The sequence below is a fragment of the Acrocarpospora sp. B8E8 genome, from assembly GCF_039871605.1.
GTDB classification, from domain to species: domain Bacteria; phylum Actinomycetota; class Actinomycetes; order Streptosporangiales; family Streptosporangiaceae; genus Acrocarpospora; species Acrocarpospora macrocephala.
In genome coordinates this window covers 56,204-113,062 of the sequence record NZ_JBDPLV010000012.1, presented here as the reverse complement: position 1 = coordinate 113,062, position 56,859 = coordinate 56,204, and the positions used below count along the sequence as shown (strand labels likewise).

Annotated in this window: 51 protein-coding genes and 1 pseudogene (2 of these 52 only partly in view); 27 read left to right on the top strand and 25 right to left on the bottom strand. The window is 71.8% G+C overall.

The annotated features are described in order from the left end of the window. The 4 genes from ABGB08_RS13960 to ABGB08_RS13945 all read right to left on the bottom strand — a co-directional run. On the bottom strand, positions 1-332 hold the start of the coding sequence (locus ABGB08_RS13960; protein WP_347590139.1) for an AAA family ATPase. It extends 1,486 nt beyond the left edge of the window; the window shows 332 of its 1,818 coding nt (coding positions 1-332); it begins with the start codon at positions 330-332; its stop codon lies beyond the left edge, outside the window. A gap of 50 nt (positions 333-382) precedes the next feature. Next, complete coding sequence (locus ABGB08_RS13955) at positions 383-1,639, bottom strand: hypothetical protein (protein WP_347590137.1); 1,257 nt, start codon at positions 1,637-1,639, stop codon at positions 383-385. After that, positions 1,636-3,834 (bottom strand): serine/threonine-protein kinase, encoded by a 2,199-nt coding sequence (locus tag ABGB08_RS13950; RefSeq protein WP_347590135.1) that lies wholly within the window; start codon positions 3,832-3,834, stop codon positions 1,636-1,638. Before ABGB08_RS13950 ends, ABGB08_RS13955 begins: the two co-directional genes overlap by 4 nt. Positions 3,835-3,965: 131 nt before the next feature. Beyond that, positions 3,966-6,062: a tetratricopeptide repeat protein gene (locus tag ABGB08_RS13945; RefSeq protein ID WP_347590133.1), complete on the bottom strand. Its 2,097-nt coding sequence runs from the start codon at positions 6,060-6,062 to the stop codon at positions 3,966-3,968. A gap of 214 nt (positions 6,063-6,276) precedes the next feature. On the opposite strand from ABGB08_RS13945, the gene ABGB08_RS13940 reads away from it, so the two are divergent. Beyond that, entirely contained in the window at positions 6,277-6,951 is a 675-nt protein-coding gene (locus tag ABGB08_RS13940) for a TauD/TfdA family dioxygenase (protein ID WP_347590131.1), read from the top strand. Continuing rightward, on the top strand, positions 6,939-7,970 hold the full coding sequence (locus tag ABGB08_RS13935; protein ID WP_347590129.1) for a hypothetical protein: 1,032 nt from the start codon (positions 6,939-6,941) through the stop codon (positions 7,968-7,970). Before ABGB08_RS13940 ends, ABGB08_RS13935 begins: the two co-directional genes overlap by 13 nt. On the opposite strand, the gene ABGB08_RS13930 is transcribed toward ABGB08_RS13935, so the two are convergent. Beyond that, the gene (locus tag ABGB08_RS13930; RefSeq protein ID WP_347590127.1) at positions 7,915-8,670 is read right to left on the bottom strand and encodes a hypothetical protein; all 756 of its coding nucleotides are present in this window, start codon (positions 8,668-8,670) and stop codon (positions 7,915-7,917) included. The genes ABGB08_RS13935 and ABGB08_RS13930 overlap by 56 nt on opposite strands. Between ABGB08_RS13930 and ABGB08_RS13925 the strand changes: the two genes are divergently transcribed. Further along, the gene (locus tag ABGB08_RS13925; RefSeq protein ID WP_347590125.1) at positions 8,648-8,974 is read left to right on the top strand and encodes a hypothetical protein; all 327 of its coding nucleotides are present in this window, start codon (positions 8,648-8,650) and stop codon (positions 8,972-8,974) included. The two genes, ABGB08_RS13930 and ABGB08_RS13925, sit on opposite strands and share 23 nt — an antisense overlap. A 26-nt stretch (positions 8,975-9,000) precedes the next feature. Here the strand turns inward: ABGB08_RS13925 and ABGB08_RS13920 are convergent, their stop codons facing one another. Both ABGB08_RS13920 and ABGB08_RS13915 read right to left on the bottom strand, forming a co-directional pair. Then, positions 9,001-12,774, bottom strand: a complete 3,774-nt coding sequence (locus ABGB08_RS13920; protein WP_347590123.1) for a CHAT domain-containing protein — start codon at positions 12,772-12,774, stop codon at positions 9,001-9,003. Positions 12,775-12,889: 115 nt separating this feature from the next. Further along, positions 12,890-13,138, bottom strand: coding sequence for a hypothetical protein (locus tag ABGB08_RS13915; RefSeq protein ID WP_347590121.1), 249 nt, complete (start codon positions 13,136-13,138; stop codon positions 12,890-12,892). A gap of 206 nt (positions 13,139-13,344) precedes the next feature. Between ABGB08_RS13915 and pgm the strand changes: the two genes are divergently transcribed. The 4 genes from pgm to ABGB08_RS13895 all read left to right on the top strand — a co-directional run bounded on the left by pgm (position 13,345) and on the right by ABGB08_RS13895 (position 17,945). Then, a complete protein-coding gene (pgm, locus tag ABGB08_RS13910; RefSeq protein ID WP_347590119.1) occupies positions 13,345-14,985 on the top strand; it encodes a phosphoglucomutase (alpha-D-glucose-1,6-bisphosphate-dependent) in 1,641 nt (546 codons plus the stop codon). A 40-nt stretch (positions 14,986-15,025) separates the two neighbouring features. Then, positions 15,026-16,015: an acetylxylan esterase gene (locus ABGB08_RS13905; protein ID WP_347590117.1), complete on the top strand. Its 990-nt coding sequence runs from the start codon at positions 15,026-15,028 to the stop codon at positions 16,013-16,015. Between the two features lie 25 nt (positions 16,016-16,040). Further along, positions 16,041-16,760 (top strand): SDR family NAD(P)-dependent oxidoreductase, encoded by a 720-nt coding sequence (locus ABGB08_RS13900; RefSeq protein WP_347590115.1) that lies wholly within the window; start codon positions 16,041-16,043, stop codon positions 16,758-16,760. 90 nt (positions 16,761-16,850) lie between these two features. After that, the gene (locus ABGB08_RS13895) at positions 16,851-17,945 is read left to right on the top strand and encodes an MFS transporter (protein ID WP_347590292.1); all 1,095 of its coding nucleotides are present in this window, start codon (positions 16,851-16,853) and stop codon (positions 17,943-17,945) included. Here ABGB08_RS13895 and ABGB08_RS13890 read toward each other — a convergent pair. The 3 genes from ABGB08_RS13890 to ABGB08_RS13880 all read right to left on the bottom strand — a co-directional run bounded on the left by ABGB08_RS13890 (position 17,905) and on the right by ABGB08_RS13880 (position 19,877). Next, positions 17,905-18,591, bottom strand: a complete 687-nt coding sequence (locus tag ABGB08_RS13890) for a class I SAM-dependent methyltransferase (RefSeq protein ID WP_347590113.1) — start codon at positions 18,589-18,591, stop codon at positions 17,905-17,907. The genes ABGB08_RS13895 and ABGB08_RS13890 overlap by 41 nt on opposite strands. An 18-nt stretch (positions 18,592-18,609) precedes the next feature. Further along, entirely contained in the window at positions 18,610-19,116 is a 507-nt protein-coding gene (locus ABGB08_RS13885; RefSeq protein ID WP_347590111.1) for a GNAT family protein, read from the bottom strand. Between the two features lie 125 nt (positions 19,117-19,241). Next, positions 19,242-19,877: a TetR/AcrR family transcriptional regulator gene (locus ABGB08_RS13880; RefSeq protein WP_347590109.1), complete on the bottom strand. Its 636-nt coding sequence runs from the start codon at positions 19,875-19,877 to the stop codon at positions 19,242-19,244. A 64-nt stretch (positions 19,878-19,941) separates the two neighbouring features. Here ABGB08_RS13880 and ABGB08_RS13875 point away from each other — a divergent pair, with 64 nt between their 5' ends. Continuing rightward, a complete protein-coding gene (locus ABGB08_RS13875) occupies positions 19,942-21,384 on the top strand; it encodes an MFS transporter (protein WP_347590107.1) in 1,443 nt (480 codons plus the stop codon). A gap of 259 nt (positions 21,385-21,643) precedes the next feature. Here the strand turns inward: ABGB08_RS13875 and ABGB08_RS13870 are convergent, their stop codons facing one another. Continuing rightward, positions 21,644-23,305: an LLM class flavin-dependent oxidoreductase gene (locus ABGB08_RS13870; protein WP_347590105.1), complete on the bottom strand. Its 1,662-nt coding sequence runs from the start codon at positions 23,303-23,305 to the stop codon at positions 21,644-21,646. Then, on the bottom strand, positions 23,298-23,645 hold the full coding sequence (locus ABGB08_RS13865; protein WP_347590103.1) for a helix-turn-helix domain-containing protein: 348 nt from the start codon (positions 23,643-23,645) through the stop codon (positions 23,298-23,300). The genes ABGB08_RS13870 and ABGB08_RS13865 overlap by 8 nt, the downstream gene beginning before the upstream one ends. A 73-nt stretch (positions 23,646-23,718) precedes the next feature. Between ABGB08_RS13865 and ABGB08_RS13860 the strand changes: the two genes are divergently transcribed. Further along, a complete protein-coding gene (locus tag ABGB08_RS13860; protein WP_347590101.1) occupies positions 23,719-24,018 on the top strand; it encodes a thiamine-binding protein in 300 nt (99 codons plus the stop codon). 212 nt (positions 24,019-24,230) lie between these two features. Here the strand turns inward: ABGB08_RS13860 and ABGB08_RS13855 are convergent, their stop codons facing one another. Then, positions 24,231-24,431 (bottom strand): DUF397 domain-containing protein, encoded by a 201-nt coding sequence (locus ABGB08_RS13855; protein WP_347590099.1) that lies wholly within the window; start codon positions 24,429-24,431, stop codon positions 24,231-24,233. Continuing rightward, entirely contained in the window at positions 24,422-25,171 is a 750-nt protein-coding gene (locus ABGB08_RS13850; protein WP_347590097.1) for a DUF5753 domain-containing protein, read from the bottom strand. The genes ABGB08_RS13855 and ABGB08_RS13850 overlap by 10 nt, the downstream gene beginning before the upstream one ends. Before the next feature lie 1,088 nt (positions 25,172-26,259). On the opposite strand from ABGB08_RS13850, the gene ABGB08_RS13845 reads away from it, so the two are divergent. Further along, a complete protein-coding gene (locus tag ABGB08_RS13845) occupies positions 26,260-26,655 on the top strand; it encodes a hypothetical protein (RefSeq protein ID WP_347590095.1) in 396 nt (131 codons plus the stop codon). Between the two features lie 223 nt (positions 26,656-26,878). Here the strand turns inward: ABGB08_RS13845 and ABGB08_RS13840 are convergent, their stop codons facing one another. The 4 genes from ABGB08_RS13840 to ABGB08_RS13825 all read right to left on the bottom strand — a co-directional run bounded on the left by ABGB08_RS13840 (position 26,879) and on the right by ABGB08_RS13825 (position 33,887). Next, a complete protein-coding gene (locus ABGB08_RS13840) occupies positions 26,879-27,829 on the bottom strand; it encodes an FAD-dependent oxidoreductase (RefSeq protein WP_347590093.1) in 951 nt (316 codons plus the stop codon). Positions 27,830-27,878: 49 nt separating this feature from the next. Then, on the bottom strand, positions 27,879-28,331 hold the full coding sequence (locus ABGB08_RS13835) for a DUF4396 domain-containing protein (RefSeq protein WP_347590091.1): 453 nt from the start codon (positions 28,329-28,331) through the stop codon (positions 27,879-27,881). 420 nt (positions 28,332-28,751) lie between these two features. Continuing rightward, on the bottom strand, positions 28,752-30,029 hold the full coding sequence (locus ABGB08_RS13830) for a M1 family metallopeptidase (RefSeq protein ID WP_347590088.1): 1,278 nt from the start codon (positions 30,027-30,029) through the stop codon (positions 28,752-28,754). Between the two features lie 9 nt (positions 30,030-30,038). Continuing rightward, a complete protein-coding gene (locus ABGB08_RS13825; protein ID WP_347590086.1) occupies positions 30,039-33,887 on the bottom strand; it encodes a Pls/PosA family non-ribosomal peptide synthetase in 3,849 nt (1,282 codons plus the stop codon). A gap of 221 nt (positions 33,888-34,108) precedes the next feature. Between ABGB08_RS13825 and ABGB08_RS13820 the strand changes: the two genes are divergently transcribed. Both ABGB08_RS13820 and ABGB08_RS13815 read left to right on the top strand, forming a co-directional pair. Further along, a complete protein-coding gene (locus tag ABGB08_RS13820) occupies positions 34,109-34,570 on the top strand; it encodes a hypothetical protein (protein ID WP_155361330.1) in 462 nt (153 codons plus the stop codon). A 300-nt stretch (positions 34,571-34,870) separates the two neighbouring features. After that, on the top strand, positions 34,871-35,620 hold the full coding sequence (locus ABGB08_RS13815) for a sulfite exporter TauE/SafE family protein (protein WP_155361331.1): 750 nt from the start codon (positions 34,871-34,873) through the stop codon (positions 35,618-35,620). Here the strand turns inward: ABGB08_RS13815 and ABGB08_RS13810 are convergent. From ABGB08_RS13810 to ABGB08_RS13790, 5 genes and pseudogenes are all read right to left on the bottom strand, one after another. Next, a pseudogene (locus ABGB08_RS13810) lies at positions 35,617-35,724 on the bottom strand (DNA-binding response regulator); the annotation flags it as partial. The gene ABGB08_RS13815 and the pseudogene ABGB08_RS13810 sit on opposite strands and share 4 nt — an antisense overlap. Positions 35,725-35,798: 74 nt before the next feature. Then, positions 35,799-36,824: a zinc-dependent dehydrogenase gene (locus tag ABGB08_RS13805; RefSeq protein WP_347590083.1), complete on the bottom strand. Its 1,026-nt coding sequence runs from the start codon at positions 36,822-36,824 to the stop codon at positions 35,799-35,801. Continuing rightward, positions 36,821-37,255, bottom strand: coding sequence for a PTS sugar transporter subunit IIA (locus tag ABGB08_RS13800; protein WP_155361334.1), 435 nt, complete (start codon positions 37,253-37,255; stop codon positions 36,821-36,823). Before ABGB08_RS13800 ends, ABGB08_RS13805 begins: the two co-directional genes overlap by 4 nt. Next, on the bottom strand, positions 37,248-37,556 hold the full coding sequence (locus ABGB08_RS13795) for a PTS lactose transporter subunit IIB (protein WP_347590080.1): 309 nt from the start codon (positions 37,554-37,556) through the stop codon (positions 37,248-37,250). Before ABGB08_RS13795 ends, ABGB08_RS13800 begins: the two co-directional genes overlap by 8 nt. Before the next feature lie 24 nt (positions 37,557-37,580). After that, a complete protein-coding gene (locus ABGB08_RS13790) occupies positions 37,581-38,342 on the bottom strand; it encodes a DeoR/GlpR family DNA-binding transcription regulator (protein WP_347590290.1) in 762 nt (253 codons plus the stop codon). A 139-nt stretch (positions 38,343-38,481) separates the two neighbouring features. On the opposite strand from ABGB08_RS13790, the gene ABGB08_RS13785 reads away from it, so the two are divergent. The 12 genes from ABGB08_RS13785 to ABGB08_RS13730 all read left to right on the top strand — a co-directional run bounded on the left by ABGB08_RS13785 (position 38,482) and on the right by ABGB08_RS13730 (position 51,781). Next, a complete protein-coding gene (locus tag ABGB08_RS13785) occupies positions 38,482-39,405 on the top strand; it encodes a BadF/BadG/BcrA/BcrD ATPase family protein (RefSeq protein ID WP_347590078.1) in 924 nt (307 codons plus the stop codon). Further along, positions 39,402-40,856, top strand: coding sequence for a glycoside hydrolase family 3 protein (locus tag ABGB08_RS13780; RefSeq protein ID WP_347590076.1), 1,455 nt, complete (start codon positions 39,402-39,404; stop codon positions 40,854-40,856). The genes ABGB08_RS13785 and ABGB08_RS13780 overlap by 4 nt, the downstream gene beginning before the upstream one ends. Before the next feature lie 23 nt (positions 40,857-40,879). After that, positions 40,880-41,746, top strand: coding sequence for a MurR/RpiR family transcriptional regulator (locus ABGB08_RS13775; RefSeq protein WP_347590074.1), 867 nt, complete (start codon positions 40,880-40,882; stop codon positions 41,744-41,746). Between the two features lie 109 nt (positions 41,747-41,855). After that, positions 41,856-43,640 (top strand): ABC transporter substrate-binding protein, encoded by a 1,785-nt coding sequence (locus ABGB08_RS13770; RefSeq protein ID WP_347590071.1) that lies wholly within the window; start codon positions 41,856-41,858, stop codon positions 43,638-43,640. After that, positions 43,637-44,641: an ABC transporter permease gene (locus ABGB08_RS13765; protein WP_347590069.1), complete on the top strand. Its 1,005-nt coding sequence runs from the start codon at positions 43,637-43,639 to the stop codon at positions 44,639-44,641. Before ABGB08_RS13770 ends, ABGB08_RS13765 begins: the two co-directional genes overlap by 4 nt. Next, the gene (locus tag ABGB08_RS13760) at positions 44,638-45,534 is read left to right on the top strand and encodes an ABC transporter permease (protein WP_155361341.1); all 897 of its coding nucleotides are present in this window, start codon (positions 44,638-44,640) and stop codon (positions 45,532-45,534) included. The genes ABGB08_RS13765 and ABGB08_RS13760 overlap by 4 nt, the downstream gene beginning before the upstream one ends. A gap of 6 nt (positions 45,535-45,540) precedes the next feature. After that, the gene (locus tag ABGB08_RS13755; RefSeq protein ID WP_347590067.1) at positions 45,541-46,608 is read left to right on the top strand and encodes an ABC transporter ATP-binding protein; all 1,068 of its coding nucleotides are present in this window, start codon (positions 45,541-45,543) and stop codon (positions 46,606-46,608) included. Positions 46,609-46,663: 55 nt separating this feature from the next. Further along, positions 46,664-47,662, top strand: coding sequence for an ABC transporter ATP-binding protein (locus ABGB08_RS13750; protein ID WP_347590065.1), 999 nt, complete (start codon positions 46,664-46,666; stop codon positions 47,660-47,662). After that, positions 47,659-48,513 (top strand): GNAT family N-acetyltransferase, encoded by an 855-nt coding sequence (locus ABGB08_RS13745; protein WP_347590063.1) that lies wholly within the window; start codon positions 47,659-47,661, stop codon positions 48,511-48,513. The genes ABGB08_RS13750 and ABGB08_RS13745 overlap by 4 nt, the downstream gene beginning before the upstream one ends. Further along, entirely contained in the window at positions 48,510-49,409 is a 900-nt protein-coding gene (murQ, locus tag ABGB08_RS13740; RefSeq protein ID WP_347590061.1) for an N-acetylmuramic acid 6-phosphate etherase, read from the top strand. Before ABGB08_RS13745 ends, murQ begins: the two co-directional genes overlap by 4 nt. Before the next feature lie 314 nt (positions 49,410-49,723). Next, on the top strand, positions 49,724-50,755 hold the full coding sequence (locus ABGB08_RS13735) for a serine hydrolase domain-containing protein (protein ID WP_347590058.1): 1,032 nt from the start codon (positions 49,724-49,726) through the stop codon (positions 50,753-50,755). 381 nt (positions 50,756-51,136) lie between these two features. After that, complete coding sequence (locus tag ABGB08_RS13730; RefSeq protein ID WP_347590056.1) at positions 51,137-51,781, top strand: HNH endonuclease family protein; 645 nt, start codon at positions 51,137-51,139, stop codon at positions 51,779-51,781. 153 nt (positions 51,782-51,934) lie between these two features. Here the strand turns inward: ABGB08_RS13730 and ABGB08_RS13725 are convergent, their stop codons facing one another. Both ABGB08_RS13725 and ABGB08_RS13720 read right to left on the bottom strand, forming a co-directional pair. After that, a complete protein-coding gene (locus tag ABGB08_RS13725; protein ID WP_347590054.1) occupies positions 51,935-52,969 on the bottom strand; it encodes a family 2 encapsulin nanocompartment cargo protein polyprenyl transferase in 1,035 nt (344 codons plus the stop codon). Continuing rightward, entirely contained in the window at positions 52,969-54,342 is a 1,374-nt protein-coding gene (locus ABGB08_RS13720; RefSeq protein WP_347590051.1) for a family 2B encapsulin nanocompartment shell protein, read from the bottom strand. Before ABGB08_RS13720 ends, ABGB08_RS13725 begins: the two co-directional genes overlap by 1 nt. A 617-nt stretch (positions 54,343-54,959) precedes the next feature. On the opposite strand from ABGB08_RS13720, the gene ABGB08_RS13715 reads away from it, so the two are divergent. The 3 genes in view from ABGB08_RS13715 to ABGB08_RS13705 are tightly spaced (at most 2 nt apart) and all read left to right on the top strand, a layout consistent with a single transcriptional unit that may run on beyond the window. Then, entirely contained in the window at positions 54,960-56,102 is a 1,143-nt protein-coding gene (locus ABGB08_RS13715; protein ID WP_347590049.1) for a hypothetical protein, read from the top strand. A 2-nt stretch (positions 56,103-56,104) separates the two neighbouring features. Continuing rightward, positions 56,105-56,677 carry a hypothetical protein gene (locus tag ABGB08_RS13710; RefSeq protein ID WP_347590047.1) on the top strand — a complete coding sequence of 191 codons (573 nt, stop codon included), beginning with the start codon at positions 56,105-56,107 and terminating at the stop codon, positions 56,675-56,677. Further along, a protein-coding gene (locus ABGB08_RS13705) for a carbohydrate kinase family protein (protein ID WP_347590044.1) crosses the window boundary here: on the top strand, positions 56,674-56,859 show its start. Its footprint extends 732 nt past the window's final position; 186 of the gene's 918 nt are visible here — the first part of the coding sequence; its start codon is at positions 56,674-56,676; its stop codon lies off the right edge, out of view. Before ABGB08_RS13710 ends, ABGB08_RS13705 begins: the two co-directional genes overlap by 4 nt.

Below are 56,859 nucleotides of genomic sequence, written 5' to 3'. Positions count from 1 at the left end.
GCGGTCAGATCCGCGCGCAGCCGGGTCAGCGACGGCGGCTGCTCGCCCGGTTTGCCGCCGAGCAGCCGGGTGGTCGCGTCCAGCGCTCCCGGCTCCGGCGGGTGCACGCTCAGCCCGTCCACCGGATCGAAGCACAGCAGCGCCGAGTACCCGTTGGATTCCAGCACCCGCCACACCAGGTCGCGCAACGGCCGCAGGACCGGTTCCCCCTCCGGGGAGCGGACGAGGAAGAAGTCGCGGAGGTTTCCGTACAGCACGTACTGCGACTGGACCGCCAGGGTCGCGTCGATCTCCCTGGCGAAGGCCGGCCAGCCCATCGGCGCTCCGGTCATGCGGACGCTCCTGCCCTGATGCCATCGAATCCAACCGTGCCGTTCGGACCTCAGTCCGGTCGTTCGCGATGCCTGGCCTGGGGCAGCCGCCGCGGTCGGGCGCCACGCGGGCGGGCCAGCGGGGCGGGCCGCGTGCCGGGCGGGAGCAGGTGCTCGACCTCGGTGTCCACGCCGTCCGCGCGCAGGCGCGCTCTGGCCTGGTCGAAGGCGTCGCACCACTCCCGCTCCCTGGCCGCGTCGGCGTCGCCTCCCTCGGCGGTGCGGACGACGGCCGAGCGGACCTGGCCCTCGCCGGTCACGACCAGCTGCACGGCGTGCTGGTCCCAGCCCTCCTTGGCCAGGCGCAGCGTCTCGAAGCCCTCCTCGACCTGGTAGCCGAGGTCGCCGAGCGCGCCCAGCAGGCTCTCCCTGACGTGGGCCCGGTCGGCGGCGGCCACCACGGCGGCGCACGCGGCGCGCGCCTCGGCGCGCAGGGAGGGCGGGAAGGAGGCACGTCCGGCCACCACCTCGGCGAGCCCGGCCTCGAGCGCGACGTGCTCGCCGGGGGCGTCGAGCTGGAGGGCGTGCAGCAGCCGCGCGGCCTCGACCGCGTCCGTGCGGCGGCCGGCCGCCGCCAGGCCGGCCAGCTGCACCCGGTGGCGCACGTCCACCACCCGGGTGCGCGCCTCCGCCGGACCGGCCGCCTCGCCGATCCGGCGGGCGGCGTCGCGGATCGCGCGCAGATCGTCCGCCGAGACGTGGGCCGGGATCCTCGTCAGCACGCGCTCCAGCGTCTCGGCGATCTCCAGGTCGGCGGGCGCCTCCGGCAGGTCCGCCAGCAGGGCGGCCAGCTCGGCGGCGGAACCGGCCTGGCCGGTGCCGCCGAGCGCCTGGATCAGGTCGTCGAACACGGTTCTGGTCATCGCCGCCGCGTTGAGCCCGGCCAGGCCGGCGTCGACCCGCTCCATCCGGTCGTCGGCCTCCGCGCACCAGCGCAGCAGCTCCTCGGCCGTGCGCCCGGAGGGCGCCAGCGGCTCCGGCAGCTCCGCCGCCAGCCGCTCGCCCCCCGGGGCCCGCGCGCACGCCTGCGCCAGCACGGCCAGCCGCGCGTTCCGGTCCAGCACGCCGCTGGCCACCGCCCCCCACGCGCACGCCTGCTTGTGCGCCTCCTCGGCCCGGGCGACCACGCCGTTCATGTGCTCGCCCAGCGCGCTCACCCCCTCCAGCGCCAGCGTCGTCCCGGCGATCGCGGTCCGGCTGGCGAACCCCACGGCCACCGCCGCGCCCGCGCCCGCCAGCGCCGCGATCACGAATACCTCGCCACTCATGCGTTCCCCCCGAGGGTGGTCGTCCTGGCCTGGCCGAGCTCCCGTTCCCAGTTCTGCCAGCGGCGGTGCGTCCACAGCCCGTACGCCACCGCCACCCCGGCCGGCAGGATCAGATAGTGCACCAGCAGCCCCGCCACGATGTTGACGACGATCAGCAGGAAGATGAAGATCACCGCCGCGGCGATGAGGCCGCCCCGCCCGCTACCCGCCAGCTCCGACAGCGAACGCATGATCCCGGCCGAACCCCGTGCCCCCGCCGCGATCCGCCCCAGCGGCCCCAGCAGCGAGTAACGCGGATAGTACGACCCCGCGATCTGCGCCGCCACCGCGACCTCGGCGAACCCCACGCACACCCACACCAGGACCATCACCAGGAACGGGATCGACGGCTCCGCGGCCACGACGGCCCCCGTGACCGGATCCCTGGTCTCGCCGGGCAGCGCGTCGGCCAGCCACAGGATGATCAGCCAGAGCACGCTGAAGATCCCGAGCGCCAGCGCCGCCCAGCTCACCGCCCTCATCCGGCCCGCCACACGCTGGGATTCCAGCTCCTGCCAGCGCTGCTCCCTGGCCAGCTCGGCGGCCCGCTGCTGGGCCTGGCGGCGGGCCTCGTCCTCGGCCCAGGCCCGCGCGGTGCCGGTGCTCAGGTGGGCGGCCAGCAGCCGGGCCGGGTCGCCGGAGTCGATCAGCTCCGCGAACCAGGGGACCGGCACGGGCAGCGCGGCCCGCACGTCGTCGACGGAGCGGCGCAGCACCGCCGTGGTGCCGTCCTCGTCCAGAGCCAGGGCGAGCAGGCCGCTGCGAACCTGCGCGCCGTCGAACTCCTGGTGGGCGGGGAAGGTGGATTCCAGGTGCCGCCAGCGTGCGTCCACGCCGCGCAGCTCCTCGGCGCCGGTCAAGTCGGCCAGGACGGGCAGCAGGTGGTGGCTCCACAGGTCGGTCATGGCCGCCCGCGCCTCCCGGGGGTGGGCCAGCGCGGACGCGGCGAGCTCCAGCAGGGTGGCCCTGGTCATGGCCATGCCGCGATAGAGCGGCGGCAACCCCGGGTCGAGCCAGTAGAGCAGGTAGAGCAGCTTGACGTCGGGGGAGAGGGCGGCGGAGGTGAGGCGCAGGTCGATCAGCTCCTGGCGGCCCTCCACGTCGTCGGTCGCCGGGTCGTCGAACTGGCGGAGCCAGGCGCGGAGCGTGCCCCAGCCCTCGCTCGGGTGTTCCGGCGTGCCCATGGTGACCAGGAAGCGCCGGGCCGCGTCGTCCCAGCGGGCGGCCATGGCCCGCGCCAGCGGGACCCGGGCGGTGTAGTGCTCGCCCAGGAACAGCAGCGGAATCCGGGTGCCGTCGCCGCGCGGCCCTTGATCCTCGGCCACCGCCGGGGCGCCTCCGGCCAGCCACGCGCCGACCTGCTCGGCGCCCCACCGGACGGCGGGATCGCGGCGCAGCAGTCCCCGGCAGAGCAGGCGCAGCCGGGGGTCGGCCACCGCCGACACGTCCATGCCCTTGGTCAGCAGGTGGTGCATGACGGCCTGCTCGGTCATGCCCTCGAACGGCGACCGGCCGGTGGCCAGCTCCAGGACGACGACGCCCAGGGACCACCAGTCCCACTGCCGCGAGACGGCGCCGCTGAAGGATTCCGGCGGCGCGTAGGCCAGCGTCCGCGAGGCCGTCCCGAACACGATCGAGGCGTCGATGCCCCGGCTGAGCCCGAAGTCGGCCAGCGCCAGATCGAGCGGTTCGGCCGTACGGACCAGGATGTTGGCGGGTTTCAGGTCGCGGTGCACCGCGCCGAGCGCGTGCAGCTCGCGCAGCGCCTCGGCCAGCTGCGCGACCACCGCCGCGGCGTCGACCGGGCCCTGGCGCAGCAGCTCGGCCAGGGTTCCGCCGGACACGTACTCCTGGACCTCGAAGTCCCGCCCGCCGGCCTCGCCGGTCTCGAAGATCCGTACGGCCCGGCGCGAGCGCAGCCCCCGCACGGCGGCCCACACCCGCGGATCGGCCCGGTACCCGGCGCGGTACACCTTGATCACGAACTCGGTCCCGGCGCGATCCCGCACCACCGCCAGATCGGCCTCCGCCCCCTGACCGGCGATCGGCCGCACGATCTCGTAGGTCTCCGCGAGCGACGGCGGGAACCCCCCGACCCCGGCCCGCGCCCCGTCCCTGCGCGTCTCCGGGACGGCGTCCCTCCTGGTCGCAGGCACCTCTCCTGGGGGGAAACCCATGGGACACGACTCCTCGGTGACGAAACGCCCGGGCCCCCAACCCACCACGTACGACCCTAATATAGGCAAGACCGAAGATTCATAGAACGAGATATATAGTTAGCACTACATCACAGATCTTCCCAGAGCCGGTCCTCGGGCAGGGCCGACGGCGGGTCGCCGACCCGGGTGGCCAGCGCGCGGGCCTCCGCCAGCAGCGGGTGGCCGTCGCCGAGCGCGGGCTTGCGGTGCGGCAGCACCTTGCGGTCCAGCAGCGGCGCCAGCAGCTCGCGGACCTCGCTCGCGTGGCCGGTGCGCGCCCGTTGCAGGGCGGTGTCGAGGCGGCCCGCGAGCACCAGCGGGTGGGTCGGGTCCATCGCCTCCTTGCCCAGCGCCGCCAGCGCCGAACTCGCCGTGCTCGCCGCGTCGTCGTCGGCCAGCACGGTGGCCGCCCGCGCCATCAGCAGCAGCGTCTCCGCCTGGCCCGGATGGTCGTCGTCCAGCTCGCGCTCCGCCTCGGCGATCGTGGCGAGCAGCCGGGAGGCCGCCTCGGTCTCGCCCATCGCCAGCATCGCGGCCGCCCGCACCCGCCGCGCCGCCCGGTCCGGCGGCAGCCGCTCCAGATCGTCCAGGGCGCGCGCCACGTCACCGGAGGCGACCAGCGCGCGGGCCCGGATCAGGACCGCGTCGCGCCGCAGCCGGGGCGAGACCCGCTCGGCGAACCAGGGGCTCATCACGATCGCCTCCTCCAGCAGCCGCACCGCCTGCGCGGGGAACCCCGCCGACAGCTCGATCTCGGCCAGCCGGACCAGGTCGTACTGCGGCCAGTAGCCCTCCTTCGGCAGGTGCAGCTCGCGCAGCCGCAGCGCCTCGGTGAGATGGTGGCGGGCCTGCGCCGGATGCCCGGCGGCCAGCAGCGCCTCGGCCAGCGTGACCCGCGCCGAGGCGGTGTTGACGTTGTCGGGCCCGAGCCGCTCCTCCCGGTCGGCCACCACCTGCTCGGCCAGCGTCACCCCGGCCACCACCCGGCCGGACCGGGTCTCGACCCCGGCCAGCGCCTGCCGGCTCAGGGTGAGCCGCCGCCACGCCGGGCCGACCCCGATCTCCGGCACCCCGCGGGCCCGCTTCTCGGCCACCCGCAGCAGCGCCAGCCGCCCCGCCGCCGGGCGGCCCTCCTCGACCAGCACCTCGGCCAGGTTGTGCTCGGCCCTGATCGCGTACGACTCGCGGTCGTAGGTGTCGGGGAAATCCGCCGCGATCCGCGCCGACTCCTCGAAACCGGCCCGCGCGCCGGCCGTGTCGCCGAGCCGGAGCAGGGCCAGGCCGCGACGGCTGGCCACGTCGCACCGCCACGGCTGGTCGCCGGGATTGTCCCCGATCAGGCCGGTCAGCTCCGCGCCCACCTCGGCGGCCCGCACCAGCAGCGGGCTGTCGTCCAGCAGGACCTGGAAGACCACGTCGAGGGCGCGCACCCGGGCCCGGCCGTTGGGGCCGACCCGCTCGGTCAGCTCGCAGGTGCGTTCGGCGGTGTGCAGCCGGTCGGCCCACTCGCCGGCCAGCGGCACCAGATCCCGGGACAGCCAGTAGGCGGCCAGCGCGTTGGCCTGGTGATCGACCGGGCCCTCCGGATCGTCCACCATGGCCCGGAACGCCAGCTCGGACAGGCGCTCCGCGCTGTGCCGGTCCCAGCCCTCCGGCGGCACGGTCACGGTCAGCGCGGCCTCGCGCAGCCGTGGCGCCAGATACTCCGCGTACGCGGTGACCCGGCCCTCCCAGCCCGCGGCGGCGGCGGCGCCGAACGTGCCGGGCAGCCAGCCGGGCGGGGTCTGCGCGGCGGACGGGCGCTTCTCGGAGGTGGAGATGTCGCCGATGCCCAGCCGCACCTGCGCGAGCATGAACCGTTCGAGCTGGTGGAAGCGGGCGATCCGGCGCAGCGCCGTGGTCACCAGGGCCTGCGCGCCGAGCACGGACCTGGTCGGCTCGGGCGCCGGTTCGCCGCTGGTGAACTCGTCGAAGGCGTGCTTGACCGCGAGTGCCACCAGGACCCGGCGGCTGCGGACCTCGTTGTACAGCCAGACCGCGCTGCGCCCGCTGTCCTTCTCGGCGCCGCGGGGCAGCCTGACCCGCTCGGCGACGTCCTCGGCTCGGACCTGGTGGTAGTCGCTGCGACGGAAGGCCGCGGCCGACGCCGCGGCGATCGCGGCGAGCCTGCGCTCTTGAGCCAACACTCCTCGACTCCCCCTTGCGTCGTTTTCCGACAAGTATCTACAAGTGAATGTATCTCACTATGGTTGAGCGAACCTTAGGCTTATGACCTGACTCTCGCAAGGCCCGCCCGCAACTCGCCCCGAAGCCGACCGGAACGCGACCGGGTGCCGCACCCCCGGCGGCTGTTGGCTGGAGACCACGGGAAACACCGGTTTCCGCGAGACGGGGTTGATCATGAACGGATACCAGCGCGCCACCGCCGAGCTGGCCGAACAGGGCTGGACGGTGCTCCACCGGCAGCGGTTCGGCGCCGACCACACGTCGGTGCTCGCCATCGCAGGACACTTCGGCCGGCCCTCGACCAGGGACGGCGGCCAGGCCGTCTGGGAGGTCAGACCGCGCCCCGGCCGGGCGCAGGGCACCTTCTCCGAGCGCACCGGGCCGGCCGCCTTCCACACCGACGCCCAGTACCACGCGCGCCCCGAGGACTACGTCTGCCTCTTCGTGGTACGGCCCGCGGCCGACGGCGGCGACACTCGCCTGCTCGGCGCGGCGGCCGCCCTGTCGACCGTGCGCCCCGCCACTTTGGCCGCCCTCCGCCGCCCCGCCTGGTCCTGGACCGTTCCCGAAGTCTTCCGCGCCACCGCGCCCGCCTCGCGCCCGGCCACGGTGGCCACCGCCGACGGGACGATCCGCTGGCGCGCCGACAACCTCGCCCAGCCACTCCCGCATGACCAGCGCCGCGCCGCGGCCGACTTCGCCGCCGCGCTGGAGCGGGCCGAGGCCTGCGAGGTACGGCACCGCCCCGGCGACGTGATCATCCTCGACAACCGGCGCACCCTGCACGCCAGGACCGCCTTCCAGGACACCGACCGGCTCGTGCTCAGGGTCAGGCTGTGGAGAAGCTGAGCCGCGACGCCGTGCACGCCTGGGCGGCGGCGCGGGCGAGCGCGGCCATGGCGGTGCCCGCGTCCGGCGCGGAGGCGGCGGCCTGGACCGTGCGCGGCTGGGCCGAGGTGGCGCTCGGGTGCGCGCTGCTCGGGCGAGCGTTCGACGGCTTGGACCAGGTGATCAGGGCGGCCGGGATCCGGCACGGCGGCCCCGCCGCCACGCGGCTGCGGGCGCTGCGCGCGCTGGGCGGCCGGGTGCCGTCGTCTTACCCGGACGCGGGCGATCCCGGCCCTGTCACTCCCATCGGTCCGGAAGTGTGGCGGCTGGGTCAGCTCGTCGCCGAGTTCTGCGCCGCCGTCCCGATGGGGCCCCCGGCGGGGTTGTCGCGGGGGCGCGACTCCGCCAAGGGGCAGCTCCGGTGGGGCGAGCGGTACCGGCCCGAGCCCGTCCGCGGCTACCGGATCGTGCGCGGCGACGCGTACGCGGGCATGGTCTGGCGCACCTGGCTGCGCCTGCCCACGCGCGAGGGGAGCGAGAACGTGCTGGTGGCCGTGGGGCGGCCGGAGCCCGAGCCGCGCCGCCGGGTCTGGCTGGGCATCCACGAGGGCGCCCACCTGGACCGGCTGGCCGCCGTCGACGGCGAGCTGGAGTTCGGCGCGGGGCTGCTGGCGGCGGAGTCGTACGCGATGGCCGTCGAGTTCGTCGCCCTGCTGGAGGCCGCCGCGGACGGGCAGGTGGAGCTGGCCCGCTGGCTGCGCCTGGGCCTGCTGGAGCGGGTCGGCCGCCTGCCCGGCTTCGACGGCCGGATCCCGCAGGCCAGGGGATTTCACGCGCCCGAGCTCGTCCCGCTGCCCACGCTGGCCGCGAACTATGTCACCGGGCCGCTGAGCCTGCTCTGCGCGCCCGGCGACACCCCGTTACACGCCCGCTGGCGGGCCGCGCTCCGGGAGGCGCCGCGCGCGGCCGAGGTGGTGGCGCGGATCAGCGCGACAGCGCCCGCACCACCGTCTCCGCGACCTCCGGCGCTGGCACGGTGAGATGCACCTCCCAGGCCGGGTGGCGTTCCAGGTTCTCCACGATCGCGGTCCACAGCCAGTGCAGGCCGGTCCGCAGCGGCAGCGACCCCCGGCCGGTCCCGATCAGCGGGAAGCACATCGAGCGGAGCGGCGGCTCGAACATGTCGCGCTCGCTCTCGGCCAGCTGGAACACCTGGTGCACGGCGAGGGCGATCGCCGGGGGCGGCACGTCGTAGACGTTGCTGCCCGTGCGCGGCGCGGCCACCGCCGCGTGGTAGACGCGGCGGACGCCGTTCATGGACAGGCTGCCGGGACCGGTCGGCGCGACCGTCCCGACGGCCACCGGCAGGCCGGTCCGGCCGTGCGCGGCCAGCCACTCGCGCAGCTCGCGCTGGATGACGTCGTCCACCACCTCGCCGGTCGGGCCGCGCCTGGCCCCGGTCCTGCGCACCGCCGCCGACACCGACGGCATGAACGGCTTGGACATCTCCAGGTACACGTTCTCCGGCGACACCAGGATGTCCACGCCGGTGACCAGCTCGATCGGCTGCACCTGCACGATCACCCAGGCCGCTCCGGCGGCGAGCGGGATCCTGGCCCGGTCGATCGTGCGCGGCTCTGTCGCTACCGCGCCACCGTCGCCGCACAGCGCCAGGATCTGCTCGGCCACCTGGGCGAGCACCAGCCGCTCCTGGTGCTTGCGGAAACGTTCCACGCTCACCCCGAACTCCCGCGCGGCCCGCCGCCTGCGGTCCGAGGCCGCCCAGTCCCTGGTGCCCTGGACCGACCAGGCCGAACGTGTACGCCGCCGCCGACCCCAGGTTGCCCTCGCCGAGCCGCCGCACCGCCTCGCCCAGCAGCCGTTCCACGGCCGCGACGGCGTCCAGGCCGGGATGGCGCTGCCCCGCGGCCAGCAGCGCGGCGGGCATGGGGGTATCGCGCAGCCGCATCAGGCCGCGCTCGCGCAGGACCCGGAGGTCGGCGACGAGCCCCTCGTGATCAGGCAGCTCAGGGGGCACGCCTGAATAATGCCCATTTCTTTAGTCAGCTATTACTCCGCCGGGGCGGCAACCGCCACGAAAGCCGCCCAAGTCCGCGGATGGCTCGCCGTGTCCAGCCAGCTCCAGTAATCCGCGCCCTTGGCCGCGAGCGCGGCGCGCGCGTCGGCCAGCCGTCCGTCCGCGTCCCCCGACGCCGCCAGCAACCGCATGACCGCGCGCTGATGCTGGGCTGGGCTGCGCCGCCGGAACACCTCCTGGGTGCGCCGGAGCGCCTCCGGCACGGAGCCCGCCGTGCGCAGCCGCCGGTGGAAGTCGGTCATGAACAACGCCGTCGCCAGGTCGTGCACCGGCCACAACGTGATCACGGCCGCCCCCGCCCCCGTCGCCAGCACCCCGCTGATCAGCCCTCGCACGTCGTCCCCCGGCGAAACCCCGCCCTGCCCTGTACGGCAGGCGCTCAGCACCACCAGATCCGCCCCGAGCGCGGCCCCGGCCAACTCGGCCAAGTGCAGGGCCTGCCCGTCCGCGAAAAGCACCGCCGACGACAGCGGGCTCGACTCGTCCAGCCACGCGTGGGTGGCCAGGTGCAGCACCGACGCCCCGGCCGCCGCCAGCACCGCGTCCTTGGTGGCCGCGTCGCCGAGCAGCGCCTCCCCCTCGCCGGGGAACTGGCGCGCGATCACCCCGGCCTCCAGGCCGCTGGCAGGCAGCCTGCGGGCGTGCCGGCCGGGCTCTCCCGCCGCCCCGGGGGCACGCATGAAGGCGGGGTCGCCCACGGCGAGTAGACGCCCCTCGGCCAGGGCCTTCGGCAGTACAGGGCGCAAGAGCGGGAGCGCTCCCGCGCCGGGCAGCACGGAGAGCGTGCGCTGGGCGGCGAGCGGCGCGCCGCGCCAGGGCAGCACGCCGAACGGCAGTGAGTGCAGCGCCCCCGACGGCACCACGAGCACGTCACGGTGGGTCAGCAGGGCCTCGTGCACCGGCGCGAGCAGGACGGCGGCCAGCTCGCGGGCCGGTCCATCCGGGTCGCCTCCGTTGGCGCACGCGTTCCTGACCGCGCGGACCAGGCCCGCCACGCCGTCCACGTCCAGCACCCGGGACACCAGCGGGCCGGCGGCGCCGATCGCCCAGACCAGCAGCCGGTCCTCCCGGAGCAGGTAGCTGACCAGGAGCGTGCCCTCCGGCAGCAGCCGGGCCACGGCCTCGGCGCCGAGCGGCTCGGCCTGGGTGTCCAGGGCGCGCCAGAGCGCGGGATTGTCCCGGGCCAGCTCCTGTTCCAGAGCGGCCAGCCGCTGTTCGGCCCGCGCCGACCGCTCGGCCAGCCGCGGGTCCGGCGGCTCGCCCCCGGCCAGCCGGCTCGCCGCCAGGTGTTGCGGCAGCGCCACCTCGGCGGTGGCGGCCCGCCAGCCCGCCAGAGCCGCGATCTCCACCTCGCCGGTGGCCCGCCGCGCCTCCAGCAGGTCCAGGAAAGCGCGGTCCCGGGAGCGCTCGCCCACCCCGAACGCCTCTGCGGCCAGCGCGTCCGCCCTATCCGCGTCCTCGGATCTGGCCGCATCGGCGGCCTGCAGCAGGCATCGCGCCGCGCCGAAAAGGATCCGGGACACCACGCGCGGGTCGGCCGTCGCCCGGCGGGCCGCCTCGCCCCGCACCACCTCGATGGAGCGCAGCGCCTCCCGGTAGAAGCCCACCGCCCGGCCGTAGCCCACCCCAGGCCCCCGGCCCGCCGCGCGGGTCTCGGCGGCCAGGCCGCGCGCGGTCTCGCCCTCGATCTCCAGCGCGGTCCACGGTTCCAGCGAGCGCCGCCACCAGTCCTCGCCCAGCAGGCCGCGCAGCGCCCGCAACTCGATCTCGGCGTCGGCGTAGGCGCGGTAGCTCACGAAGGTGGCCGCGGCCAGCTCGTGCTCCCCGGCCCGGACGAGCGTGTCCGCGCCCGGCTCGATCAGGTCCGGCATGCCGAAAGCGGCCGCCCGGCCGGCCTGGTGGGCGCGGTAGGCGCGGTGCGCCCGGTAGGCCGCCGCCGCCCGCGCCCATTCCCGCCGCCGCCCCAGCACGTGGGCCCGGTGCAGGTCGCGGCGCTCGGGGTCGGCGCGCTCCGCGGCGCGCATCGCCTCGGTGAAGAGCAGGCTCGCCTCCCGCGCCTGCCCGCGCGCCAGCGCGGCCGCCGCCCGCGACGCGGGGACGTGCACCTCGGCGGCCTCCAGCGCGTCCCCCGCGTTCTTGACCAGCAGCCACGCTTCAAGCAGTTCGTCCAGGTTGGGGGCGAGGGTGTCGTCGTCCTCGTCCTCCAGATCGGCGGGTTCCGGGTCGTCGTTCAGCAGAGGCAGCCTGGCCATGGCCGACCTGATCCGGTCCGCCGTGCGCCGCAGCGCGTCCGGGTCGCCGCCGGTCGCGTTCAGCAGGCGCAGGTGCTCCAGGAGGATGCCGACCAGCCGGACGCTCTCCCGCAGCGCCAGCGCCGGGCGGCGGCGGATGTCGGCCTCGAACAGGGCCGCCGCCTCCGCCAGCGACACCTGCGCCCCGGCCCGGTCCCCGACCGACAGCCGGAGCGTGCCCAGGTCGGTGACCGACTGCGCCTCGTTGCCCGCGAACCCGAGCGCGCCGTGGATCCGCCTGGCCAGCCGGTGGCAGCACGCCGCGCGCTGGTAGTGCCCGGCGCGGGCGGCGTGGTGGCCCTCCTGGGAGCAGAGCGCGCCCAGCCCCTCCGCCAGGCTCAGGCTGCCCGGGCCGCGCGCCCAGACGGCCAGCTCACCGATGCCCTCGGCCGGGTCGAACGGCTCGCCCGCGGCGATCGCGGCCAGCGCCAGGTGCGTCCACGCGGTCCAGCGCAGCCGCTGGTCCCCGGACTCGCGGGCCATCTTCTCCGCCTCGGTGGCCAGCTCCACCGTCGCCGCGCCGTCCCCCGCGAGCCTGGCCAGGTAGGCGCGGCGCAGCTTCAGCGCGGCCAGCAGGCGCTGCGCGACCACCTCGTCCTCGGCCGCGTCGCCCAGGACGCGTTCCGCCGCCGCGTACGCCCGCTCGGCCAGGTCGGGCCTGATCTGGCGGCCGGGCAGCACCCGGGCCTCGGCGTGGCCGGTGCGCGCGCCGAGGCTGAGCACCGGCCAGTGGTCCAGCAGCAGCGGCGAGGTGCGGATCGCCGCCGCCCAGTCGCCGCGCGTCAGCTGGGCCAGCGCGTAGCCGTGCCGATCGCCCGCGCACCGCTGTTCGGCCTCGGCGAGCAGCTCCGCCGCGCGCTCGTCCATCCCGGCCTCGTGGCACAGGGTGGCCATCGCCCGGCAGACCAGCGCGGCCACCGGATTCAGGCCGGGATCGGCCAGCGTGCCGCGCAGCCCGGACAGCCGGCCGGTGACGACCTCCAGCAGCGCGTTCAGGTCCTCCGGGGTGCTGCCCGCGGTCACCGCGGAGCGCAGCGTGGACTGGGCGGCCGGCAGGTCGGCCAGGACCCTCAGGATCACCCCGGCGTTGAGGTCCAGGCTGAGGTCCGCGGCGTTCCCCCGGGTCGCCGCCTGGTAGGCGCGGCTCAGCCGTTCCTCGTCTAGCCGGGAGGTCTCCGGCCAGGGTTCGCGGGCCTCCATCTCCGGCGTCACCGCGCCGCAGCCGTCCGGCCACTGCGCGTAGCGGCCGATCCGCGCCAGGCGGGTCCAGGCCAGGCAGCGCACCAGCAGCGCCGAGCCGTGCGGCGCCAGCCAGGTGGCGCGCTGGAGCAGGTCGAGGGCTGCGCCCATGTCACCGGCCCGGGTGGCGGCGGTGGCCTGGGCCAGCAGCCGTTCGGGCGAGTCCCCGGGTGACTTCCCGGACGGTCCACCGTACTCGGGAGCGAAGAAATCCACTGAAATCCACTTATTCCGATCTAGGGCCGGATTCGGCTGGGCGTGGTCCCCGCCCGCTCAGCCGAGCGTCCAGGCGCTGACATCCAGGAGTGGTGTGCGTTCTCGGTGATCTTGGTTAGGGCGATGAGGTCGGGGTGGTCACGGAGGTGGACCGCCATGGGGCCTGCTGCGGGATCAGCAGCAGGGCCACGACGACCGCGAGGCCGACCACGAACGTGGTCAGGATGCCCAGCAGGATGTAGAGGCTCTTCGGAACGTCCCGGCGCGGCGCCGGGGCGTAGGTGACGGGCAGGCGCGTGGCGGGAATGAACACCGTGCCGTGGTGGACGTCCCGCTCGTGTCCCTGTGGGTGTTGCTCTGACATTGCCTCGCCGATCTGAAGGGGAGCCTGGTAGGGCGGCACTCGAAGAGTTCAGTCAGATTGACGGTTCCCTATCGTAATTGGTTTACCCCACTATTCCTAAGCGTGACACAACTGGATGAGCCGGACCAGTCGCCAACGATGATCGTGTGTTTGGCAGACTTGGCGGGTGTCCGGTCTGACCAGAAATCGTGGGAGTGTGAGCAGCCATGGTGCATGAGCGAGCGGGACAGCCCGCCCAGCCGTCCGACCTCGCCGACATCGCCCGGCTCGTCACCGCGTACTACGCGCTCCACCCCGACCCGGGCCAGCCGGGGCAGCGGGTCGCGTTCGGCACCTCGGGGCACCGGGGTTCGGCGCTGAACACCGCGTTCAACGAGGACCACATCCTCGCCACCAGCCAGGCCATCTGTGAGTACCGCGCGGCGCGGGGCGTGGACGGGCCGCTCTATCTGGGCGCGGACACGCACGCGCTGTCCGAGCCCGCCCGGGTGTCGGCGCTGGAGGTGTTCGCCGCCAACGGCGTCCGGGTGCTGATCGACAGCAGGGACGGCTACACGCCGACGCCCGCCGTGTCGCACGCCATCCTCACCTACAACCGGGGCAGGACCACCGGGCTGGCCGACGGCGTCGTGGTGACTCCCTCGCACAACCCGCCCGTGGACGGCGGCTTCAAGTACAACCCGCCGGACGGCGGACCGGCCGGGTCCGAGGCCACCTCCTGGATCCAGGATCGGGCCAATGTGCTCATCGCGGGCGGGTTGAAGGAGGTGGACCGCATTCCGTACGAGCGGGCGCTGCGCGCCGACACGACCGGGCGGCACGACTTCCTCGCCGCGTATGTGGCGGATCTCGGCTCGGTCGTGGATCTGAACGCGATCAGGAACGCCGGGGTGCGGATCGGGGCCGACCCGCTGGGCGGCGCGAGCGTGGCCTACTGGGGGGAGATCGCCGACCGGCACCGGCTCGACCTCACCGTGGTCAACCCGCTGGTCGACCCGGCCTGGCGGTTCATGACGCTGGACTGGGACGGCAAGATCCGGATGGACTGCTCCTCGCCTTACGCGATGGCGTCCCTGATCGCGAATCGGAACGCGTACGACCTGTCCACCGGCAACGACGCCGACAGCGACCGGCACGGCATCGTCACCCCCGACGGCGGCCTGATGAACCCCAACCACTACCTCGCCGTCGCCATCTCCTACCTGTACGGCAACCGCCCCGGCTGGAGCGCCGGCACCGGCGTCGGCAAGACCATGGTCAGCAGCAGCATGATCGACCGTGTCGTGGCGGGCCTCGGCCGCCGCCTGGTCGAGGTGCCCGTCGGCTTCAAATGGTTCGTCCCCGGCCTGCTGGACGGCTCGATCGGCTTCGGCGGCGAGGAGAGCGCGGGCGCGTCGTTCCTGCGCAAGGACGGCTCGGTGTGGACGACCGACAAGGACGGCCTGATCCTGGCCCTGCTCGCGGCCGAGATCACCGCCGTCACCGGCGCCACCCCGAGCGTGATCTACCAGGGCCTGGCCTCCCGCTACGGCGACCCCGCCTACGCCCGGGTGGACGCCCCCGCCACCCGCGAGGAGAAGGCCGTGCTGGCGGGACTGTCGGCCGGGCAGGTGACCGCCGACACGCTGGCGGGCGAGCCGATCGTGGAGGTGCTCACCGCGGCCCCCGGCAACGGCGCCCCGCTCGGCGGCCTCAAGGTCGTCACCGAGTCCGCCTGGTTCGCCGCCCGGCCGTCCGGCACCGAGGACGTCTACAAGATCTACGCTGAATCTTTCCTCGGCCCCGGCCATCTGGCCCAGGTCCAGGAGGAGGCCCGCACGGTGGTGTCGGCGGCGCTGGGCAGCTGACCATTGACCTTTCCCGGGGGGCGGCTGAGAGGATGCCGTCATGCCGCTCTTTGATCTTCCCGTCGCCGACCTGCGCCGTTACACCCCCGCCGTCGCGGAGCCGGCGGACTTCGACGACTTCTGGTCCGCCACCTTGGCCGAGACGCGGGGGCACGCCCTCGCGCCGGTCTTCGAACCCGTGGACATCGGTCTTGAGCTCGTCGAGGTGTTCGACGTGACGTTCGCGGGCTGGGCGGGGGAGCCGGTGCGCGGCTGGTTCCTGGTGCCGGCCGGGCGTCCGGGGCCGCTGCCGTGCGTGGTGCAGTTCCAGGGGTACGGGGGCGGGCGCGGCCTGCCGCACCAGTGGCTCTACTGGGCGAACGCCGGATACGCGCATCTGTTCATGGACACCCGGGGGCAGGGGAGCGGCTGGTCGGTCGGGCATACACCGGATCCGGCCGGATCGGCGCCGGCGCATCCCGGGTTCATGACGCGGGGGATCGAGGATCCGGAGACGTATTACTACCGGCGGGTGTTCGCGGACGCGGTCCGGGCGGTGGAGGCGGCGCGCGCGCATCCGCGGGTGGATCCGGAGCGGGTGGCCGTGACCGGGGTCAGCCAGGGCGGCGGCATCACGATCGCGGTGTCCGGGCTGGTGCCGGATGTGGCCGCGGCCATGCCGGACGTGCCGTTCCTGTGCGACTTCCGGCGCGCCATCGAGATCACCCCCAAAGACCCTTATCCCGAAATAGTGCGATATTTGACTGTTCAGCGGGACAAGGTGGAGGCGGTGATGCGGACGTTGTCGTACTTCGACGGGGTGTCCTTCGCGCGGCGGGCCGCCGCGCCCGCGCTGTTCTCGGTCGGGCTGATGGACATGGTCTGCCCGCCGTCCACCGTCTACGCGGCCTTCAACTCCTACGCGGGGACCGACAAGAGCATCATCGAATACCCCTTCAACGACCACGAGGGCGGCGGTGCTTTCCAGGAGCGCGAACAGCTGAACTGGCTGCGGGCCAGGAAACCCGCGGAAGGGACGTCGGCTCCGTGAACACCGCGACCGGCGAGGTGCCGCTGTGATCGCGCTCATCACCGGCGGCGCCAACGGCATCGGCGCGGCCGTGGCGCGGCGGCTGGCCGCCGACGGCGCGAAGATCGTCCTCGCCGACGTGGACGACGCGGCCGGCCAGGAGCTCGCCGCCGGCATCGGCGCCTTGTACGTGCGCTGCGACGTCTCCGCGCTCGCCGACAACGAGGCGGCCGTCGCCGCGGCCCTGTCTGCCTACGGGGGCCTCGACCTGGCCTTTCTCAACGCGGGCGTGACCTCGGGCTGCGGTCTGGGGGAGGACTTCGACCTGGCGAGGTACCGCCGCGCGATGGGCGTCAACCTGGACGGGGTCGTGTTCGGCGTGCACGCGGCGCTGCCCGCGCTGACCGCGTCCGGCGGGACGATCGTGGCCACGGCCAGCATGGCGGGGATCGTCGGGGTGGAAGCCGATCCGATCTACGCCGCCAACAAGCACGCCGTGGTCGGCCTGGTGCGGTCGCTGGCCGGGCAGCTGGCTCCGGCCGGGGTCCGGGTGCAGGCGTTGTGCCCGTCGTTCGCCGACACCGCGATCCTCGGCGAGTTCCGGGACCTGCTGGCGGAGCTGGACTTTCCGATCCTCCCCGTGTCCGACGTCGTCGAGACGTTCCTGCGGGCGCTCGAAAGCGACGGAACCGGGGAGTGCTGGTTCGTGGTGCCGGGGCGCGAGAGCGCTCCTTTCCAGTTTCGGGGCGTGCCGGGGCCACGCTAGGGTGAGGGCATGACGTGGCGACATTGATCCTCACCTGAGGCACGGTTCACGCGCAGGCTCTACGCCTACGCGTTTTTTGAGGACTTCGTCCTGCTCTACCCGGTGTATGCGGTCCTGTTCACCGACGCCGGGTTGTCGCCCGCGCAGATCTCCTCGCTCTTCGCCATCTGGTCGGTGACGGCGTTCGCGCTGGAGATCCCCTCCGGCGTGTGGGCCGACGTGTTCTCCCGCCGGACCATGCTGATCGCCGCACCCGTGCTGACCGGTGCCGGTTTCGCGCTGTGGACCTTCTTCCCGGGGTACGCCGCCTTCGCGATCGGCTTCGTGCTCTGGGGCGCGGGGACCGCCGCCTCCTCCGGCACCCTTCAGGCCCTGGTCTACGAGGAACTCGTCAAGCTGGACGCCGAGGACTCCTACGCGAAGGTCATCGGCCGCCAGGACGCCATCGGCAACGGCGGGGGAGCGATCGCCACCGCGCTGGCCGCCCCGGTCCTGGCCGGCGGCGGCTACCTCGCCGTCGGCGTCGCCAGCGTGGCCGCCTGCCTGATCGCCGCCGCGCTGGCCAGGACGCTGCCGGAATCCCGTACCCAGCCGGAGGATCGCGAGAGCTACGCCGCCGTCCTGCGGTCGGGCCTGGGCGAGGTGCGCGCCTCGCCCCGGCTCCGGCACAGCCTGATCCTGGTCGCGGTCATCATGGGCGTCACCGCCCTCGACGAGTACCTCCCGCTGCTGGCCGCGGCCACCGGCGTCGGCGCCGCCGGAGTGCCCTGGCTGATGCTGATGCTGTTCGTCACGGCCACCGCGGGCGGCTGGCTCGCGGGCCGGGGCACCCGCTGGACCGCCCTCGGCGTAGCCGCCGCCGCCCTGCTGCTCGCCACCGGTGCCGCCTGGCGCACGCCGCTGGGGTTCGCGCTGGTCGCCGCCGCGTACGGCATCGTGGAATGGGCCACCGCCGCGCTGGAGGCCGACCTGCAGGACGACCTCACCGACCGCTCCCGGGCCACGGTCACTTCCATGTCCGGCCTGGGCGCGGAGGTGTTCGCCGTGCTGGCCTTCGCCGGGTACGCCCTGGGCTCGGTGTGGGCGCAACCATGGCTGCTGTTCACGCTGGCGGCGGTGCCGTACCTGCTGATCGCGGCGGCCGTCAGGCGGGGACCGCGCGGACCCAGCCGCGATCGGGAGTGAGGAAACCCGCCATGGTCAGCCCCGCCGCGTTCAGCGACTCCTCCAGGAAGTCGTCCTCCAGGCGCTTGCTGAGGTAGAAATGGGTCCAGGTGCGGTCGCCCAGCGTGTACTTCATGGTCAGGCCGAGCAGGCCGGGCCCCGGGCGCTGGATGTCGGTCACCGCGACCGTGTGGCCCTCGCCGGCGACGCGTTCCGTCAGGGTGATCGTGTCGTACCATTCCGGCGGCTGCCGCTGCAGGATCACGCTCCCGCCGTCGGCCACGTGCCGCCGGCAGGTGCGCAGGAACGCGGCGCGCAGGTCGTCGTCGGCCGTCTCGATCACGTACGACATCAGCAGCACGACGTCGAAGACCTCGGCGAGGGCGAGATCCTGGATCGAGGACACGACCGTCGTGGCCCCGGTGATATGTCCCAGCATCTCCGGCGATTCGTCCACCGCGACCACCTCGTGGCCGAGCGCCAGCAGCCCGTGCGTCACCCGCCCGGTGCCCGCGCCCAGCTCCAGGATCCGGGCCCCGGCGGGGACCGCGCCGTGGATCAGCTCGGGTTCGCCGCGCGGCTTGAGGGTCGCGTAGTAGTCGACGGCGCAGCCGTCGGGCGTGATGGTTCCCGGCCCGGTGCCGTGATACAGAGGTCCTGTTGTCATACGGCCATCCTGCCCCGGCTAAGGGCGGACCGCGGAGAACAGGATCTGATCGTGCCAGCGGCCGCCCCGCCACTGGGCGCGGCGCAGCGTGCCCTCCCGGGTGAAGCCCGCCTTCTCCAGCGCGCGCTGCTCGGCGAAGTTGCCCGCGTCGGTGAAGGACTGCACGCGCTCGGCCCTGGTGTGCGCGAACAGGTAGGCGACGAGCTGCCGCTGCGCCTCCGACCCCGCGCCCTTGCCGCGGAAGTCGGCGAAGACGCAGATGCCGATGGTCCAGCACCAGGAGGTCGCGTCCGGGCCCCAGGAGTTCATCCACCAGGCCACCCACCCGGCCTGCTGCCCGTCGGCCTCGATGGTGAGGCGCCCCGAGTCATGCCCGAGCAGGCCGTTCTCGGCGAACTCCCGGCGCAGGCCATGCGAGCTCCGGTGCCCGAACCACTGGAACTCCCCGGTGCCCTCCGGAGTGGTGCGTTCCCGGTCGAAGATGTCCAGATCGCTCACCCTGACCGGCCGAAGCGTGACCTCCATCGATCGCCCTCTCTGTGTTGGCGTTCAGCCTCTGTCTTCCCTCGTCTCTCCGGTCGCCGCACTCTCCGCGTCCCTCAGCCCGGACGCGGGCGCGCCTTCACGGGTCGGCGGTACAGAATAAGGCGTCAAGGGTCGGCGCGCGTCAGGTAGGTGCCGAAACCGGTCTCCAGGAGATCGAAGCCCACGTTCGCGGTGGCGACGGCGTCGGGGTAGACGGCGTCGGCCGCCTCCCCGGCGACGAGCCTGCGGGTGTTCATCACCTGGAGACGACGCCAGAGCGCGGTCAGCTGACTGGCCACGATGGGCGCGCGCGGGTCACCCGGAGCCTCGGCCTCCAGCAGCTGGGCCAGCCGCTCCTCGGCGAAAACCTGGATCATGTACAGCCGGGACATCAGAGACGGGGTGTTCCGGACGAGATACAGCAGGTCCTGGAGCATCTGGCCGTCATCGAGGCCGGTGTCGGGACTGCGCCGCTCCAGGCGTTCCAGGAACGCCCGGCGGGAGGCGGCGACGATCGACTCACCCGGCCGCCGCTCCCCGAGAATCTCGGCGGCGTCCGCGTTCATCTGCTCTTCCATGGGGGCGAGCACGAGGTCTTCCTTGGTCGGGAAGTAGTTGAAGACGGTCATCTTGGAAACCTGGGCGGCCGCGGCCACCTCGGCGACGGACACGGCGTCGAACCCCCGCTCCAGAAACAGCGCAAGCGCCGCCTCATGGATGGCATGCCTGGTCTGAAGCTTCTTCTGTTCACGCAGGCCCATGCCGTGAGCCTATCAACGGGTCTAAATATTGACTCAATCTAAATTTTGACTCAGTCTATGTCCTATGACGGAGACGCAGAAGAGACTTGCGATGGCGGGGTGCCTGCTCACGCTGGTGCTGGCCATCCTCGATCAGAACATCGTGTCCACCGCGGCCTGGTCGATCGTCAGCGATCTCGACCCGGCGCACGGCATCGAGCGCCTGCCCTGGCTGGTCACCGCGTACGCGCTGGCCGCCACGGTCGCGCTCCCGCTGTACGGGAAGCTCTGCGACGTGTACGGCAGCAAGCTCGTCTACATGGGCGCGGTCGCGCTGTTCCTGGCCGGATCCGTGCTGTGCGGGGTGGCGGGGGACATGACCTGGCTCATCGCCGCCCGCGCGGTGCAGGGGCTGGGCGGTGGTGGCCTGATGAGCGTGACGCTGGTGGTGTTCGCGCATCTCGTCCCGGCCGAGCAGCGGGCCAGCGCGGGCGGCGCCGGCGGTGTGATGGCCGGTCTCGGCCTGGTGGCGGGTCCGCTGCTGGGCGGGCTGCTGGCCGATCACTTCGGCTGGCGGTGGATCTTCCTGGCCAACCTGCCGCTCGGGCTGCTCGTCCTGCTGTCGGCGACCACGCTGCGCCTGTCCGACGGCGGCCTCCGCCACCGCATCGATTACCCGGGCGCGGCGATCTTCGCGGCGGCCGCGTCGGGCCTGCTCCTGGTCACCGAGTGGGGCGGCGACGAGCACGCCTGGACCTCGCCCACGATCCTCGTCCTCGGCGCGGCCACGGTGGCACTCGCGGTCGCCTTCGTCCGGCGCGAGTTCACCACCGCCGAACCGATCGTGCCGCTCGACCTGTTCCGCCACCCGGTCATGCGGATCACCGTGCCGGTGCAGCTCCTGAGCAGCTTCGCGATGATCGGCTCGATCCTGTTCGCCATCATCTACCTGCGGGCCGCCCGGGACGTGCCCGCCGCCGAGTCCGGCCTCTACCTGATCCCGATGGCCGCCGGAATGGCCCTGACCGGCCTGATCTCCGGCCGCGCGATCGCCGGGGGAGCGGCGCCGCGCACCTTCCTCCTGGCCGGGCTCGGCTTCTCCACCCTGGCCATGATCCTGCTCGGCTTCCTGCGCCAGGACACCCCGCTATGGCTCCTCGACCTCGACCTGGCCCTGCTCGGCGCGGGCTTCGGCCAGGTCCTCGGCATCATCATCCTGCTCGTCCAGAACTCCGTCCCCCTCAACCGCCTCGGCGTGGCCACCACCACCATCCGCTTCGTCCAGACCCTCGGCATCTCCCTGGGCTCCGCCGTCTTCGGCATCATCCTCGACCGCGTCACCACCGCCCACCTCCCCCCGGGCCTCACCCCCGACCAGGCCCCCACCGCCATCGTCACCGGCATCAACGCCGTCTTCTTCACCGCCGCCGCGATCATGCTCGCCGCCCTCGCCCTCACCGCGTACGGCCACGCCGGCCGCAACCCCGCCCCTGAGATCACGGAGACCCGGTCCGGAGGAGCCGAGTAGGCCAGACTTGCGGGCGCGAATGTTGGGGTGGGTGTCTGCTGGTACCGGACTTCTGTCACACACCTCCTTGGGGGAGCTGGGGAGGCCAGACTTGCGGGCGCGAATGTTGGGGTGGGTGTCCGCTGGCATCGGACTTCTGCCGCGCCTCCTGAGGTCGTCACCTTCCAGTCGGTATGCCGCTGCCGCTCTTGGCGCCGGTGCGGCGAGAAACCACCCCCTGCGTGAACGGCGCCGGATAACGGCGAGCGACTTGGCTCATTTAGATGTTGAGGTTCAGGCGGGAGAGCGGCTCTACGAGTTCCTCCTCCTCGTAGGCGAGGTGCGAGAGGAGGACGTTCGACAGCAGGTCCACCTGATCGCGGACTTCGGCGAGCCCGGCGGGGTCCTCGATCATGGCGACCAGGGCCGCGTCCAGGCCGGTCAGGATCTCGGCCACGACCTCGTGTTCCTGCTCCAGCCGCTCGACCACCGGGGCCAGGGACTCGTCGGCCGCCGCCAGCGCCGGGAACATGTGGGCGTCCTCGATGCTGTGGTGGGCGGTCAGGATCCGGCAGTAGGACGCGCAGAAACTCCCCAGCGTCCAGTAATTCTGCCGCATGGTCAGCTCGTTGATCATTGATCGCAACGCGGCGGCCTCACTCTGACCGGCCGCGACCTGCTCCAGCGCGTCCCGGATCTGAGCGAGCTCACGACGCAGATGATCGTGGATCTGCACCAGTCGCCGCCCGTTCGCCCGCTGCGTCGCGGTCAGCGCGGCCAGATCCCGCTCCGGCAGCCGCGGCCGAGTAGCGTCATCCAACGGCCCACTCACCCGCGCCACACCCCTAGCCCCCGCCACGCTGCCCTTCCTCGCCATAGCGCCCGCCTCGGCTTCCCCCGCCACACTGCCGGTTCCTGCCTCAGCTCCCGGCCTGGTCGCCCCCGCCTCAGCTCCCGCCTCAGCTCCCGCCCTGGGCATACCGGCTGTCCCGGCCACGCCACCGGACTGGGTCACTCCACTCGCCTCGGTTATCCCTGCTGCCGTCGCTCCCACGCCCGCACGCTCCTTGCCGACCAGTTCCCGGACGGCGGGCGCGACCTCGGCGGCGAACGTTTTCAGCGCGTATTCGTTGTCGGCGGACATGATGAAGACGCTGAACCCGTGCTTGAGCGTCAGCTCGGCGAGTTGCTCGGCCCACTGCGCGGGCGGCCCGTTCAGGAACTCCGCCGACGGCAGCGACGAGAACCGCCCCGAGATGTTGTAGATCCGGCGGACATCTCCCGGATCACGTCCGGCGTCCTCGGCGGCGGTGTCCACGATCTTCGTCAGCCCGGCGAGTTCCTCTGGTGTGGCATACCCCGACGAGGGCACCCACCCATCGGCCAGGCGCCCACTCAGTTCGAGCATCCGCCGCTTGTACGCGCCCAGCCACACCCCGATCGGATGCGGCGGGAATGGTCCCGGCTGGGCGCCGTCGAGACGGTAGTGGTCGCCCTGCAGCACCACCGGGTCACCCGGAGTCCACAGCGCCCGCAGCACGACCATGGCCTCCTCGACCGCTTCGACCGCCTCGCCGGGGGAATGGCCGGGCCCGCCCATCGCGAGGATCCCGTCCCAGAAGTACCCGGCGCCCAGCCCCAACTCGACCCGCCCGCCGCTGAGAATGTCCAGCGACGCGGCCCCACGCGCCAGCACGGCAGGCGGACGCAACGGAAGATTGATCACATCAGGAAACAACCGGATCCGCGTGGTCCGCGCCGCCAGCATCGGCAGCAACGTCCAGGTGTCCAGGAACGACGGTTGATACGGATGATCCTGCACACCCAGAATGTCCAGCCCCGCCTCCTCAGCCATCACCGCCTGCCGAACCAACCGCTCACCCCCAGCCGCCTTCGGCACCAACCCAACCCCAAACCACAATTCATGCCCGAAGTCACCCATCGACCCGCACTCCCGCCCCGATCCACCGCTCGCCCCACGCGATCAACGGCCGCACCGCTTCCACCAGTTCTGTTCCTTTGTCGGTCAGCGAGTAGGTGATCTGCACCGGCGTGCTCGGCACGACGGTCCGCACCAGTACTCCTTCGGCGTCAAGCTCCCGCAGTCGCTGCGCCAGCAACCGCTCCGAGATCCCCGGCACCGCCGCCAGGAACTCGCTGTACCGCGCGGCCCCGCGCGCCGCCGCCAGCAGGATCGCCCCGTTCCACCGCCGCCCCGCCAACTCGACCGCGACCTGAAACGCCGGACAGTGCCGCTCCACACTCTCAGGAACCCCACTCATAGTAAGTAACTTACCAGAAGGAAGTCACCCCTCATGCCGCGATAGAATTGATCACACAACCAAAGGGAGCCCCATGTCCGTACTGATCGCCTTCAGCGTCACTCCCATCGGCGCCGGCGAAAACGTCGGCGACCTGGTAGCGGAGGCCGTCCGCGTCGTCCGCGCCTCCGGCCTCCCCAACCACACCGACGCCATGTTCACCACCCTCGAAGCCGACACCTGGGACGAGGCCATGACCGTCATCCACGCCGCCGTTAAGGCCGTCGAATCCCGCTCCCCCCGAGTAAGCCTCGTCCTCAAAGCCGACATCCGCCCCAGCCCCGCAACCCGCCTCACCACCAAGGTCGAATCCCTAGAACGTCACCTCTCCTAACCCCATCCGCCCCACCTGACCAGACGCGGATTGATTCGCCCCACCCTTTGTCTCCTCTGGGCTCCGCCCGTTCTCCCGATTAAGGCCGCAGGGCCCCAACGCATGTTGTTGGCTTCACCGCTTGGGATCAAGGAGCTCGACCTGGAAGCTGGAAGCAACGGAAAACGCCCGGTCACGTAACCGCGCCGGGCGTTTCTCATGCTCTGGGGACGTCAGAGGTCGAACTCACCGTCCTTGGCTCCTCCAAGGAACGCTCGCCATTCGCCTGGCGTGAAAACGAGTGCGGGTCCGTTGGGGTCCTTGCTGTCCCGGACGGCGACCACACCTTGCAGGTTGGTTGCCACTTCAACGCACTGCCCACCGTTCCCACCGGAGCGCGTTGACTTCCGCCACTCAGCGGCGCTCAGGTCCATTCCTGCGTCACTTCCTTGATCATCCTCAGTGATACATGCTCAGGATACGCCCACAGGCGTATCGCCTCATACCGGTTTGAGATGGCGGTGACTATGGCGGGATCAGCTGTGACCTGGCCTTCAGCGGAAGAGTCAGCGTGGATGGTCGTGGGTCCGTTCGTGAGCTCTGCAATCATGAAGGCACCCATAAGACCAGGTAGACAGGCCGGATCGACGAGTTGTATCGAGACGGCCGGGCGTTGAGCGACGTCGAGTAGGAAGTCGAGTTGGTCTCGCATTAGCGCGGAGTCGCCGACTGGACGGCGGAGAACACCGACGTCGATCAGCGCTAACAGGGATGGGGCATCGTCGCGGTCTAGGATCTGCTGGCGCTGTAACCGAGCCTGAACACGGTCCTCCGCTTCGGCCGGGGTAATACGAGGTTCACGTGCGAAGATCTCGCGGGCATAAGGCTCAGTCTGGAGGAGTCCGGGGACGAGAAGAGGATCCCAGGAACGGAGGACGGTCGCGTAGGGCTCGATCTCGTCAACCCATCCCATGAACCATCTGGGTCCACCTGGGCGAGATGTGGAAGCGAACAGGCCCAGCGGGGCGGCGAGCGTCGGGGCGATTTCGCACATTGGATGCACCACCACAAATCTTCGAGTTGGCTGAGAGGCGATACCGGCCAGTACATGACGCCGTACGCTCGGTGAGGACGGGTGCGCCCGGTGCGCGTAAGCGGCGATCAGCGGGCCCATGCAATGACCGTGTGTGCTCGCCCCTTGAGGGGTCTCGAACAGAGACGCGCGACGTAACGTGGGAGTCCTCGCACCTCGCTCTGGCACCGAGGGGGTGGCTGTGGGTGGCCCGTCCATTTCACAACCACGAGTTGGATGCCCTGCTGAAACAAGCGGGATGGTCACGCTCGATGCTGGCCCGCCAGGTGGTCGCTGCCGGCCGCGACAAGTATGGACTGCGGCTGGCCTACGACTACCGCGCCGTCGGCCGATGGTTACGCGGCGCTGTTCCCGACCCACCGACGCCGGGACTCATCGCCGGGGTGCTGGCGCGTGTGCTCGGCCGAACGGTCACCGAACATCAGCTTGGATTCCACGCCGGGGATTGGCTGACCCGAAGTCTTGTTTCGCCCGCCGCCGTAGCCGATAGCGTGGCCACGACGACCGAGCTATGGAGGGCTGCTGTGGACCGTCGAGGCTTCCTGGCCAGCACGACGTTCGCCACCGCGTTCGCGCTGGAATCGGTGATCGACTGGCGGTTCGCCCCCGTCCGCGCCGATCTCGCCCGGGATGGAGACCGGCAGGTGACCGAGGGCGACGTTGCGCAGGTCCGCCGAGCCTACGCAGAGTTCCAGACACTCGACGTTCCAGGCACTCGACCACGCTCATGGCGGCGGATACGCCCTCGGCTGGCTGGAGCAGTACCTCGCCGACGAAGTCGCTCCCCTGCTCCACGGCCGCTACACCGAGACGATCGGCCGCGAGCTGTTTCGCGCCGCTGCGGCTCTTACCGACATGGCCGGCTGGATGAGCATGGATTCGGCGCGGCAGGGCCTCGGCCAGCGCATGTACACCCAGGCCGCCGGGCTGGCCAAACACGCCCGAGACACTGCCTTCGCCGCCTACGTCTACGGCAACATGGCCACCCAGGCGCTGTTTCTAGGCCACACCCGCACCGCCGTACGGCTGGCCCGCGCAGCTCGGGACGGCGGAGCGAAAGCCATCACCCCAACCCTGACCGCTCGCATTGCTATCACCGAAGCACGCGCGCACGCCCTGCTCGGGGACGCCTACGAAACTCGCCGCACCTGCGTATCGCCGACGCGGCCATGCGGCGATCCAACCCGAAGGCCGACCCGGACTGGCTGGGCACCTTCACCTCGGCCCACTATGTCGGCGGCGTCATGCACGCTTTGTACGACCTCGGCGACGCCACGGCGGCTGAAGCGAACGCCACCGACGCCCTGGACCTGCCTTCGGCCAACGCCCGCACGCGAGCGCTGCACACCGTGCTACATGCCAGTGTGCTCGCCGGATGCGGTGAACTCGACGGCGCTTGCCACACCGCCGGCACCGCCCTGGACGCCGCCGCCACTCTGAAATCCAAACGCCTCAACCAACGCCTGGCCGAGTTCGCCGCACGCCTCGCCCTCCACCGCGATGTGGCAGCGGTCGCCGACTACCTCGACTTCTCCGACACGCTGCTAGGAAAGGCCGCACGATAGGGAATTGAGGAGACTCCGCTGATCGAGTGCGCCCCCATCGCGACGATCTAGATCAGGTCGTCTTTCGCGGCCACGGTGGAAGGGCGATTGAGCCTGCTGATCGAGCAGGAAAGGGGTTGAGCGAGGACGATCGGTCTGCTGTGCCGGCTGAGGTGGTGGCCGCGAGTGGGGAGTCAGCGTGACGAGCGGCGGCTCGGAGGGTGGTGGGAGGGGTTTGGGTGGGTTAGGGGTTGGTGAGGAGGGTGGTTATTTCGCGGGCGCAGCCCCAGGACATGCTGACGCCGGTGCCGGCGTGGCCGTAGCAGTGGATCAGGTGGGGGCTGGTGGGGTCGGGTTCTAGGCGGATGGTGGGGCGGCCGGGGCGGAGGCCTACCTCTACGGCGAGGATTCTGGCGGTGGCGAGGCGGGGTTCGATGGCGATGCAGCGGGCGAGGATGGCTTGGGTTTCGGTGTCGTCGGGGGTGAGGCTCCAGTTGCCGGGGGTGGCGTTGCCGCCGAGGACCACGCGACTGGAGTGGGGCATGTAGCAGGTCCAGTCGGTTTCGACGCCGCCCTCGTAGAAGAAGTCGTCCAGGCCGGGGTTCTCGACGACGACGTGCTGGCCCCGGATGGGGCGGACCTGGTCGTCGTTGGCCAGGGCGGCGGCTCCGACGCCGGTGCAGTTGACGACGACGGGGGCGGCGGCGGCCGGTTCTGCCAGGGAGCTCACGGTGCGGACTTCGATGTCGCCGCCTGCCTTGATCAGGCGGTCGATGAGATAGTCCAGGTAGACGGGCATGTCGACGAGGGGTGAGGTGATCCAGAAGGCGACGGGGAAGCCGGCGCTCTCGTCGGGCGTACAGGGCTGGAAGCCGGGGAGTTCGGTGGCCCAGGGCGGGATGCTGTTGCCGAGGCGGCTGACCAGGCGGCCGCGGGCGACTCGTGAGCCGGTGCCCGGGTCCTTGGCGAGTTCGGTGAACTCGTCCATGGAGGTGCGCTGCCAGCGGACGGTCGACGCCAGCGGTTCGCTGAAGACCGGGCCGCCGATCATGGCTCCGGCCACGGCGGAGGTGGTGCGCTCCCGGAACAGCGAACCCCAGACCGTGACCCGCAGGCCGCTTTCCGCGAGGCATACGGCCGTGGTCAGGCCGATGACGCCGCCGCCGACGACTATGACATCTGCTCTGTCTGCCATGGTGTTCCCTCGACGAGCCTGCCCCTTATGTCAGGATCATGCCCGTCTATCAGTGGTGGTAACTGTGCAGGACGGCGTGCCCCCGGCCGCGGCCGATGATCCACTTGTTGATGGGCGTGGTGACGACGAAGGCCACCGCCAGGGAGCCGATCAGGGCGCCCCAGAACAGCGCGGTCGTCAATCCCGCGTCCATCGCGCCTGGAACCGCCAGCATGACGGTATTGTCCACGATCTCCATCACCAGAATCGACAACGTGTCGGCCGCCAGGGCCAGCCGGATCGTCCGCCGCCAGCTCAGACCGGCCCGGCGCAGGCCGCGCAGCGTCAGCGCGTACCCGAAGAAGAAGGCCAGCACGATGGCCAGGATCAGGGTCGGGAGATTGGGCCAGCCCAGGGCGGTGCCGATGACCATGCCCAGGATCTCGCCGGTGGCGCAGCCGGTGAGGCAGTGCAGTGTCGCGGACACGGCGGTCGACCAGCTCGCTCCGTTGCGGTGTTCCATTCCTACTCCCAGAAATCCGGTACGTGGCCCGCGAGCCAATACCCCCATGGGGTATGTGGCGAAGAACAACGCTCAGGTCATTCCGATTCCAGGAAGACGGCTTCGGCCAGAAGAGGATCGGGCGCCCGCCCTCCACGGTGGAGGACGGGCGCCGGGGTTCAGCGATCGGCTGGGGCGGCCAGCCGTTCTGCTTCCCAGTGCAGGGCCTCGACGAGGACGAGTTCCAGGTGGAGCTCGGTGTCGACAAGGCTGTCCAGGACGTCCATTAGGGCCTCCCTGACAATCATGACGCCCCATCAGTCACATAGGTTCACACCCTCTGGCCACAAAACCGAAAGAGATTCAAGTGGGTCGATCGGCGGACAGGATCCGGCTCCCGCGAGCCACTTCGGGTGCCACCCAGGGGTGGGGACAGCCTGGTCAGGGAAGGGCGGGGAGCTTTGCCGTGTAGAGCCAGGAGGCGAAAAGGGTATCGAGGGGTTCTGGTGTGAAATGTCGAGCTAAATCGGTGAACATGCCGGTGTTGATGGTGCCGTGCCGGTGGGCGGTGGTCCATTCGCGGAGCATGGAGAAGAAGGGGACGTCGCCGAGGGTGTGGCGGAGGGCGTGCAGGGTGAGGGCGCCGCGTTTGTAGACGCGGTCGTCGAAGAGGCGGCGCGCGCCGGGGTCGGCGAGGACGAAGTCCTGGGGCGCGGTGGCCAGGCGGCGATGCCACCGCCGGGCGTGCACGGCGGCCGGATCCCCGCCGGACGCCTCCGACCACACCCACTCCGCGTACGCCGCGAACCCCTCATGCAACCAAATATCCCGCCAATGCCCCAACGTCAGGCTGTTCCCGAACCACTGATGCGCCAGCTCATGCGCGACCAGCCGCTCGCTCCCACGCCGCCCGTCCACATGATTGGCCCCGAACACCGACATCCCCTGCGCCTCGACCGGGATCTCCAGCTCGTCGTCGGTGACCACCACCGTGTACCCCCCGAACGGATAAGGCCCGAACCGATCGGCGAACGTCGCCATCATGCGATCCTGCCGCCCGAAATCGTGCTGGATCCGGGTGGCCAGCCGCGCCGGGTAGTACACCCGCTGCGGCACGACCCCATCCAGATCCACCGAGGCGTACCTCCCGATCTGCACGCTCGCGAGATAGGCCGCCATCGGCTCCGCCTGCTCATACACCCAGGTCGTGGTCGACGCCCCCCGTGTCGAGGAGATCCGCACCCCGTTCGCCACCACCTGGTACGGCGAAGCCGCCGTCACCGCGATCCGATACGTCGCCTTCTCCGCCGGCCGGTCATTGCACGGAAACCACGACGAGGCCCCGATCGGCTGGCTGGCCACGATCACCCCGTCCGCCAGCTGATCCCACCCCAGCTCCCCCCACGGACTGGACACCGGCCGCGGATTCCCCGCATACCGCACCTCCACCGAGAACGGCCGCCCCTCCGCCAGCCAGCTCCCCGGCGTGACCCTGAGCTTGCCGTCCCGATGCGTGAACCGCGCCCGCGCCCCGTTGACCAGCACCTGCCCGACCCGGAACACCCCCAGATCCAGCTCGAACCGGTCCAGCGGCGCGGTCGCGACTGCGGCCAGCACGGCGGTCCCGGTCAGCCGGTTGGTGACGATCCGGTAATCCAGCGTGAGATCGTAGTGCAGGACGCGGTAACCCTCGTTACCACGCTTCGGAAAATAGGACACCGCTCTCCATCAGAACCACGCCGCGATCGGGTTTCCGAACCAGCGGGTCTGGGCGGGCAGGGATTCCCCGCGCATCACCAGGGACGCCGGTCCGACCGTGGTGTTCTCCCCGACGACCGCGGCGGGCAGGACGACCCCGTGCGGGCCGAGCGTCGATCCGTCCCGCAGGACGACAGTATCGATGCTCATCACCCGATCGTGGAACAGGTGGGTCTGCAGCACGCATCCCCGGTTCACCGAGACGCCGTTCCCCAGCGTGACCAGGTCGATCTCGGGCAGCCAGTAGGTCTCGCACCACACCCCGCGCCCGATTCTGGCGCCCAGCGCGCGCAGCCACAGGTTCAGCGGAGCGGTGCCGAGGAACGGCTGCGCGAACCAGGGCGCGGCGAGCACCTCGACGAAGTTGTCGGCCAGCTCGCTACGCCACACGAACGAGCTCCACAGCGGCCGGTTGCCTGGCCGGATCCTGCCTGCCAGCGCCCATTTGGCGGCCACGGCGACCAGCGCCGCGAGGAGTCCGGCGGCGGCCAGGACGAACCCGCCGAGCAGGGCGGCGATCGCGAAGCCGTACCGGATGGTGAGGGTTTCGAAGGCGGCCAGGACCAGGACGGCGACGGCGACGGTGGCCATCGCGGGGATGATCCTGCACGATTCGACGGCGGCGCGGGCCAGTTTGAGGCGGAGCGGCGGGTCGTAGGTGCGGCTGCGGTCGGCGTCCTCGGCGGTGCGGCGCAGCTCCACGGGCGGCATGCCCAGGTACGACGAGCCCGCCTTGGCCTTCTTCGGCGTCGCGGAGAGCACGCCCACCAGGCCGTCCTTGGGGACCTTGCGGCCGGGCGCGGTCATGCCGGAGTTGCCGAGGAAGGCGCGCTTGCCGATCCGGACGTGGTCGATGCGCATCATGCCGCCGTCCAGCTCGTACGGCGCGACCATCGTGTCGTCGGCCAGGAAGGCGCCGTCCCCGACGGTGGTCATGGACGGCAGCGCGAGCACGGTCGACAGCTCGACGTCCCGCCCGACCTTCATCCCCAGGGCGCGTAGCCAGACGGGCGTGAACGCGCTCGCGTACAGCGGGAACAGCCACACCCGGGCCGTCGACATCAGCCGCGCGGTCATCCAGGCCTGCCACGCGGTACGGCTGTGCACGGGATGGCTGCCCGCGTGCAGGCAGATGGCCAGCATGCGGACCGAGACTACGGTGAGCAGCGCGAACGTCACCATCGAGAGCACGGTCGCGAGCGGCACGCCCAGCAGCGCCCCGGTGAGCGCCGAGCCGGGCGAGGACCCCATGAACGCGCGCAGCACCAGCAGGCCCGGCAGCGCCGCGACGGCGGGGAGCAGGCTGAGCAGCAGGGCGGACACGGCGTACTGGGCGACCCAGCGGCGCGAGCGCGGCGGGCGTTTGGCGGGGTGGCGGGCCTTCCCGGTCCGCGCGGCGGGAGCGCCCGCCCAGCGTTCCCCGGCCGGAACCGCCTTGCGCACCGCGGATCCGGCGACGACCTGCGCGTTCTTCCCGATCCTGGCGCCGGGGAAGATCGTCGACCGGGCGCCGAGGGTGGCGCCCGCGCCGATCCTGATCTCGCCCACCCGCAGCAGGTCGCCGTCCAGCCAGTACCCGGTCAGATCGACCTCAGGCTCGACGGCCGCGTGCTTGCCGAGCCGCAGCATGCCGGTGATCGGCGGCAGCGTGTGCAGATCCGCGTCCTGCCCGATCTGCGCGCCCAGCGCCCGGGCATAGTGCGTGATCCACGGCGCGCCGGACTGCTCCGCCACGCCGATTCTGGCCGCGAACTGCTCGGCGAACCACAGCTTCAGGTGCGTGGCGCCGCCGCGCGGGTACGCCCTCGGCTTCAGCCCGCGCAGCAGTCCCCGGGCCACGCCCGCCGCCAGGCCCATCCGCCCCAGCGGGGAGACGACCAGCAGCCAGCCCAGCGCCACATACCACCACGACACGACCGGCATCCAGGGCAGGCCGACGATGTTGTTCAGCGCGGCCAGTCCCACGATCCAGCGCAGCGCGCCCACCGTGAGCAGCGGAATCATCAGCGCGGCCTGGATCAGCGCGGCCTTGCGGGGGAGTGGCGTCACCGCGCGGTCGTTGGCGGCCAGGTCGTGGGCGTCCATCGCCTTCAGGAACGCGCCGAGCCCGCGCAGGGTCGGATGTTCGTACAGGTCGGCGACGCCGACGCCCGGGTACTGGTCGCGCAGCACCGACACCAGCCGCGCCGCGGCCAGGCTGGTCCCGCCGAGGGTGAAGAAGTCCGCGGCCGGATCGCCCGAGGTGACACCGAGGATCTCCTGCCACCGCTCGGCCAGCCACTTCTCCACGCCGGACAGGCCGCCGGTGTCCTCGGAGGCGGCCAGCGGCCACGGCAGCGCGTCCCTGTCGATCTTGCCGGAGGTGCGCGTCGGCAGGTCGTCCACCACGGCGAGCCGGGGGACCAGCGCGGCCGGGAGCGCCTCGCGCAGCCGATCCCTGGCGGAACCGGGATCGAAGTCGGCGGCGGCCACCACGTAGCCGACCAGCAGCTGGTGGCCCGCGCCGGTGGTCCGCACGGCCGCGGCGGCGCCGGCCACGCCGGGCAGCGCCCGCAGCGCGGCGTCGATCTCGCCCAGCTCGATCCGGCGGCCACCGATCTTGATCTGCTCGTCCGCGCGGCCGACGAACAGCAGCCCTTCCGGCTCCGCCTTGACCAGGTCGCCGCTGCGATAGGCGCGCTCCCAGCCGAGCGCGGGCAGCGGCGCGTACTTCTCGGCGTCCTTGACCGGGTCCAGGTAGCGGGCCAGGCCGACGCCGCAGATCACCAGCTCGCCGGTCTCGCCCATCGCGACCGGCGTGCCGGTCCGATCGATCACGGCGAGATCCCAGCCGTCCAGCGGCAGCCCGATCCGGACCGGCTCCTGCCCGAGCGGCGCCGCGCACGCCACCACGGTGGCCTCGGTCGGCCCGTAGGTGTTCCACACCTCACGCCCGGGCACCGCCAGCCGGTCGGCCAGCTCGGGCGGGCAGGCCTCGCCGCCGAAGATCAGCAGCCGGACCTCGTCCAGCGTCTCCACCGGCCACAGCGCGGCCAGCGTCGGCACCGTGGACACCACGGTGATGCCCTTGTCGATCAGCCAGGGCCCCAGGTCCATGCCGGTGCGCACCAGCGCCCGCGGCGCCGGGACCAGGCAGGCGCCGTGCCGCCAGGCCAGCCACATCTCCTCGCAGGAGGCGTCGAACGCCACGGAGAGCCCCGCCAGCACCCGGTCTCCGGGGGCGATCGGCTCGGCCGTCAGGAACAGCCGCGCCTCGGCGTCCACGAACGCGGCGGCGCTGCGGTGCGAGACCGCGACGCCCTTGGGCTTCCCGGTGGAGCCGGAGGTGAAGATGATCCACGCGTCGTCACCCGGTCCGGGCCGCCCGCGCTCGCCGGTGGGCTCGTGCCGGATCGTGAGCGTACGGCTCTCGCCGACGACCGCGCACGCCTCCGCCTCGGCGAAGACCAGTTCGGCCCGCTCGTCCGGATCGTCGGCGTCCACGGGGACGTAGGCCGCGCCCGCCCGGAGGACGGCCAGGATCGCGACGTACAGATCGGCCGTTCCCGACGGGACCCGCACGCCCACCTGGTCGCCCCGGCCCACTCCCGCCATGACCAGTTCGGCCGCGAGCCGGGTCACCTCGAAGGCGAGCTCGGCGTAGGTGAGGCTGACAGTGCCGTCGTCGAGGGCCGGCGCCCGGGGATGCCGCCGTACGGTCGCGTCGAAGATGTCGAGCAGCGTACGCGGCTGGGGGGCAGCCGCACCGGCGAGAAAGAGAGCCGCGGGTTGTGTCGTTTGCCAGGTGGGCAAGGCCAGGTCGGACAGCGATGAAGGCAAGGTTTCCCCCGGTGGTCAACGGAGAGCAGCCACCGCCCGAGCGGAGTCCCCCGCTCGCTCGGGCCGGTCTTCCGGGCCGCCGGGCGCTGTTGGCGCCATCTGCATTCAATCACCCGGTGCTTAGTAACATTCCCGATGCGCCCGGTTTATACCCATAACATTACGAATAGGAATAATCATGGAGTGAACCTGACACGGCATCCCCGCGTATCTCGATTGTGTTGACAAGTTCGCGCCAGATCGCGCTCGCCGTCTCGGCATTCGCACTGCTGTCCACCGTGGCCTGCTCAGGGAGCGAGCCCGGCGGTGAGACGGCCAACACGGAGGCCGTCCTCGGCCCTCCCCCCACCGTCGAGCAGCTCGCCGCCAAGGTCGGCTGCACGCCGGACATCCAAGTGGACGCCGCGGAGCTGCGCACCGGCGCCTGCAAGACCGACGACGGCCAGTTCTTCGTGAACACCTTCGCCACTCAGCAGGGCAAGGACGAATGGATGGACCAGGCCCCCGAATACAACCCGCACCTGGTCGGGAACCTCTGGACGGTGCTGGGAGAACGCCCGGTCCTGGACGCCCTCAGGGTCAGGCTCGGCGGCGACCTGCACCTCAGCGACCACCGGGTGAAGAGCCCTGCCCCGGCCGCCGACCCGGTGGTGGATACGGGCTCGGATACGGGCGGCTACTAAGCAGCTAACCGGGGGTTCTCCACCCACCCTCCCTTTGATTTCCCCCGGGCTCCGCCCGGCCCCGCCCGGGCCTGTGGTCGCCCGAACGACGCGATCCGGGCACCGTCGGTCGCTCGAACGACGCGACCTGGGCCCCGTTGGTCGCCCAAACGACGCGACCCGGGCACCGTTGGTCGCCCGAACGACGCGATCCGGGCACCGTTGGTCGCCCGAACGACGCGATCCGGGCCCAGTCGGTCGCTCGACGAAGCGACCAGAAGGCGACGGCTTCCTGGGGGCCGGTGAAACCCGATCCCACCGATGTGGTTGGGTTTCCGGGTGGTCGCGGGGGAGATTCTTGGTCTGTTCGCCGCCGGTGTGCTGGCCGGATTGCTGAGCACGGTCGTCAGCCTGGCGTCGATCGTCTCCTACCCGGCGCTGCTGGCGTTCGGCCTGTCGCCGCTGGCCGCCAACGTCACCAACACGGTCGCGCTCGTGTTCACCGGACTCGGCGCGGCGGCGGGCTCCCGGCCCGAGCTGTCCGGGCAGGGTCCGCTGCTGCGCCGCCTAGGTGTGGCCGCCGCACTCGGGGGTGCGGCGGGCGCGGCATTGCTGCTGGTCACGCCGCCGAGCGCGTTCGAGTTCGCGGCCCCGCTGCTGGTCGCCACCGCTTCGCTGCTGCTGCTCCGGCCGCCGCGCCCACGCCCCCACGAGCGCCTGCCGGTACGGCTGACGGTGTTCGCGGTGGCGATCTACCTCGGCTATTTCGGCGCGGCCGGAGGCGTGCTCATGTTAGCCGTGCTGATGGCGGCGCTGCCCGAGCTCCCGGCCAGGATCAACGCCGTCAAGAACGTGCTGGGCGTGTTCGCCAACGCGGTGGCCGCGCTCGGCTTCGCCCTGTTCGGCCCGGTCGACTGGCTGGCCGCGATCCCGCTCGCCGCCGGCCTGCTGCTCGGCGGCCGCCTCGGCCCCGGCCTCGTCCGCCGCCTCCCCGGCCAGAGCCTGCGCATCCTCGCCGCCACCTGCGGCCTGCTCGTCGCGATCAAACTCGGCATCACCGCGTACGCCTAGCGCCCCAACCCCGCCTCCCGCGCCTGAATGATCGCCTGCGCCCGATCGGCCACCTGAAGCTTCGCGAACACCGCGGACACGTTGTTACGCACGGCCTTCGGCGCCGGCACCGCGGCCGAAGGCCGGGCGTGCAAGCCGGTCGCCGACGCGATCCTCTCGGGCAGCGTCTCTCCCGTTCTCAAGGTTCGATGGTCACTTTGATGGCCGCGCCGCGCGCCACCGTGTCGATCGCGGCCAGGATGTCGGTCAGCGGCAGCCGTTCGGTGATCAGGTCGGCGACCGGGACCGCGCCGGTGGCGATCAGGTCCAGCGCGCGGGCGTTGTGGGCCGGGCTGGAGCCGTTGGCCCCGACGATCGTCAGCTCCCGGTAGTGCACCAGGTTGGAGTCGCAGGCGATGATCGGGTTGTCCTTGGGCAGGCCGCCGAAGAAGCTGATCCGGCCCTGGCGGGCGGCCATCCGGATCGCCTGCTCCTGCGCGGAACCCGCTGCGGCGGCCGTGATGACCACGTCGGCGCCGCGGCCGTCGGTCAGTTTGGAAAGCTGCTCCTCGATGTCGGTGTGGATCGTCGCGTCGGGCCGTACCAGCGCGGCGGCCATGGCGAGGCGGTCCGGGTTGATGTCGGCGAGGAAGACCCGGGCGGCGCCCCTGGCCCGCGCGAGCCGTACATGCAGGCAGCCGATCGGGCCGGAGCCCATGATCACGACATCGTCGCCGGGGCCCACCCTGGCCAGCTCCTGGCCGTTGAGCACGCAGGCCAGCGGCTCGGCCACCGAGGCCTCGGCGAAGCCGACCCCGTCCGGGATCCGGTTGAGCCCGTCCACGGCGAGCACCTTCGCCGGGACGGTCAGGTATTCGCCGAAGCCGCCGTCGTAGTGGTAGCCCATCGACTCCTGGTTCGGGCAGACCGTCATCCGGCCGCGCGCGCACTCCGCGCAGCGCCCGCAGGGGATCGCGGCGATCACCTGCACCCGGTCTCCCGGCGACCAGCCGGGGGCCGCCGACTCGACGATCTCCCCGGCGATCTCGTGGCCCATCACCCGGGGCGGGTCGATGTGGTGGTGGCCATGCTTGTAGATCTTGACGTCGGTGCCGCAGGTGGAGCAGTTGCGCACCCGGATCTTGACCTCGCCCGGGCCGGTGACCGGCTCGGGCGCCTCCTCGACGCGCAGGTCGCCGGGGGCGTGGAAACGCGCGACCTTCACGCGCCACCGCCCAGGATCGCGATGACCTCGTCCACCTCGGCGGTCTCCCGCAGCACCCGGGCCCGATCAGGATCGAGCAGGATCTCCGCCAGCTCGGCCAGCACGGCGACATGGCGGTCGCCGGTGGCGGCGATGCCGATGCAGATCGTCACCCGCTCGCCGCCCCAGTCGACCCCGTCGGGGAAGCGCAGGAACGACAGCGCGTCCCGCAGCACCGCGTCCTTCCCGGCCAGCGTGCCGTGCGGGATCGCCACCCCCTCCCCGACATAGGTGGAGATCGACTGCTCCCGCTCCAGCATCGTCACCAGGTACGGCTCCCGCACCGCCCCCACCGCCAGCAGCGCCTGCCCGCACTGCCGGATCGCGTCCTCCCGGTTGACCGCCACCGCTTTGAGATGCACGGCCCGCCGGTCCAGCACGCCCTCAGCCATGAACGGTGCCACCATTCTTGATCGTGGAGATCAGCCCGGTCACCGCCGGGTCGCCGATGAAGATCTGGAACGGGATCAGCACCGTGCCCGGCGCCGACGCCCGAGCCCGGGCCGCCAGGCCGGCGTGGCAGAGCACCACGTCGGCGTCGGCCGGAATCGCGTTGACGGGAATGTGCGCCACCTCGACGTCCTGGCCCTTCAGCGCCTTGCGCAGCTGCCCGGCCAGCATCACGCTGCTGCCCATGCCGGCGTCGCAGGCGACGATGATCTTGTGGATGTCCTTGCTCTCGATGCTCGCCATCTGATCAGGCCTCCGATTTCACGGTCATGCGCGGATCACCTCGGGTCCGGCGGCGGCCAGGTCGGCGGCCAGGCCGCTGTCCAGTCCGGTGTCGGTGACGATCGTGTCGACGTCGGCCAGGGTGGCGAACCTGGCCAGGTAGCTGTTGGTGAACTTGGTGTGGTCGGCCAGCAGGACCGTGCGGTGGGCCGCGGCGATCATCGCCCGCTTGATGGCCGCCTCGGCCGGGTCGGGCGTGGTCAGGCCCCGGCTCACCGTGCAGCCGTTGGTGGCCATGAAGGCCACGTCCACGTGCAGGTTGTCGAGCGGGCGCAGCGCCCAGTCATCGACGGTGGCGAGGGTGCGCCCGCGCACCCGGCCGCCCAGTATGATCACCGACAGGTTGGCCCGGGTGGCCAGCACCGTGGCCAGCGGCGGCGAGTTGACGATGACCGTGAGCTCCCGGTCGGCGGGCAGCACCTGGGCCAGGCGGCCGGTGGTGGAGCCCGCGTCGATGATGATCGCGCCGTCCTTGGGGAGCTCGGCCAGGGCGGCCTTGGCGATACGCTCCTTCTCGGCGGTCAGCACCTCGTCCCTGGCGGCCAGGGCGGGCTCGAAGCCCAGCCGCTCCACCGGGATGGCGCCGCCGTGCACCCGGCGCAGCAGGCCGGTTCGTTCCAGCGCGGTCAGGTCCCGCCGGATGGTCTCGGTGGTGACCAGCAGTTCCTCGGCCAGCGTGACCACGTCCACCCGCCCGGCCTCCCGGGCCCGGCGCAGGATCTCCTGCTGGCGCTCCTCCGCGTACATGATGTTGATTAACCGCCGTTTCAATTTGGTTTCATTTTTATTTACACCTGTATGTGTTGGGATGTCAACGGGACCCCGTCGTGGAGGAAATCTTCACCTTCTTGTAGATTTTTGGAAGGTATCTCCAGAGGGGACGGCTGTGACTGCTTTGATCATCGGGTTGGACGGCGGGGGGACCAGCACGCGGTGCGTGGTGGTCAGCGAGACGGGGGAGGTGGCGGGGCGCGGGCGCGCGGGCGGCGCGAACGTGGTCTCGGTCGCAGATCCGGCCGCCAACCTGCTCGCCGCGCTCCGCGCCGCGATGGACGGGCTCGATCCCGCGCTCGTCGCGGGCGGTGTGTTCGGCCTGGCCGGGTCGGGCGCCGAGCGGGCCAGGCGGCTGGCGGGGGAGGCGTGGCGCTCGGCCGGGCTGCCCGGTCACCCGTCCGTCGTGGCGGACGTGCTCGTGGCCTTCGCGAGCGCCACCGCCGAGCCGGACGGCACGGTCCTGATCGCCGGGACGGGCGCGGTGGCGGCCAGGATCGCGCGGTGGGAGATCGCGGCGGTCGCCGACGGCCACGGCTGGCTGGTCGGCGACGAGGGGTCCGGGGTGTGGATCGGCAGGCGGGCCGTGACGGCGGCGCTGAAGTCGCTCGACGGCCGCGCCGGGCCCACCGTGCTGCTCGACCGGCTCGCCTCGCTCGGGACCTCGGTGGGCGAGATCGTCTCCTCCGTGTACGCCCAGGTGGCCGACTCGGGCCCAGCCTGGCTCGCGACCTTCGCCCCGCTCGTGGACGCGGCGGCCCGCGAGGGCGACGAGGCCGCGGGCGCCATCCTCGACGAGGCCGCCCGCCGCCTCGCCGCCACGGCGCGCGCGCTCGGCCCCGGCGAGGGACCGCTGGTCCTGGCGGGCTCCCTGCTCACCCAGCCCACCGAGCTGGCGCGCCGGGTCCGGGCCGAGCTCGGCGACGCCGCCCGCCCCATCCCCGCCCGCGACGGCGCGGCCGGGGCCGCCGCCCTGGCGCTCCGCGCCGCCTTCCCTTCGGCCGACCTGCACCGGCGAGTGATCGAGGAGCGCGCGTGAATCTTGAGCGGACGGCGATGAGCGTCCTGCAGCCGGGATTCGACGGGACCGCGCCGCCCGACTGGCTGCGGCGGGCGCTCGGGGACGGGCTCGGCGGGGTCGTCCTGTTCGCGCGCAACCTCGCGGACGGGCGGCGGACGGCGGACCTCGTGGCCGCGATCCGCGCGGAGAGACCGGACGTCATCGTCGCGGTGGACGAGGAGGGCGGGTCCGTCACCCGGCTCGAGGCGAGCACCGGCAGCTCATGGCCGGGAAACCGGGCGCTCGGCGTCGCCGGCGACCTGGCCGTGACGGGGAGGGTGGCCCGGCGGATCGGCCGCCTGCTCGCCGCCGCAGGGATCACGCTGGACTACGCGCCGGTGGCCGACGTCAACGCCAACCCGGCCAACCCCGTCATCGGCGTCAGGTCCTTCGGGCCGGAACCCGACCTGGTGGCCCAGCACACCGCCGCCTGGATCGGCGGGCTGCAGGGCGCGGGGGTGGCGGCGTGCGCCAAACACTTCCCCGGGCACGGCGACACGGTGACCGACTCCCACCTGGAGCTGCCCACCGTGACCGCGTCGCGGGAGACGGTCGAGGCCCGGGATCTGCCGCCGTTCCGCGCCGCCATCGGGGCGGGCGTACGGGCGATCATGTGCGGGCACCTGCTCGTGCCCGCGCTCGACGACGTGCCCGCCACGCTGAGCCGCCCCGTGCTGACCGGACTGCTCCGGCGGGAGCTGGGCTTCGAGGGCCTGGTGGTGACCGACGCGATCGAGATGCGCGCCGTCGCGGCCTACCACGAGCCCGGCGAGATCGCCGTCCGCGCCCTGGCCGCCGGGGCCGACGCCGTCTGCGCGGGCATCTCCTCGCCCGACGGGTCCAGCGTGTACGGCCTCCGCGACGCCATCGTGGCCGCCGTACGCCAGGGACGCCTGCCCGAGGAACGCCTGGCGGAGGCGGCGGCCCGGGTGCGGGCCCTCGTCGACTGGCACGCCGGGCAGGCGCCCGCCAGGGCCGCCGCCGCGAACGACCCCGACGATGATCTCGGCCTGACCGCCGCCACCGCGGCGCTGAAGGTGACGGGACAGGTGCGGCGGCCCGTGCTCGCGCGGGCGCCGCTGGTCGTCGAGCTGTCGGCGCGGCAGAACCTGGCGGTGGACGGCGTCGCGCCGCCCGGGCTCGCCGGGGCGGTCGCCGAGCTGCTGCCGGGGACCCAAGGGATCTCCGTGCACCCCGGGGACCCGCTTCCGGATCTGCGCGACCGCGAGCGACCTCTCGTGATCGTCGTGCGGGACGCCGCCCGCCACGGCTGGATCCAGGAGTTTCTCGGGGAGGCCCTGCGGACCAGACCGGACGCGGTGGTGGTGGAGATGGGCCTGCCGGGGCCGCCCGCGGGAGCGGTGTACGTCGCCACCCACGGAAACTCCCGCGCGTCGGCGCGTGCCGTCGCGCGCTGGCTCACCCGTTGATCCCCCGAACAGGAGAACCCCCGATGAGCACGAACTTGGTGGCGAGCGTGCGAGCCGTGCTGCCCTCGCTCACCCCGTCGGCGCGGTCCATCGCCCGGCTGATCCTCGACGATCCCGCGATGGTGGCCAAGAGCACGATCACCGAGCTGAGCGCGGCCGCGGGCACGAGCCAGGCCACGATCGTGCGCACCGCCCGCGCGCTGGGCTTCTCGGGCTACTCCGAGCTGCGCCTGGCGCTGGCGGCGGCGTCGGCGCAGGGGGAGCGGGACCGGCTGGTGCCGGGCGACCTGGCCCCCGGCGACCCGCTCGCCGAGGTGATCGCGAAGGTGGCCCGGGCGGAGTCCGACGCGCTCGCGGACACGGCGGCCCAGCTCGCGCCCGAGCGGCTGGGCGCCGTCGTGGACGCCCTGATCGGCGCCAGGCGGGTCAGCGTGGTCGGCGTGGGCGCGTCCGGCCTGGTGGCGGCGGACATGGCGCAGAAGCTGATGCGCATCGGCATCGCCGGCCATCCCTTCGCGGACGTGCACCTGGCCCTGACGGCGGCGGCGCTGGCCGGGCCGGAGGACGTCTGGGTGGCGGTGAGCTGCACGGGCGAGACGGCCGACGTGGTCGAGCCGGTCAGGACCGCGCGCGAGGCGGGGGCGACGACGGTCGCCATCACCAACAACCCGCGCTCCACGCTCGCCGATCTGGCCGGCCACGTGCTGGTCTCGGCGGGCCGCGAGACCGCCTTCCGGCCGGGCGCGCTCGCCAGCCGCATCAGCCAGTTGCTCATCGTCGACTGCGTCTTCGTGGGCGTCGCGCAGCGCACCTTCGAGCGCTCCGACGCCGCCCTGAGGGTCACGAAGGGTGCTCTCGACAGGTACGGTGGAAGGCGTATCCGCAGCTAGACGGGCATTGGTAAAAATTAACTCCACGTTTGCCGTCGCGGAAGAAAATTATTGACGGGCCTGGGAGCCCGCGCGTAAGGTCCGGGCAATCGGCATCCAGGAGCAGTTCATGAGACGACTCGCGGCGATCACGGTCACCGCGCTGATCGCCACCGCCACCGCGTGTGGCGGCGTGGGGGGGTCCGCCGACTCGGGCGTCTACACCACGATCGACGGCGCCAAGCAGATCGACGCCACCGCGCCGATCAACCCGTTCAACCCCCAGGGGAACACGTTCCTGGGCTACGACGCGATGACGCTGGCGTGGCCCAAGAACGACCCGGTCGACCCCAACAGGTTCTACCCGGGCATCGCCGCGAGCTGGACCGTGACACCCGATCAGGGCGAGGTCGTCATCCACCTGCAGCCGAAGGCCAGATGGTCCGACGGCAAGCCGGTGACCAGCGAGGACGTGCGCACCTCCATCGGCCTCGCCTACACCCAGGGCGGCACGGCGTACGCGGTGGACCCGAAGGCGGCCGGCTCGGCGGCCGATGTGCGGGTGGTGGACGCGCGGACCGTCAAGGTCACGCAGGGCGCCAGTAAGAGCAACCTGTTCCTCCGCAACGTGCTGTCGACCGTCGTCGTGCCCGCGCACGTCTTCGGCCACCTGCTGCCCGCCGACTTCTGGACCACGCTGAAGGCGGCCAGGGGGACCGGCCCCGCCGCTGAGAAGGCCAAGGGGCAGATCACCGGTCTGGCGGAGAAGGTCATCTCCTTCGCCCCCGCCAAGGACGTCTCGGCGGGCCCGTTCACGCTGGAGCGGGTCAACCCGGGCGAGGCGCTGCTGGTGCGGAACAAGCACTTCTACGCGAACCAGAACATCGCCCCCGACCGGGTCAAGGTGCTCAACTACACGGGCAACCAGCAGATCTGGAACTACCTGATCTCCGGCTCGCTCGACAGCGCGCCCTTCACGGCGGTGCCGACCGGGGTGCTGAAGCGCATCCGCGAGACCGAGGGCAACGAGGTGGTCAAGGGCTTCTCGCCGGTCGCGGTGTCGCTGGCCTTCGGGCAGACGCGCAAGCCGTACGACAACGTGCACGTGCGCAGAGCCCTGGCGTACCTGATCGACCGAAGCCAGGTCACCAAGGTGGCCTCGCCCGAGGCGGGCACCCCCGCCAAGACGACCACCGGCATCCACGCGAAGTCGGCCCAGGCCTGGCTGGGGGACGGGATCGGCCAGCTGGACCAGTACCAGGTCGACCCGGCCAAGGCGGCCGAGGAACTGGAAGCCGCCGGGATGACCAGGAAGGGCGGCAAGTGGGCGATGCCGGACGGCACGCCCTGGAAGGTGGAGATCCACGTCCCGGCGTCGTTCTCCGACTGGGTCTCCGCCGCCAAGGCCATCACCAGCCAGCTCAACGACCACGGCATCGACGCGACCGTGCTCACGGCGGCGGACTACACGCTGTATCTGGACGAGCTGGCGGCCGGGAAGTACGACGTCGGGTTCTGGCTGATGGCGCTCGGCCCGTCGCCGTACAACATCTACCAGCGGATCTACGGGTCGGCCAACGGATGGCAGCTCCTCGCGGGGCAGCTCACGCACGTGCCGCCGGGCACGCAGGGCAACTGGATGGGCGGGCCCGAGACCATCGACGGGATCAACCCGGGCGCGCTCACCAGCCGGCTCAACGCGGCGAACCCGGACGAGCAGCGGCGGATCGTCGGCACGCTGGCCAAGCTGACCAACCAGCAGCTGCCCGTCATCCAGCTCTACGACTACGTCAACACCCAGTTCGTCAGCACCTCCCGCTACACCGGCTGGCCGCCCGCCGACAGCGACGTGCTGCGGCTCCCGGCGGGCGTGTGGATGCAGCTCGGCATGATCAAGGAGAAGGCAGGCTCATGAACACCGTCATACGGCGTCTCACGGGCCACCTGGCCCGCGGGATCGCCATGATCTGGGTGGTCACCACGATCAGCTTCGTGATCATCCGCAACATCCCCGGCGACCCCGTCAGGGGCCAGTACGAGAAGCTCATCGAGCAGGGCATGGGCCCCGACCAGGCCGAACGGGCCACGGCCGCGCTGTACGGCTTCCTGCCGACCGGCAGCCTGTGGGACCAGTACACCGGCTACCTGAACGGCCTGATCCACGGCGACCTGGGCCAGTCGCTCAGCACCCCGGGCACCGGCGTGGCCACGCTCATCGGGTCGGCGGCCAAGTGGACCGTCCTGCCCGTGCTCGGCGGCACCCTGCTGAGCTTCCTGCTCGGGGTGACGCTGGGCGTCTACGCGGCGATCAAACGCTCCGGCAAGCTCGGCGACGCGCTCGCCATCTCCGGCTCGCTGCTGCACGGCGTGCCGCAGTACGTCATCGGGCTGCTGGTCACGGCCATCTTCACGACGCTGTGGCCGATCCTGCCCGCGGGCGGGCCGGTGGACATCGCGTACGAGCCCGGCTTCAACGCGGCCTATATCGTCTCGCTGGTCCAGCACGCCACACTGCCGGTCCTGACGTACGCGCTGGCGAGCTACGGCGGCTGGATCCTGGCGATGAAGTCGAGCGTGGCCACCGTGCTCGGCGACGACTTCATCCTCGCCGCCGAGCTGCGCGGCCTGAAACGCGGCGTGCTGTTCCGATACATCGCCCGCAACGCGATCCTGCCGCTGTTCACGATCCTGGCGCTGTCGCTCGGCATGCTCTTCGGCGGCGCCATCTTCATCGAGACGATCTTCAACTACCCCGGGCTCGGCCTGCTGCTTGTCAACAGCATCGGCGCGCGCGACTACGCGCTGATGGGCGGGACCTTCCTGGTGATCACCGTGGCGATCGTCGTCGCCAACATCGCGGCCGACCTGCTGTACGCCGTGATCGACCCCCGGGTCCGGACGGGAGGCGCGGCATGACCGTCACCCAGCTGCTGCCCGCGCCCGCCACGCCGCGGCGCAACTTCTGGCGCGGCGTGCTGCGGGTCATGCGGCGCAAACCCAGCCGGATGGCGGGCGTCGCCATCGTCGCGCTGTTCGCGTTCATGGGCCTGTTCGGGCCGCTGCTCTACCCGAGCCCGCTGCCCCGCGACGACAACGCGCTCTACGCCGCGCCGAGCTGGGCCCACCCCTTCGGCACCGACTTCGAGGGCACCGACGTGCTCGCCCTGGTCGTCACCGGCACCAGGTACGTCCTGCTGGCCGGCCTCGCCACGGCCGTCATCACGGTCGCGCTCGGCACCGGGATCGGGCTGCTCGCCGGGTTCCACCGGGGGCGCTGGGACACCGTCCTCATGCGCCTCACCGACCTGCAGCTCACCATCCCCGGGCTGCCGCTGCTGCTGGTGCTGTCCACCGTGTGGAAGTTCACCAGCCCGCTGGAGATGGGCGTGGTCCTCGGGGTGCTCGGCTGGGGCGGCATCGCCCGCGCGGTGCGGTCCCAGACGCTGTCCCTGCGCGAGCGCGGGTTCATCGAGGCGGCGAGGGGCCTGGGCTTGTCCACCCGGCACATCGTCGGGCGTGAGCTGCTGCCCAGCATGGCGCCATATATCGCGATGAACATGCTCATCGCCGTCACTGGGGCGATTTATGCGCAGGTGGGGTTGTTCTTCCTGGGTGTGCTGCCGTTCGACGCCAACAACTGGGGCGTGATGCTGAACCTCGCGGTCTTCGGCGGCGGGGCGCTGACCAGCGCGGCGGCGTTGCCGTACCTGCTGGCGCCGCTGCTGGCGATCCTGCTGCTGACGCTGGGCATCGTGCTGGTCGTCGACGCGATGGACGAGATCTTCAACCCACGGCTGCGTGAGGAGTAGGGGCAGATGACCGAATCTTTCGCGCCGGGCGTGCGCGTTCAGGACCTTACCGTCGTTTACCGGACGCCTATGGGTGAGCTGCCCGCTCTCGCGGGCGTCGGGCTCACGCTCGCGCCCGGCACCATCACCGGGATCGTCGGCGAATCCGGCTCGGGCAAGTCCACCCTCGCGCTGTCCCTGCTCAACGCGGTCCAGCCGCCCGGCAGGATCTCCGGCGGGAGCGTCGAGATCGACGGCCTCGGGGATGTCGTGCGGCTGACCGGAGACGATCTCCGGCGCGCCCGTGGCCGCCAGGTGGGCTACGTCTTCCAGGCCGCGCAGAACTCCCTCAACCCGTTGAAGACGGTCGGCAAGCAGCTCCTGGACCTCGGCCGCTCGCACGACGTGGCCGACCTCCCGGCCCTGCTGCGCGAGGCCAGGGCGCTGCTCGGCCGGATGGGGCTGGACGGCGGGCGCGTGCTCGACTCCTACCAGCACGAGCTGTCCGGCGGCATGCGGCAGCGTGTCGGGATCATGCTCGCGCTCGTGCTCAACGCCCACCTGGTCGTGCTCGACGAGCCCACCACCGCCCTCGACATGATCACCCAGGCGACCATCCTGCGGATCGTCAAGGAGGTGCACCGCGAGCGCGGGCTCACCACGCTCATCGTGACGCACGACATCGGCGTCGCGGCCGAGGTCACCGACAGCCTCGCCGTCATGTACGGCGGGCGCGTCGTCGAGCACGGTCCCACCATGGAGGTCCTCGGCTCGCCCAGGCATCCGTACACGCGGGGCCTGATCCGCGCGATCCCGCGCCTGTCCGGCGACATCGGCGAGGCCACGGCGCTGCCGGGGCGGCCGCCCACGCTGGGGACCATCCCGGCCGAGGGGTGCGTGTTCCGGGAGCGCTGCCCGCTGCGCATGGCCGTCTGCGACACCGTGGACCCGGCCCCCGCCACCTACGGCGAGCGCACCGTCGCCTGCCACGCGGTCGGCCGGCCGGTCAACCTTGCCGGCTTGGTCGCGCCTGTGTCTGGACTGAGGAACGCAGGTCGCGAAGCGGCCGGAGTGACGAGGGAAGGCACAGGCTGAAGGCGGCCAAGCCCGCCGTGCCGGAGGCGCGGCCATAAACACGGAAGGAGTATGTGTGATCACGGGGACCGGCGTCACCAAGACGTACAGGCAGCGCGGCAACCTGCTCGGCGGGCGTGACGTCCAGGCGCTGCGGGGGGTGGACTTCGCCATCGAGAAGGGCGGGGCCGTCACGTTCATCGGCGAGTCCGGCTGCGGGAAGACCACGCTGGGGCGGATCGTCGCCGGGCTGGAGACCTATGACTCCGGCGAGATCGTCATCGATGGCACGCCGATGTCGGGGTTGCGGCACCGGCAGCGGCAGGCGTACTTCCGCAGGGTGCAGCTCATTCACCAGGATCCGTACTCCGCGCTCAACCCGACCCGCACGATCCATCAGACCCTGCACGCGCCGCTGGCCCTGCGCGCGCGGCAGAAGGGCCGGTCGAAGGCGTGGGCGGAGGAGCGGGCGCGCGAGTTGCTGACCCTGGTGGGCATCGACCCCGGGTATGTGCTGCCGCGCTACCCGCACCAGCTGTCCGGCGGCATGCGGCAGCGCGTCGTCATCGCGCGGGCGCTCACCGTCGATCCGGAGGTGCTCGTCGCGGACGAGTCCGTGTCGATGATCGATGTGTCGCTGCGGCTTGGCATTCTCGCCCTGCTCAAGGACCTGCGGGAGCGGCTGAACGTCAGCGTGCTGTTCATCACTCACGACATTGCCACGGCCAGGTATATCGGTGACGATGGCGAGCTGTACGTCATCTATCGCGGGCAGGTTGTGGAACGCGGGCCCACGGAGGCCGTCATCTCCGAGCCCGTGCATCCGTACACGCAGGCGCTGCTCTCGGCGATCCCCGTGCTGCGCGGGGTCGAGCGGCCGGGGGCGGAGCGGGTCGTGCCCACCGAGGCGCTCGACGAGCGGCACGCGGACACCGGCTGCCTGTTCGCGCGCAGGTGCCCATTCAGGACCGAGCGCTGCGAGAGTGAACGGCCTTCTCTGGAAGGTACGGTGCACGGACACGCGTGCTATCACCCCCAGCCTCGCGCCGTCATCCCCGTGGAGGCCAGCGCGTGATCGACATCCTTCCTGCTCCTCTCGACGCGGGCGAGTTGGCCCGGGCCGCGCTCACCCTGGACGACGCCGCGCCGGAACTCGTGGCCCGGCTGGCCGCGCCCCCGCCGGGACGCCGGTGGACGGCACTCGCCACACCGGACCTCGACGGCGTGATCTTCACCTCCATGTCCGGAAATGTCGGTCATGTGGACTTGCTGGCCGTCGATCCCGGCGCCCGGCGGCGCGGCCTGGGCCGCGCGCTGGTCGGGGCGGCCGAGGAGTGGCTGCGCGCGCAGGGGGCCGAGGAGGCGCGCTTCGCCGCCAACCCGCCCTGCTACGCCTGGCCCGGCATCGACGTGCGCTACACCCCCGCCCACTGCCTCGCCGAGAGCCTCGGCTACGAGCGGTACCACGCCGCCTGGAACATGACCGTGGACCTCAGCGGAGACCTCTCCTGCGACGCCGACCTCGCCCGCCTCGCGAACGAGGGGATCACCGTGCGGGCGGCCCCGGCGGGGGAGCGCGCCGAGGTGGTCGAGTTCGTGCGGAAGCAATGGCACGACTCCTGGGCGTGGGAGGCCGAGCAGGCGGCCGGTTGCCACTACGCCGAGCGCGAGGGCGAGATCCTCGGGTTCGCCTCCTGGGGCGCGCGGCCCCTCTGGTTCGGCCCCATGGGCACGGCCGAGGCGGCGCGCGGGCTCGGCGTCGGCCGGGTCCTCCTGCGGCGCTGCCTCGCCGACCAGGCCGCCGCCGGGCTGCGCAGCGCGCAGATCGGCTGGGTCGGCCCCATCCACTTCTACGCCAAGGCGGTCGGCGCGCGGGTCGAGCGGGTCTTCTGGCTCTATCGCCGCCGTTTCAAGGAGGAGTCATGACTCAGTCGCTTGGTGCGCTGGTCACCGAACAGAGCGATCCGCGGCACCGCCGGATCGACAGGCTTCCCACCGAGGAGATCGCCCGCCGCATGAACGCGGCCGACGCCACCGTGCCCGGCGCGGTGGCCCTCGCCATCCCCGCGATCTCCGCCGCCATCGACGCGATCGCCGCGCGGATGGCGCGCGGCGGGCGGTTGCTGTACGTCGGCGCGGGCACGTCGGGGCGGCTGGCCGTGCTCGACGCCTCCGAGTGCCCGCCGACCTTCGGCACCGATCCTGACCTGGTGTGCGGCATCATCGCCGGTGGCGCGGAGGCGCTCGTCCGGTCCGTCGAGGGAGCCGAGGACGACGCGGGCGCGGGCGCGGCCGCCATTCGGGCCGAGGGCGCTGGCTCGCTCGACTCCGTGGTGGGCATCTCCGCCAGCGGCCGGGCCCCGTTCGTCGTCGCCGCGGTGACCGAGGCTCGCCGCGTCGGCGCGCTCACGGTTGGCCTGTCCTGTAACACCGGAGGTCCGCTCTCGGCTGCTGCGCACCACGCCATCGAGGTTGTCGTCGGGCCCGAGGTGGTCACCGGGTCCACCCGCCTGAAGGCGGGCACCGCCCAGAAGCTGGTCCTCAACATGATCTCCACGATCACGATGATCAAGTGCGGGCGCACCTACGGGAACCACATGGTCGAGATGGCCGCGACCAACACGAAGCTAGCCGATCGCGCCGCCCGCATCGTCAGCGACATCACCGGTGTTGGCCTCTACGACGCCCGAGCCATCCTGGAGGCCGCGGACCTCGAGTTGAAGACCGCCGTCATCATGATCGAACGCCGGGTGACGGCAGAGCATGCTCGTGTCATCCTCGCCGCCTCAGGGGAGCGCCTGGACAACGCCTTGAACTCGTGACGGGTGTTCCTCGAAGTGCGCGTGAGAGGTGTTCCTTGAAGTGCGCGTGGCGGGTGTCCCTGAGGAGCGCGCGTGACGGATTTCCTTGGAGTGTGCGTGCGGGTGTTTCTGAGGGGTGCGCGTGACGGGCTTCCTTGGAGTGTGCGTGGCGGGTGTTTCTGAGGGGTGCGCGTGACGGGCTTCCTTGGAGTGTGCGTGGCGGGTGTTCCTGAGGGGTGCGCGTGACGGGCTTCCTTGGAGTGTGCGTGATGGGTGTTCCTTAGAAGTGCGCATGACGGGTGTTCCTTGAAGTGAGCGTATGTGGCGGGGGCCGAATGCTTGACGACCTGCTCAGGGCGGCGGTGCCGGAGGCAGCCTCGGCGGCGGTGGCCATCATCGGGGTGGACGGGATTCCTGTGGCCGCGGCGGTGGCCGGGGAGGTCGTCAGGTACGCGGATGCGGCGGGGACTCTCGCGGCCGAGCGGCCCGCCGCCCGGATCGACACCATCTTCGACATCGCGTCGATCACCAAGCTGTTCACCACGGTGGCCGTGCTGTCCCTGGCCGAGGACGAGCGCCTCGGGCTCGACGAACCGGTCGCGACCTGGCTGCCCGGTTACTACGGCGACCGGCCCGCGGTCACGGTGAGGCACCTGCTCACGCACACCTCCGGCCTGCCGCCGGTACAGCATGTCGGCGCGGCGCCGCCGGGGGACCCGCGATGGGACCTGATGCTTTCCACGCCCTCGGGCCCGCCCGGGGAGTACGTCTACTCCGACGTCGGCATGATCACGCTGGGGCGGGTCGCCGAGATCGCGGGCGGGGCGCCGCTGGACGCGCTCGTTCGCGACCGGGTCACCGGGCCGCTGGGGCTCGCCGACACGACATACCTGCCCGATCCCGGCCTCGTGCCGAGAATCGCCGCGACCGAGTACAAGCCCTGGCGCGGCGGGTGCGTTCGAGGTCAGGTGCACGACGAGACCGCGCACGCGCTCGGCGGCGTCGCCGGGCACGCGGGCCTGTTCTCCACGGCGGGGGACCTGCTGCGCTTCGGCGAGATGCTCCGCACCGGAGGCGCGGGCGTCATCTCGCCGGACACGGTCGCCGAGATGACGCGCGACCAGAACGTGACGGGCGCGGACTTCCGCCAGGGACTCGGCGTGCGCATCGGCGACCCCGCGATAGTGGGCCCGCTCTCCGACGCCTACGGCCACTCCGGATTCACAGGCACATCCCTGGTAATCGACCCCGGCCACGCCCTGACGATCGTGCTACTCACCAACAACATCCACCCAAGACGGGGCAGACCCGGCATCCGCGATCTCAGAACCGCCACCGCCACCATCGCCCTCCGCCACCACCTTTAGCCGCCACCACCTTTGGTCGCCACCTACGTCGTGCAGATTCACCTGGGCGCTAAGGGCGGTCCGGTGACCGACGCCACCGGGAACGTGCTGCGTGCCTTCGGCGGGCCAGCGGCCCCGCGGGTGGGGCTGGCGGTTCCGGCGTCGGGCCCGTAGTCGCCCCATGAGACGGTGCCGGTCGCCACCTTTAGCCGCCAGCACCTCAGGTCGCGACCACCACCTTTAGGCGTGACCGCCTTTGGCCGGCATCGCCATCGCTCTGGAGCAGGATCGCGCCGGGTCCCTCCGCGATCCGCTTGGTTGTGCCCCTGGTGAGCCGGATGCCGCGGTATCAAGGGCAACGCCGCCAGAGACAATAGATGACTTGTCGGTCATCATCCGGACATGGGGACGCGGAACATGGTCGCCGTGCTCGCGGCCGGGGTGGTGGTGGCGTCGCTCGCCGGGCAGACCGGGGCCCGGGAGCGCGCCAACCCCTTGGACAACCCGGACGGCACCAAGCCCGGCCTGGTGCCGATCACCTCGGCGAGGGACCGCTCCGCCGCGCTCGGCCTGATCCGCTCGCTGCGGGTGGCCGGGATGGGGCCCAAGACCGGTTACCGGCGCGACCGGTTCGGCGAGAACTGGGCCGACGCCGCGACCGCCGTGCCGTACGCGCGCAACGGCTGCGACACCCGCAACGATCTCCTCGCCCGGGACGGCGACGACGTTCGTTTCCGCGAGGGTTCCACCTGCGTGGTGGAGGCGATGACCCTGGACGATCCGTACACGGGACGGACGATCCACTGGCGCAAAGCGGACGCCGACCGCATCCAGGTCGACCACGTCGTCCCGCTCTCCTACGAATGGCGCATGGGCGCGTCCCGCTGGTCCCGCGCCAAACGCCTCCGCATCGCCAACGACCCCCTCAACCTCCTCCCCGTGTACGGCCCCGCCAACGAAGCCAAAGGCGGCTCAGGCCCCGCCTCCTGGCTCCCTCCCGCCGGATCCGTTGCGCCTACGTCGTACGCTTCGCCCAGGTCGCCCTGAAATACGACCTCCCGGTCACCCGCCTGGACAAATCCCACATGCTCGCCCAATGCCGGTGACGCTAGTGGGTGTCTCTGAACCTTGACCCGGATTCGTTCGAGGGCTGCTGGCCCGGAGGCGCGAATTACCGGGTCAAGGTTGCGTGCCGGGCCACTAGACCATGCGACGGGTCATCAGGCCGGCCAATGTGGTCAGATCCGCGGCCGGGCGAGGAGCCAGACCGGCGGCGTTCAGGTGAATGAGAGCCTCATCCAGGAGGGAGCCTGCCGTGGACTGGCTCCAGGCCCTGCCCCCGGCCTCCTCGATGAGACTCGCGGCGTGGGTGAGCTCGTCGTCGGAGAGCAGGGCCTCGCGCCGGTAGAGGGCGGCCAGCGCGCGCCCGGCGGCCGTGCCGGAGCTGAGCGCGGCCACCACGGGGAGCGACTTTTTCCGGTTCGCCAGATCCGAGTAGACCGGTTTGCCGGTGATCACCGGATCGCCCCAGATGCCGAGCAGATCGTCGGCCAGCTGGAACGCCAGGCCCAGGCGATCGCCGAAGGCCCGCAGATGTTCGACCTGCGCCGCCGTGCCGCCGCCGAAAATGCCGCCCAGCGCGCACGCGCACGCGATCAGCGCGCCGGTCTTGCCGCTCGCCATGCGCAGGCACTCGGCCAGCTCCACCTCCGCCCGGCTCTCGAACTCGACGTCGGAACTCTGCCCGTTCAGCAGCTCCTGCACCGTCGCGCTGAGCGCCGACACGCCCTCCCGGGCGAGCGGGTGACCGCTGGACGCCAGCACGTCGAACGCCAGCGTCAGCACCGCGTCACCCGCCAGGATGGCCTGGCTCACCCCGAACGCGCTCCAGGCGGTCGGCCGGTGCCGCCGGGTCGCGTCCCCGTCCATCACGTCGTCGTGGAGCAGGGAGAAGTTGTGCACCAGCTCCACCGCGACCGCGGCGGGCAGCGCCTCGCCCGCCTCGCCACCGGCCGCCTCGCCCGCCAGTAGCACCAGCGTGGGCCGCACCGCCTTGCCGCCGCCTGCCTCGGCCGGGACGCCGTGCGCGTCCCACCAGCCCAGGTGATACCCGGTGATGTGGCGCATCGGGGCCGGCAGCCGGTCCACCGCCGGGCCCAGGGCCGGGCGCAGCAGCGCCCGGCCCCAGTCCAGCACCGCACCGGCCGTGCGCCGCTCGATCGACTCCGCGGTCATCAGTGCCCGAGCTCCACGTTCTCCAGCACGCCCAGCGCGTCCGGGATCAGCACGGCCGCCGAGTAGTACGCGCTGACCAGATAGGAGATCACCGCCTGCTCGTTGATCCCCATGAACCGCACGTTGAGCCCCGGCTCGACCTCGTCCGGCAAACCCGTCTGGCGCAACCCGACCACGCCCTGGTCCTCCTCGCCGGTCCGCATCGCCAGGATCGAGGTGGTCTGGGAGTCGCTGATCGGGATCTTGTTGCAGTTCAGGATCGGCACGCCGCGCCAGGCCGGGACATGGCTCCCGTTCACGTCCACCACCGGCGGATACACCCCGCGCTTGGTGCATTCGCGGCCGAAGGCGGCGATGGCGTGCGGGTGCGCGAGGAAGAACTGCGTCTTGCGCCTGCGGCTGAGCAGCTCGTCGAGGTCGTCGGGCGTGGGCGGCCCGGTCCTGGTGTGGATGCGCTGCTTCAGGTCGGCGTTGTGCAGCAGCCCGAACTCGCGGTTGTTGATCAGCTCGTGCTCCTGCCGCTCGCGCAGCGCCTCGATGGTGAGGCGCAACTGCTGCTGGGTCTGGTTCATCGGGTCGTTGTAGAGGTCGGCGACCCGGGTGTGCACGCGGAGCACGGTCTGGGCGACGCTCAGCTCATACTCCCGGGGGGAGACCTCGTAGTCGACGAACGTGCCCGGCAGGACGGCCTCGCCGTGGTGCCCGGCCGCGAGCGCGATGGCGGCCTGGCCGTGACCGTCCTGCGGCCGGTCGGCCGCCGACAGGTAGCCGTCCACCTGGGCGCGCAGCGAGTCGGACTGGGCCAGCAGCTCCTCGAACGCCCGCCGGGCCAGGGTCAGCACGGTTCCCGCCGTGGTCGCCTTGACCGTGAACTCCCAGGTGCCGGGCCCGAGCAGGGACCTGTCCCCGAGATGGTCCCCGTCCGCCAGGTTCCCCAGCACCGCCTCGTCCCCGTAGGGGCCGACCCCCAGCCGGTCAAGCTTCCCGTGCGCCACCAGCACCACCTCGTCGGCGGGATCGCCCGAGGCCACGATGATGTCACCCGGCTCGAAGTCACGCTGGGTGAACCGGCCCGCCAGGCGCTCCAGCGTGTCCGTGTCCTCGTAGCCGCGCAGCAGCGGCAGCTCGCACAACTCCTGCGGGACGACCCGGATCGAGGCCCCCACGTTGGTGAAGCTGACCCGCCCGTCGCCGACGGTGTAGGTGAGCCGCCGGTTGACCCGATAGGCCCCGCCCGACACCTCCACCCACGGCAGGACCTTCAGCAGCCACCGCGATGTGATGCCCTGCATCTGCGGCACGGTCTTGGTGGTCGTGGCGAGCTTCCGCGCGGCGGCGGTGCCCAGGCTCAGCTGATCGTTCTGAACGGTCACAATTCACTCCTCAGGTCGCGAAGCGGAGTGGCCCATGGCGCCGGGCCGGTGACATCCATTCCGGAGGAAACGCCCTCCAGGTCCTGCTCTCAGCGGCCGATGGTTTCGCTGACGTCGAATTCGGTGGCCTTCGGTGGTTTGCGTGCGGCAGCCGTACCCAGTCTCAGCTGCTGTTTCTCCACCATCACTGGCCACCCTCCCGACGATCGGCGAAAAATGACCGGGGCACGGTATTTGACTCAACCTTTAGACGACTTTGGGCCCCCGGTCGGGATCAATAATGGTCCGAGCCCATTCCCGGTGTCAAATTCGAGTTCTCATTCGAATGCGCAAACGCCATTTTAAATAAAATAAACAAACTTGCTGGACATGTCGTAATTGCCCAGTGTTTGATAGCTCCCAGGCTTGCTGACAGAGTCAGTAAGGTTTCCGCAAGGGTTTCTGCAAGGTCTGGCGCGGACGCTCACCACAAGGGGTGATTCGGGGGGATTGCCCACATCTGGAGGGTGGAGCGAGGGGGCTGCAGAGGCAGTATGCCAAGTCTGGAATGGAGCCGGGTCCCGGTGGGGCCCGAGGCCCGCAGGTGGGTCACACGAGGGAACTGCAAGACCGTTCTGGTGATCGTCCACACCGTCACGTCGGGACAGCGCCTGCTGGAGGCGGTCCAGCTGGTCCAGTCGGACCTGCGGGTCCAGGTGCTGTTCACGATCGCGAAGGATGTGTTCAACAACGGGGTCGAAGAGTTCGTGGAGAGCCTCGACGGCGGGGTGGTGCTGCCCTGGCAGCAGGCCGTGAACGAGCGCTTCGACCTGGCCGTAGCGGCCAGTCTCGGGTCGGTACACGAGATCAACGCGCCGCTGATCGTGATGGAACATGGGGCCGGATTCAACAAGTTCGTCCCGCGTACGCCCGGCCGGCGCGTGGCCGGCGCGCGCGCCACGTACGGGATGGACCCGCAGCGCCTGCTCCGGGACGGCGCCGTCATCCCGGACGCGATCGTGCTGCCGCACCAGAGCGACCTGGTCCGGCTGGCCAGGCAATGCCCGCAGGCGCTGCCGTCGGCGGAGGTGATCGGCGACCCGATCTACGACCGGCTGGCCGTCAGCCTCGATGATCGGGCGCTGTACCGGCGGGCGCTGGACGTACGGCCCCGCCAGAAGCTGGTCGCGGTCAGCTCCACCTGGGGCACCGAGTCGTTGTTCGGCAAATCCGACCTGATGAGCCGCCTGGTCCGCCAGCTGCCCGCCAGCGAGTACAAGGTGGTCGCGCTGCTGCACCCCAACATCTGGTCCGCGCACGGGGCGAGGCAGGTCCGCGCCTGGCTGGCCGACAGCCAGCGCCGGGGGCTCCAGGTGGTGCAGCCCCAGGACGAATGGCTCGGCGTGCTCGTCGCGGCCGACTGGGTGGTCGGCGACCACGGTTCCGCCACCCTCTACGGCGCGTCCATCGGCAAGCCGACCCTGCTGGCCAGGTTCCCGTCCGAGGACGTGGACCCGAACTCCCCGCTCGGCGAGCTGGCCGCGGTCGCGCCGCGGATCAACCGCTACCAGCCGCTGGCGACCCAGCTCACCCGGGCCGCCGCCGCGCTCAAGCCCGAGCACTCCCAGCGGGTGGAGGAGCGGATCACCTCGGCCCCCGGCCAGTTCCACCGCAACATGCGGCGGCTGATGTACCGGCTGATGAACCTGCGCCAGCCCGCGTCCATCCCGGTCGCCACCCCGGTCCCGATGCCGTTCCTCACCCCGTACCACGGAGGCTGATCGTGCTCGACAAACTCGTCGTCGCCCACTTCTTCGGGCAGCGCCAGCCACTGTCGCTGAACCGGACGCCGCCGCTCGCCCCGCGCGCGGCCGTGCCCGCGGTCCTGGTCATCCCCCGGGAGGGTCCGCCGCTCGAGCCCCACCTGATGGTGGTGACCGGCCCGTCTGCCGCCCAGGGCCTGCCAGCCGCCGACGCCCACATCGTGGTCGACTCCGACGACGCCCGGGACCAGCGCTGGCAGGAGCTGGCCGACGTGCTGATCACCCGGCACGACGTGGCGGGCCTGCTGGACCGCCACGTCGGCTGCGCGGTCGCCGTGGCCCGGCAACCGGGCGGCTGCCTGGTCGGCCTGCGGCACGGCCCGCTGGCCCAGATCACCGGCAGCGCCGGGCTCCTGGCCGGCGCCGATCCGTGGCCCGCCACCTTCGGCTCGCTGCTCTACTGCTGGCTGGCCGCCAGGCTCCCCCTGTACGGCCTGACCACGGCCACCGTGATCGCGGGCCACTACCGGGACGGCCGCCACTTCGAGGTGGCCGGTCGCGCGGGCATCACGGTGAGCGAGGCGGCCGCATGACCCCGACCATCGTGGTCGCCGGCGCGACCAGCTTCTACCTCTCCCTGGGCGTGGCCGAATTCCCGGTCCACTACCTGCCGACCTGCACGCCCAGATGGCTGACCGGCGGCGTCTCCGGCGCGGCCGCCCACATCGCCCGCACCCTGCGCACCCTGGGGAGCCACGCCAGGCTCTGCACGGTC

Coding starts and splice junctions, on each gene's coding strand:
- ABGB08_RS13955 (WP_347590137.1), bottom strand. CDS start 1,639: ATGAGTGGCGAGGTATTCGTGATCGCGGCGCTGGCGGGCGCGGGCGCG.
- ABGB08_RS13940 (WP_347590131.1), top strand. CDS start 6,277: ATGAACGGATACCAGCGCGCCACCGCCGAGCTGGCCGAACAGGGCTGG.
- ABGB08_RS13915 (WP_347590121.1), bottom strand. CDS start 13,138: ATGTCAGAGCAACACCCACAGGGACACGAGCGGGACGTCCACCACGGC.
- pgm (WP_347590119.1), top strand. CDS start 13,345: ATGGTGCATGAGCGAGCGGGACAGCCCGCCCAGCCGTCCGACCTCGCC.
- ABGB08_RS13905 (WP_347590117.1), top strand. CDS start 15,026: ATGCCGCTCTTTGATCTTCCCGTCGCCGACCTGCGCCGTTACACCCCC.
- ABGB08_RS13890 (WP_347590113.1), bottom strand. CDS start 18,591: ATGACAACAGGACCTCTGTATCACGGCACCGGGCCGGGAACCATCACG.
- ABGB08_RS13885 (WP_347590111.1), bottom strand. CDS start 19,116: ATGGAGGTCACGCTTCGGCCGGTCAGGGTGAGCGATCTGGACATCTTC.
- ABGB08_RS13880 (WP_347590109.1), bottom strand. CDS start 19,877: ATGGGCCTGCGTGAACAGAAGAAGCTTCAGACCAGGCATGCCATCCAT.
- ABGB08_RS13875 (WP_347590107.1), top strand. CDS start 19,942: ATGACGGAGACGCAGAAGAGACTTGCGATGGCGGGGTGCCTGCTCACG.
- ABGB08_RS13870 (WP_347590105.1), bottom strand. CDS start 23,305: ATGGGTGACTTCGGGCATGAATTGTGGTTTGGGGTTGGGTTGGTGCCG.
- ABGB08_RS13865 (WP_347590103.1), bottom strand. CDS start 23,645: ATGAGTGGGGTTCCTGAGAGTGTGGAGCGGCACTGTCCGGCGTTTCAG.
- ABGB08_RS13860 (WP_347590101.1), top strand. CDS start 23,719: ATGTCCGTACTGATCGCCTTCAGCGTCACTCCCATCGGCGCCGGCGAA.
- ABGB08_RS13855 (WP_347590099.1), bottom strand. CDS start 24,431: ATGGACCTGAGCGCCGCTGAGTGGCGGAAGTCAACGCGCTCCGGTGGG.
- ABGB08_RS13850 (WP_347590097.1), bottom strand. CDS start 25,171: ATGGGCCCGCTGATCGCCGCTTACGCGCACCGGGCGCACCCGTCCTCA.
- ABGB08_RS13845 (WP_347590095.1), top strand. CDS start 26,260: ATGCGGCGATCCAACCCGAAGGCCGACCCGGACTGGCTGGGCACCTTC.
- ABGB08_RS13840 (WP_347590093.1), bottom strand. CDS start 27,829: ATGGCAGACAGAGCAGATGTCATAGTCGTCGGCGGCGGCGTCATCGGC.
- ABGB08_RS13835 (WP_347590091.1), bottom strand. CDS start 28,331: ATGGAACACCGCAACGGAGCGAGCTGGTCGACCGCCGTGTCCGCGACA.
- ABGB08_RS13815 (WP_155361331.1), top strand. CDS start 34,871: ATGTGGTTGGGTTTCCGGGTGGTCGCGGGGGAGATTCTTGGTCTGTTC.
- ABGB08_RS13800 (WP_155361334.1), bottom strand. CDS start 37,255: ATGGCTGAGGGCGTGCTGGACCGGCGGGCCGTGCATCTCAAAGCGGTG.
- ABGB08_RS13795 (WP_347590080.1), bottom strand. CDS start 37,556: ATGGCGAGCATCGAGAGCAAGGACATCCACAAGATCATCGTCGCCTGC.
- ABGB08_RS13790 (WP_347590290.1), bottom strand. CDS start 38,342: ATGTACGCGGAGGAGCGCCAGCAGGAGATCCTGCGCCGGGCCCGGGAG.
- ABGB08_RS13775 (WP_347590074.1), top strand. CDS start 40,880: ATGAGCACGAACTTGGTGGCGAGCGTGCGAGCCGTGCTGCCCTCGCTC.
- ABGB08_RS13770 (WP_347590071.1), top strand. CDS start 41,856: ATGAGACGACTCGCGGCGATCACGGTCACCGCGCTGATCGCCACCGCC.
- ABGB08_RS13765 (WP_347590069.1), top strand. CDS start 43,637: ATGAACACCGTCATACGGCGTCTCACGGGCCACCTGGCCCGCGGGATC.
- ABGB08_RS13760 (WP_155361341.1), top strand. CDS start 44,638: ATGACCGTCACCCAGCTGCTGCCCGCGCCCGCCACGCCGCGGCGCAAC.
- ABGB08_RS13755 (WP_347590067.1), top strand. CDS start 45,541: ATGACCGAATCTTTCGCGCCGGGCGTGCGCGTTCAGGACCTTACCGTC.
- murQ (WP_347590061.1), top strand. CDS start 48,510: ATGACTCAGTCGCTTGGTGCGCTGGTCACCGAACAGAGCGATCCGCGG.
- ABGB08_RS13735 (WP_347590058.1), top strand. CDS start 49,724: ATGCTTGACGACCTGCTCAGGGCGGCGGTGCCGGAGGCAGCCTCGGCG.
- ABGB08_RS13730 (WP_347590056.1), top strand. CDS start 51,137: ATGGGGACGCGGAACATGGTCGCCGTGCTCGCGGCCGGGGTGGTGGTG.
- ABGB08_RS13725 (WP_347590054.1), bottom strand. CDS start 52,969: ATGACCGCGGAGTCGATCGAGCGGCGCACGGCCGGTGCGGTGCTGGAC.